The sequence below is a fragment of the Desulfocucumis palustris genome, from assembly GCF_002933875.1.
In the GTDB taxonomy this organism is placed as follows: Bacteria; Bacillota; Desulfotomaculia; order Desulfotomaculales; family Desulfocucumaceae; genus Desulfocucumis; species Desulfocucumis palustris.
This window is the reverse complement of record NZ_BFAV01000102.1, coordinates 1-57671: the sequence shown is the minus strand read 5'-3', so window position 1 is coordinate 57671 and position 57671 is coordinate 1. Positions and strand designations below refer to the sequence as shown.

Sequence of the window (57671 nt, the reverse complement as noted above, 5' to 3'; positions counted from 1 at the left end):
CGTACTGGAGGTGCTCGATGGCTTTGTCGTTATTGTCCATCAGAAAATATGTCAGGGCCAGATTCATTCTTACACTGCTTTCACCGGGCTTTATCGACAGCACCTTTTCATAGTTTTCCGCCGCTTTTTCCCTGTTTTCCTCCCGCATATAGGCCTCCGCCAGCTGGGCCAGGAGGGCCGGGTCCTTTGGATTTTCCTTCACCTTTTTCTCCAGTTCCGCCGCGGCGGGCTGCTCAGGCTCAGTTTGGGCCTGGCTCTGGCTGGCCGCCGGATCGCCGGAAAACAGGTTGCTCACCGGCAGCGCCAGGGACGAGGCTAAAAGCCCCACCGACAGCACCGCCGCCACCGCGCCTAATAGTATTCTTTGCCGGAACTTTCTTTTTTCCCTCCGGGACATGCCGCTGTATTTCATATACTACCCCTCTTCTCTAATTCAGGCTTGTTTTCACCTGAACTATTATAACACCTGTTATTATTATATTTAAATAATTTTATGGGCCAAAGAACAGGAGGAATATTACAAAATGAAACCCGGCCTCTTATAGCCGGGTTAAAATTTGGCGTATTATAAATATTTCATGGGGTTTCTCGGCTGTCCGTTAATTCTTACCTCAAAATGCAGGTGAGGTCCGGTGGATCTCCCGGTGCTGCCCACCCTGCCGACGAGCTGTCCCCTGGCGATCTTCTGGCCGCTGCTCACCACTATTTTGGAAAGATGTCCGTAGCGGGTTATCACCCCGTCACCGTGGGATATATCCACGCACTTGCCGTAGCCGCCGAACCAGCCGGCCCTGACAACAGTCCCGGAAGCGGCGGCCGCCACCGCGTTGCCTATGGAGCCGCTGATGTCCACCCCTTCGTGCACGCTGCTGCCCCTCTTTCCGAAGGGTGAAATCACCGAGCCCACCGTGGGCCAGGCCAGCCTGCCGGAACTCCCGGAACGGGAGGCCAGCAGCAGCTTGGAGCCTTTGGCCACTATTTTGGTTGTGGGCTGCTCCAATACGCTTTCTTGCAATACATTTCTTTCCACCGTTACCCCGTTAAGTTTGGTAACCTGATAGGTAACCGACTTTTTACCCGGTTTGCCCTGCTGGACTACCTTTTCATCCCCGTAATACAGTTTGCTGTCCTTTTTCTCCTCCACGGCAAAGGCTATCTGCTCCGTGGCGGTTTGCCGGGATATGGCCAGAACGCTGATTAAGGGCTTAACCGCAGCCAGATTGATTTCCTGGCCGATGCCTATGTGGTCCGGGTCCATACCCGGGTTGGCGGCTATCAGCCGCTCCTGGGTTATACCGGCGGAAGAGGCGATATCCCAAAGGGTGTCCCCTTCTTTAACACGGTAGGTTTGAATTTCAGTGGCGCCCTTTCTTACCTGTGCCAGGGCTTCATCCACACTAACCAGTTCACTGGAGTCGGCCTCCACATCCTTTATGGCCACATTCTCCGCAAAGGCCACTTCCGTGCCGGGAGACCTGTATGGCGCTTTCAGCCGGTCAAGAAGCTTCCGGGCTTCCTCTCTGTTCTGCAGCACCAGCTTTACGTCGCTGTCCACCGATACCGCGGCTGCTTTGGTGCTGAAAAAGAGGTTTTCCGCCAGGGCGGCCTTCAGGCCTTCACCCTGTAAAAAGCTTTCTCCCCCCGGAAACACCCTGCTCAGACCTACCTCTCCGGATACCCCCAGCCTGCGTCCCGCAATACTGGACTTTTTCTCCGTCAGTTCACCGATGGCCTTCCGGACCTCCGCCGGGTCGTTTACCAGGGCCACTGTTTTACCGTTCACCTGGACCGCCCATGCTTTGTACCCGTCCTCAATAATACCGTTGATTAGCATAATTAAAACCGTATACAGGGCGATTGAAATTATTAGGACCGGCTCCCGGGGCTTATTTATGTAATCAATTAGTTTATCTTTAATATTTCGACGTCGTTTGCGATATCTTACCCCGTTTAATGAATGCAACAGCACCACCTCTGAATTAATTGGTAACACCTTTATCATAATTTTGGGAAAATTGCCAGAACTGCTCACAATAAGTATTATAGCACAAACCTCGTCCCCGGGGAAAACCACCGACCACCAAAATATTCCGCTTATTCTCCGCCGTTTTACCGAAATCTCCTTATTACATGATATTTTAATAAACACTTTTTCATGCCGGCCCAAGTTGTCTGGCAAAGGAGAAAAAAAAAGCTGCCCGGAAAATCTGAGCAGCCTTGATTGTATTATTGCTGGCCGGCCATGGCCACCTTAAGGTAGAGGGCGCACTCCAGCCTCATTTTCATCAGCCGGCAGCCCAGGGGGTTGGGCTTTAATATAGTGCCGCTATACGCCCGGGCGCCGGCGTGACAGCCCCCGCTGCAGAAAAATTTGGCCCAGCATTCGGCGCACCCCTCTTTGCTGTATACATGAGCGCCGGCAAAGCGGGCGGGCAGCTCCTTATTGACCAAACCTCCATATACATCGCCCATGACATATTCCTCCTGCCCCACAAACTGGTGGCAGGGATAAAGACCGCCCTCCGGGTCCACCGCCAGATATTCCGAGCCGGCGCCACAGCCGGAAAGTCTTTTGGGCAAACAGGGACCGCCCTCCAGATCAATATTGAAATGGAAGAAATTAATGGGATCGCCTGCCCTGGCCCTTTCCAGCACCATATCCGCCAGAAGGGCGTATTCCCTTGACAGCCCGGGAATATGCTCCTCTCTCAGGGCATATTCCTCCTCCGGCGGAGCCACCACGGGCTCCACGGAAATTTCCCTTAGCCCCAATCCGGCCAGGTGCAGGACATCCCTGGAAAAATCGGTATTATTGGCGGTATATGTGCCCCGGACGTAATAATTGCGGTAATCCCTGCTCTCCAGGAAATTGATGATTTTCCGGGATATAATATCATAGGAACCGCCCCCTCCGGGAAAGGGGCGCATGGTGTCGTGCACCGCGGGCCTGCCGTCCAGGCTCAAAACCACGCTCATATCGTGCCGGTTTAAAAAGTCACCCGTCTCCTCGTCCAGCAACAGCCCGTTGGTGGTGAGGGTGAATTTTATTTCCTTGTCCCTCTCCCCGGCCAGTTTGTTACCGTATTCCACCAGCCCATATAAAACCCTTTTGTTCAATAGCGGTTCCCCGCCGAAAAAATCCACTTCCACGTGGCGCCGGCCGCCGGAGGAGTTCATTAAAAAGTCCAGCGCGGCTTTACCCGTCTCCAGGGACATCAAGCCCGCCGGCCCGCCGAATTTACCCTGCCCGGCAAAACAATAGCGGCAGGCTAGATTGCAATCGTGCGCCAGGTGCAGGCACAACGCCTTGACAATATTGTGCGCCGGGGGAGTGTAGGAGCCTCCCAGGGGGTCCGGGCTGAACAGCAGCCCCGCCTCCACCAGTTCGTCAACCTCCGCCAGCGCCTCTTCCACCTCTTGCCCGGGATAGCGCCGGGCAAGTTTTTCCAGCAGCCCGTCCCGGGCAATATTGCGGTAATCCTCCAGCACATCCCAGGTCAACCGGTCAACCCGGTGTACCGCCCCGCTGTGAACATCCAGAACAACCCTCGTATTGTTAATAATAAATTTGTGCAGCATTTATTACACCTCAAATAAAAAACCCAATCTTTTAAGATCAGGTTTTTAAAATACTATTTGCTTTCCCTGGCGCAGACCTGATTACCCACGGTGCAAGATGTTTTGCAGGCCGACTGGCAGGAGGTCTGGCACTCGCCGCAGCCCCTGCCTTTAAGTGTGGTGTTGAGGCTGACCTTATTCACCGTTTGTATGTGTTTTCCCACCTAAATCCCTCCTTCTAAAGTCCGGGGGCATTTACCTGTAATTCCTGACCTTTATTTTTATTCGTGAAGGAATGTCCCCGTCTCTAATTCCCGGCCTTAAATATTTTCGCAAAGGTATATATCCTCAACCGGTGTCCACCAACAATTATATTAAAGCCGTTACAACGGCGCAATACAATTTATGCCGGTTGGCCAAATAATTATGCGTAATAATTATGCGTAAAATTTCCCGGTCCTTCTGTCCGGCACGGTATACACCCCGATGGGCAGGGTAAATCCCTTTACTTCCGCCGTTCCCAGGTATTCCAGCTCCCGGGTGGATTCCCCCCGGGCCTCCAGTACCCGGACGGATCTCTCACTGATAATCACCAGGGCGCCAAATGTTTTAGTAAGTCCTTCCACCCGGGAGGCCAGGTTTACGTCCTCCCCTATGACAGTATAGTCCATCCGCTCCGGACTGCCCACGTTCCCCACCAGCACGCTGCCGGTGTTGATGCCCACCCCTATTTTCAGGGGGGGTTCCCCTTTTTCAGCCCAGGAATTGTTCAGCCTCTCCACCACTTCCTGAATTTCCACCGCTGTCCGGATGGCCCTTTGCACATGGTCGGGCAGTTGAATGGGCGCTCCGTATATGGCCATCAGCCCGTCACCCAGGTATTTGTCCAGGGTCCCCCCGTGACGGAAGATAACTTCGGTCATAGCGGTGAGGTATTCATTGAGGCGGTTCACCACCTGCTCGGGAGCCTTGTTTTCGCTGTAGGCGGTAAAGCCCCGGATATCCACGAACATTATGGTCAGGTCCCGGCGCTGGCCGCCCAGGGAAACACTGTCCGGATCGGCCATCAACTCTTCCACCACCGCCGGGGACACATACCTGCTGAACAGCGCCCTGGTTCTGCGGCGCCCCATTTCCGCCAGTATAAAGTCGGAGGCGGTAACCAACACGTAGGTAATAAAAATAAGCGCCAGCGGTGCGGCAAAATTAAGCCAGCGCCGGCCTTGCCACCATAACCCGTAAACCAGAACCCCGGACACCGCCACCACCGCCAGGGCGCCGGCAATTCCCCGCCAGGGACCCCGCCCCCCCACCGCCAGGGCTGTTGCCATTCCGGCAATAAACAAAAAGACAATATTGACCAGGGGATGAACCGGCCGGTACCAGTGCCCGTCCAGAAAGCTCTGCACCGCCGAGGCATGGATTTCCACCCCGGGGGTTTCTATGCTGCCGCTTATTATCATGTTCGAGGTGGTATACGGTGTTGGTTTTTCATCATGGGCCGCCGGTGTGGTAACCCCCACCAGCACTATTTTGTCTTTAAACTCTTCCGGCGGGTATTTTCCCCTGAGCACGTCCGCATAGCCGTAGGTTTTAAAAGTTCCCTGGGGCCCCCAGAAATCTATCATGGCCCTGTTCACCCCGTCCACCGGGATATTGCCGCCCGCCACCCTGAGACAACCGGGCTCCAGCTCAATCTGAGCGGGATTCATACCCGACGCCGTCATGGCCGAGGCCAGGCTTAAGCAGGGAAAGGGTATTTCAAAGGTGTTCACATCCACCATGGTTACCCGGCGCACCACACCGTCAACATCCGTGGGCATGTTGACGAAGCCCAGCCCCGCAGCCCCCTCCATGAACTCCGGCAATGGGGCCTGGAAAACCTGTTCCATTTCCCCGCTGCCGTTCTCTTCAAAGGAAAACTGGCTGGCCAGCACCACGCCGCCGTGTTTCGCTATGGCCGCCGCAAAGCTACGGTCGTCGGCGGGGGTTGTGGGGGCGTCAAAAACAATGTCAAATGCAACAACCCTGGCTTCCCTTAATTTTTCCAGCAGCTGGGCATGCACTTTTCTGGGCCAGGCCAGTGGCCCCAGTTCCTTAATGGAGGGCTCGTCCACGGCCACCACCGCCACCTGCCGGCCCGGGTCACGAACCCCCTGCAGCCGGAACCAGGAATCGTAAAGGGCCAGTTCCGGGCGGACAAACACCCCGGCCAGGGCCGCCAGTTCCACCAGCAGAAAAAGCACCAGGGGTATGAGCAGGTTTTTGTTTCTGGAGAAAAAGCCAGTTAACCCCCTTAAACGGGTGTGAAGCGGTATCTTCATGTCTGTTGCACCTCAAATATAACTTGCCCTGCGCTCATGCGCCTTTTAAACATTCCACCCGCCGGTTCGTATTGTTTAATTTAACTTTTTTGTATACAACTGCCAAAACCGCAGCCCGGCGTATGAAAAGCTGCTTATGACTTTTTTGTTTTTTCGACAGTATTTTAGAAATTCCTTCAGAAGCAGGAAAATTTTGCATGGGATGCCTGGCCGCCGCCGGTTTTGTTAACTAAATTGGAATTGTTACGTTATAATGCATAATATGGCTTTATCTCGTCAAACATGGCACATATTATTTTTTTTTACATATTTTATATTATGAATAATTTATTGAGTTTAAACAATTACCATATAATTCTTTCTATCAATGATCTTCATGGGTTAATTATTATAATAGACTACGGAGGGGATAATATGTCCTTCTTTAATATATTAAATAAAGCCCTGCCAAAGCTGCAGGTTTCTCATAATAACAACGCCGGTTACGGCTGGGTTAACCAGAGCTTTTTTTTCAACGACGAAGAGAGCAGTTACTGGTACATTGTAACCCACAGCAACGAATACGCATTTAAAAAAGCTAATTTTGACTGGTTGGAATCAAACGCCAGGGTAATAACAAATTCTTCTAAAATTTTTGTGGCCTGGAACAACAGGCACCGGATAACCTACTGGCTGGCGGTTCAGGAAAAGGCCGAACCTGGCAATATGATGCCGGGCTCGCAAAAAAAAGGAATGGCGATGAAAAAAATGAAACAGCAGGTGACGGGCTAATTAAAGGAACAATAAATAAATAATACAAATCGGCAAGAGACCTCATCTTACAGGGATGAGGTCTCTTGCTGCAGGAGGCCCTTTTATATTTGCGCGGCCGCTCCTGTCAGGCCTACAAACAAATTTTTACGCTGCTGGCCCCCGGGGATTGCGAGTCCTGACTTAATAAACAATCCGGCGGGCAGCTGATCGGGCCCATGGTGGTCGGCGGACAGCAGGTGGTTGGAGGTTGGGTGGTCGGGGCCTGGGTGGTGGGCGGACAGACTACGGATTCTCCCTGGATAACTGTAATCAGCACCAGTATTATACACTTCACGATAAGAACAGGTTCGCTTAAACCGGTAAAGGTGTTGGTATCAAACACGATGCACAATGCCGAGCCCTCATCTTCCACCGCTTGCTCCCTGATGATGTCCGTGGGGCGCACGACCGGGGCCGCCACTTCCGACTGAAACGGCAGGGCCACATTTATACAGGTAACAATATTACCGGTTTCAAGACTTCTGATCAAAATTGCGCCATTCAGCCAGCCGCAATTTACAATTCTACCCACCAGCAGTGTGGGGCGGAAAAATACCCTGCCCAGGCTGCAGCAGAATTCGAACTCTATGGGCACTTCCGCTCCGTCAATGACGGCGCAGGCCTCACTCGACAGCGGGTTAACCGTTATATCCAGGCCGGTTATTGAATTTATTGCCGATACCGCGATTCTGGCCTCGGCTACTTTTTCCACGCATTCTTCAAAAATAACCACATCGTTGTTAATAAACATTCTTTGTCACTCCTCACATAAATTTGGGGACACCCTTTTTCGAAAAAATTGGTTTAACGCAAACAATAAGGCGGGTTCGCTTTCCTTAAATCCGGCATTAACGTATAAGACGGATGGACAACTAAAAAATAAGTAATCACAGCCTATTTGTTGTATAATATGTAAAGTGCGCCATTATTGTTAATGTCTTCCCGTAAAATGTAAATATTATAATTTAAAAAAATAGCACAACAACAGGTTAAAATCATAAGAAACCCCCTGCTGATATGGCAAGGGGTTAAAATTATCGACACACCGGCTCTTTTAAACCAGCGGGTTTGTAATGGCCGGGGGTACGCCCGCGGTTATGGTGGGCGCCACCAGGAAACCGCCGATTTCAATGTCATAAAGGAGTCCGGCGGGGTTGGTAAACTGGGTGCCGCCGGGCTGGGCGTAATTAACCGTCTTGACCTCGAACTGTAGATCGAAGCCCACTGATGTGGCCAGCAGGGGCAGTTCCACAGTGAAGTTGTATACCCTCTGCCAGTTAAAGGGCGGTCCCGGATCGACAAAATTCTGTGCCGTAATACCGTCGGTGAAATTAAAGATTACAGGCAATCCAACAATGGTCGGGGTGAGGGTCATTCTGGCCTGGAATGCATTATCCGTGGCTATTTTCACGTTGATGGTGGTGGTGATGGTTGCCAACAAAGCAGGAATTGTAAAAAGTGCCTCCCGGGCGAAGAATACCGTTTCCCCGGTGCCTACCAGGGCCGGATTTACAGCGTTTAGGTACCAGAGGTACTGGGGGTCGCCGATGTCCCCGGCGCTTACCGAGGTCTGATCGGATATCTGCGGCCAGAAGGGGAATTGAATTCCCACCGGCACCGCGACGTTGGCCGCTGAGTACGGAGGCGCACCCAGCCGGAAAAAGGTGTTGCCCGAAAGACTGGCTAATCTTGCAATAGGCATACTAAAATCCTCCTTTACCAGTTAATTAATCTGTACACCTGAAAACCTCTGCGGATAGCACGGAAAACATCCAAAAACCGGGTTGCGCCTGGAATCCTGACGATATACGTAGGCCTTCATAATGTATAGTATGCATATATTTCCTTATTGGTTATTGCCTGGAAAAATAAAAATCCCCCTGCTGACACAGGAGGATCCCACAGTCAAATATTAATTTATTATACTGGAGCGGGTGACGAGGATCGAACTCGCAACCCTCAGCTTGGGAAGCTGATGCTCTACCATTGAGCTACACCCGCCCGGTAACTGCTATTATAACTTATAGCATATTAAAAAGTCAATCTCACCGCTTGGCCCATTTATTGTAAAACTGCCTGGCGTTTTCCGCCTGGACTGCCGCCAGGGATATTTTATTGCCCCGGAAGGACCGGTTGCCGTAATGGTGTATAAAAACATCCCCCGCCACGAATAGTTTGTAACCGGCGGCTGTAACCCTTACTGAATAGTCCACGTCTTCCCAGGAACCGGTTTTGAAACGCTGATCGAAGGGTCCCACCAGATCAAACAACCACTTTTTGCCAAGCAGACAGAAACCGGAAAGCCAGTAACTGCTGTGCTGCCGCCATTTGGAGGGGTCGGGCAGGTTAAACCGCCGGGCGAATTCAATCATTTCCCTGATGCTGCCATAACTGACCTCCACCTGGTTGCCTGACCCCACATAATTGGAGCAAGGGCCGACCAAACCTATATCATTCCTGCTATCCAGGCACCCCAGCATGTTTCCGAGCCAGTTGGGGGTAACCACGGTGTCATTATTCAGCAGCAATATGTTTTCCCCGGCGGCGGCAGCCAGCCCCTGATTGCAGCCGGCGGCAAACCCCAGATTGGAACTGTTCAATATGACTTTGGCCCCCTGCAGGGAGGATAGAAATTCCGCCGTGCCGTCACCGGAACCGTTGTCTACCAGAACAAGTTCATAGGGAACCCCGGTATATATCCTGATGCTTTCTATGCATTTCCGGGTATAATATAGCTCATTATATGTAAGGATTATTATTGAAGTCAGGCCGCACACAAATTCTCACCCCTGTTTTTTCTAATCTATGTGTCCCGGGCCGCTTTTGTTATTGCCCCGGTATTAATATGGAGGGCCTTTGAGTTCAAGCATTTGCATTGATATAATCATCAGCCAATAAAAATGCCGGCGCAAATACCGGCATTTTATTAATTGGCTGGTTATTCCGTTGTAATTTTACAATTTATCTGCCCACAAAAATTTGGGTTATCATCTCACCGTAAGGTCCGCCGGAAACCACTCCTACTCCCACATGGGTGTAGCTGCTGCTAAGAATATTGGCCCTGTGGCCGGAGCTGTTCATCAAACTGGTGTGGGCGGCTTGCACGGAGCTGTTGCCCGCAATATTCTCTCCCATGGTCCTGTATGTAACCCCGTAGGTGGACAACATCTGACTGGGTGTTCCGTAGGTTGGAGAGGTGTGGCTGAAATAATTATTGGTAATCATATCCTGGGACTTCATCCTGGCCAGCTGTGTCAGCTGCGTGTCCACCTGCAGGGCGGACAAACCGTTGGACGCCCTCTCCTGGTTTATCAAATTCACCATACTCTGTTCCTCAGACGTCAGTCCCGCTGTGGGTGCAGGTGCCGGCGTGGTTGGCGTGGTCGGGGTGGTGGGTGTGCTTGGTATAGTTGGCGTGGTGGGTGTGGTCGGTGTGGTCGGTATAGTTGGTGTAGTTGGTATAGTCGGTGTAGTGGGTGTAGTGGGCCTGGTTATTCTAACACTGCTGCTTCCGCTGGTCCCGGTGGAGGGAGTCCCGGGGGACTGGTCCACTATTTTATAATCATAGCCACCGCTGCCATTTGGAGTTAATTTGATAACCGCCGCATCAGCCGGGGAAACTGCAAATGCCGAGACAAAAAGGAAACCCGTGGTAACACATAAACCAAATACCTTTTTCAGAGAAAACAATACAAACAACCTCCTTGTGATGATAAAGTTTTTAGGTCTTCAAAGTAATTCTGCAAAATTACTTTGATATCCTGCAAAAAAATTATTACACAAGGCAGGTATATTTTAGCAGCTCACTCAATCTCCCCGGGATGGGGGAAAAAATCATCCGGAAACGATGTCCGCTGGGGGTCGACAAATTTTTCACAGGCCTTAACCCAGGAAGTTTGCAGGGAGTCTTCGTTTTTCTGGCCTCTGCTGCTTAACATGGAGGGAATGCTCAACTGGTGTTTGTCCGAACATCTAACTACAATATTGACGTTTACGGCAAATTGCAGCATCCCGCCTGTCAAAGAAGGTTCCACCAGCATCTGGCAGCGGGTCTCCGCTTTCAAATCGGGGAGAGCCTCCTGCCTGACCAGGGGCGTGTATATAAGCACCTTGACATGGATATCCGGCAGGGCTCCCTCTATCCGGGGATTGTCCTTGTTTGAAGTGGAAAGCCTGGCCTCAAACGGAATACTTAATTTAAATTCCACAACTGAAAAATTGGCCACGGCCTCCATGGGCCTGACCGAAAGATTTTCCACCTCCCGGACCCCGTCCTGAAAATCCAGCTCCGTAACACTGCCCGCGGCATTACCGGGCAGCGGATGTGACACCAGTTGAACGAAGGTGTCAGCAAATATTGACTCATAAGTAAAAATAATCTGTGACATCAGCTTCGCCTCTCAAAATAACCGGCGCTGACAGGTTGTGGACTCCAAACCCCCTTCAAAAGCCCGGGTCCCTCCATTCAGACCCATGATAGCCTCACCTCGGCCCAGTCTCCCAGGTTAACCCTAACCATGTCCACTGTGGCGGCGCCGCCGGTAATATGACAATGCCGGCCTATTAGACTCTCTGTTATATACAGCTTATCCGTAAGGCTGCTGTGGTTTAAAACTATGGTATTTTCCAGCCTGACTCCATTAAGCAGGCAATTATTGCCTATGGAGCTAAAGGGACCGATATAGGAATTTATTACTTCAACGCCCTCACCCAGCACCGCCGGGCCTATCACCACGCTGCCGGCAATACTGCTCCCCTGTCCTATTTGCACTCTTCCTTCCACGCGGCTGTCCCCGGATATTATTACTCCCTCAACCTTCCTTTCAGAGCGCTCATCCAATAATACCCTGTTGGCCTTTAATAAGTCCTCTTTTCTTCCGGTATCAAACCACCAGCCCCGGACCAGGCTGCAGGAGACATTGCCTCCTTTTTCCAGCAACCGCTGAATGGCGTCTGTTATCTCCAGTTCCCCCCTGGCGGAGGGAGTTATTTCCTCAATAGCCTTATGAATGCTTTTATTAAACAGATATAGCCCTACCAGGGCGAAACTGCTGACAAAACGTTCAGGCTTTTCCACCAGCCTCAATATTTTAAAATTGTCATTCACAACCGCCACCCCGAAGCGCCCGGGATCTCTAACCTTTTTTACCAGCACCACGCTGTCGTCCCCGCCCCGCAGGAAGGAATCCAGCATATCTCCAAGACTGTGACTTATCAAATTGTCCCCAAGATACATTAAAAAGGAAGACTCTCCAAGATAGTCCCTGGCCGTCAGCACAGCGTGGGCCAGCCCCGCGGGCTTATCCTGCACTATATAGCTGATATTTAAATTCCACCTGCCGCCGTCCGCCAGGGATTCCTTTACCGCCTGGCCGGTCTCGGGGGAAATAATAACCCCCACGTCATTAATGCCCAGGGAGGCTATTTGTTCCATCACATAATGAATAATCGGTTTGTTAGCCACCGGGATCAGTTGCTTCGGTATGGTGCCGGTTAACGGACGCATCCTTGTGCCGGTGCCACCCGACAACACCAGGGCTTTCAACATCGGCCCCTTATCAGACATTTCTCTACCCCCGATAAACCCTCTTACACATAGCATATGTGCAAAATACTATTTTGCTACTAAGGAAACTAAGGAAAAGGGACAGACCTTTCCCGGCCGGTTTTATCCTAAATTTACCTCATAAAATCACAAAAATTATTATGCCTGAATATATTGCTTTTAGGTAAAACGTGCCTAGCCTTACTGGAGGGATATTGTTGCCTGTAATCATACACCCGCCTTCGCTAAGATTCCGCTGGATGTTTCAAAGACCTCAACAGCTATTTAACCAATTCGCCCAGCTGGGTTTTCAGGCCATTTTTTGTAACCCGGCCGGGAAGAAGGAACCGGCTTCCGTAAAAAAACTATCCGAAAACCTGTTCATTTGCACCAAAAGCGACCCCCTGTCCATACCTCACAGCGGACCGCGCATATTATGGATCAGCGCACCCAGTTTTGTGCGGCATATCAACAGGTATCGCCCGCATATGGTGGTTTATGACGCCCTGGACGACCCCAGCGAGGAATTTTCCAGCTGGGCGCCTTACGTGGAAGAAGTCAGAAAAAGGGCGGATATAATTTTTGCCACTTCCATGAAAATTTTAAATGAAAACAGAAAATTTCATCCTGAAGTTCATCTCTGCCCCAATGGCGTTGATTTTGAACATTTTGTCCCGGCTCAAACCGGTACCCTGGTTCGGCCGGCCGACATCCCGGACAACGGCCGGCCCACCGTTGGATACATAGGAGCACTGGCCACATGGCTGGATTGGGAATTAATCGACCACATCACTGAAAAAAACCCGGAATACAATTTTATTTTCGTGGGACCTCTTTACAACACCAGGCTGCCCTTTCATAAAAATAACATGTTTGTAACCGGATATAAGGAATACCGCTATCTGCCAAACTATTTGCAATGTTTTGACGTCTGCCTGATACCTTTTAAGGTTACCTCAATGACCCGGGGCTGCAATCCAATAAAGATGTATGAATACTTAAGTTCCGGAAAACCGGTGGTTTCCACCCCCCTTCCGGAAGTGGCCGGGATGGGGGAGATATTAATCGGCACGGACCCGGAAGGATTCAATAATTTCATACACCAGGCCATACACGGTGATAAGCCGGAAAACCGTCTGAAAAGAATAGAAATTGCCCGGCAGAATTCCTGGGAGCGCAGGGCCCGTTCAGCCATTGAGATTATGGAAAACAAGCTTAGGGCAAGGGGGTTTTTATTTAGTGATTAACGAAAATGACAGGGTTATTGATGTGCTGGAAAAATATCCGGCGGTTAAAAAAGTATTCAGTCTCTACGGCTATAACTGCTACGGATGAGGGAAAAAGAACGAGACGGTGGGGCAGTTCGCCCGCCAAAACAATCTGACGCTGGAGTATTTAATAAACACAATCAACAGGTCTATTCAGGAACCGGAATTCAGACCCCGGGTAAAAATAATAATTCCCCGCTACGCGGTGAAAAAGCACTGCCTGAGCGGCACTAAACCTGGATTCTAGCCGGCCTAAAGCATTCTTTCAATACCATAACAGGAGTTACTATCCTCAATAACATAGCTGCCGGGGGAAAATAATGTATACGTTTACCATTAATTCCGCGGAAGATCTGCTGAACATTATTCACGTTCATTACCATAATAAAAAGCCCTTTTCCCTGGTTCGAATAGGGGACGGGGAAAATTTTATTCTGGCCCAGAATACGGTTCATACCGTGCAGGAGCTTATCGGAATGTATAATGTGGTGGCCGGCAATAAATACTCGGGTATAGCAATTCCCAATATTGAAGCCCGCGACCGCCTGCTGGACGCCGTTCGCCGGGCCACCGTGGTAGGCTTTTTAAACCAGAGGGACAATTACTGCTGGTATCCCATGACCGAGAAAATTTTTAACCACTATGGCCTGAATCCCCCCGGAACCTGTTACGCTTTCATCAATTACCATCTGGTGCGCATTCCAAAATTTTACCATATCTTTCGCGACGCCAAAATTCTTTTGGTGGGAAAGCCCATGGCCGGGCTGGCAAAGATTCTGATCAACCGCTACGGCTTCACCAACATTACAGCTTGCTTAAATCTGCGCCATTACTGGGATCTGGACATTGTTTTACAACAAATGTCCGGGATTGATTATCAGGTTGCCTTAATCGCAGCCGGGGCCAACGCCGTAATCGTCGCCCTGGCCGCAATGGACGCGGGAAAAATAGGACTTGACCTGGGGCACGCCGTAGACAACATAATAATTCATGACGGGAAAGGTGAATACGCCTGGGGCGGCACAACGCTGCCCACCGCACCCGGGAGGCAAACAAGGCTGGGTATCCGAAAGCCGTATTAAACACCGGAGGTGTAAATCTCTCCGGCCCGCAGGGTTGGAGTTTTTATAAAGGCCGCTCCCATTTCGCCGCAGGCGAATGGAGGCGGCCTTTTACATATGGCGTAAATATAAGTGAGCCTTGGGTTCGGAAGGGGTTATTCCCCTGCCGAACCCTTAGAGCGAACTTAGTTCGAATAAGATAAAGGCTGACAGTTTGAGCCGCTGTCAGCCTTTGCGGATTTTACGGGTGCCACATGGCGGGAAAGGGATAAATATTAAGTAATAATCTGTCCCGGCAAAAAGTCCTGGCTTCCAGGCCCGCAATTAAAAATTAAATCCAGAGCGGAAAGGTTGGGTATAAAACCGCCCCATAACTGCGGATAATCAGGGCATTCAAACTCCTGGTACACCAGGCGTATATGGTTCCTGGCAAATTCATCCTCATCGTTGTAATCCCGGGCGCCTGTTCCCGACAGGCAGATGTCGGCCCCAAAGTGTTTACAGATGTTAATTATTTTAGTACCTTTACTGCCGGTGATTCCGGGTATTTCGGAAGAACGGACCAGCGGGGTGGAAATGCCCAGTATTTTACTAATTACCTTTATGAGCCTTAAATTAAAATCCGCCAGTTTTTCCCCGGGATTATCGTAAATAGGCAGCAACAAATTCTGATAATCCTTCCAGTAAGGAGCCTTGGCATAGCAGGTGCGGAGTGAATTCCAGTGTTTATTATGCCACCTGCTCCCGTTAAGTATGGTGACGTCTTTAATGGGCACCTTTTTTTGGGCCAGGGGCACGCTTAGAAGCCTTGCCCCTTCCGGCCCTTTGATTTTATTTTTATTGGTAATAGCGCCTCTGGAGTGCAGAACGTCATCGAGTATTACAAAAAGGTCACAGGATTTCATTTTGTGAAAATATCCCAGCCAGGGCAGATAATTGGGTTGATGGCCGGAAATAATCAACGGTTATTGACCTCCTCCTGTCCAGCCGCAAGCAGGGTAAAATTATTCTGTTTTTAACCGCTCACGGAGCTGATCAACTTTTCTAATGCTCTTTAGCATTTCTAGCGCCCTGTGCCTGTATGTGTGTTTCAGGTACACTTCCCTCTGCCCCTGCCAGGCTATTTTTTTTCTTTCTTCCTCATGGCCCAGATAATAATCCACCAGCCTTAAGGTTTCCTTTTCGGACCGGGATATCACCAGGTGCTTGCCGTTTTTAAAGTTTTTAATCACCGAGGCGGTGGCCGGCGCCAGCAAAAATCCCCGGGCGCCAAGTATCTCAAAGGTTCTGGCGGTCAATTCGGTGGTAAGGTTCTGAAAACCCAGCACTATTTTGGCGGAACTGTAGACATGGTTGGTTTCCTCATAGGGAAGTTTACCCCGCAGAAGGCCGGGGTCCACGTTAAAACCTACAATTTCGGGATCCAGCCTATCCCATCTTTTTCCCCAAATCAAAACCTTATAATTTTTTTCCACCAGGGGTTTTAATAAAATTCTGGCGCTGTCCCTCCGGAAGGAACTCCAGGTCACCCCGGCGGTGGCCACCAGGGCAATGTCGCAAAGATACTCCTTACGGGGGTTGGCGGGCCGGTGAAAATCGGGATTGCAGCCCCAGTTCAGGTAAAAGGCCTGATGGCCAAGCTCCCTGAAAAAATTAACGGAATCCTTGTCTATGGTAAAAATGTAATCGGGGTGGGTGGACTTGATATAGGGCAATGACCATCTGTCCGTCCAGCGCGGATCCTCTGTGGACCAGTAGGCATGGCTGACATGGTACTTATTAAGCATGTGCCCAAGCAATTCCAGGTTGGACCTGGTGTGAATCTTGGTCCAGCCGGCGGTTACAACCAGATCCGGCCGGTATTTGTCAAAAATTTCCGCCAGTGTGTCTTCCCGGATGTCGTTTAATGTTTTCACCTGGCAGCCCAGTTTTCTGAATCCCCAAGGCAGCCCCAGCACATACTGGGGATCTGATTCAATAAAAACAATTTTCATTGGTCAAAACTCCATGCTCACTTAAATTGTTATTATCAGCCCGGCCTGTTAACACAAAAGCTTTCCTTTTCCAGCTGCCTGATTCTCCCGGTGGGAACGATATAATCCTTGTACTGCCTTATTATGCTGCCCTTTACCGCTTTCCGCGGTGAAACCGCTTCACCCAGTATTTCAGCCCTGAGCAGTATTTCGGCCTCATTTATCCCCAGCAGGCAGCGCATTCCGGTGCTGCTGCTGAAACGGGGATTTATTTCGAAAATGTAAGGTCTTCCCTCCAGCAGCCTGAATTGAAAGTTGCAGGGCCCGTAGGGCTTCAACACCCCGGCCACCTGCCTGCAATAATCTGTTAAATGCTCATAATCGTCCGCCTCCGCGGACATGGTCATGCCGTCCCGCAGTATTCTCTTCAGGGTAACGGCGGACAGCACCCTGCCGTCGGCCCCGGCACAAATACCGGTGGTATACTCGCCGTCAGCTTCAGGGAGATACTGCTGCAATACGAAGCCCTCCCGGCCCTTGACCAGGGACAGCAATTCCTGCGGGGAGGCCGCTTTATATAAATCCTCCGACCCGGCGCCCCGGCGGGGTTTGATGATTACCGGAAAGCCGGCTTCCCGGATAAATTTCTCCAGCAGCGCCCGGTCTTCCGGATAGCGTATGGTGCCGGGAAAATTAAAATTATTTTCTTTTAAAAATTTTATGGTCAGCCACTTGTCGCAACATATATTCATCACCCCGGGCGGGTTTACAAATACCCAGGCGCCGGTTGCCGCCTCTATCTCCTCCTTGTGGCCGCTGAAAAAAGCCAATTCGTGTGAAGATGCCACAAATACCGCGTTGATCTTTTCCCCGCGGATAATATCCAGTATTTTTTCATAATACAGCCCTTCCTGAAAAGCCGGAGGCACTATATAGCCCCGGTGGGCGAAATGCAGCCCCAGGGTTCTGGGATCCGTGTCGGTGGCTACCAGTTTTAGTTTTAACGCGGATTTTAACAGGGACTTAATCACGGCCACTCCGTAAAGGGAGCCGGAGCCGGTGACCAGAACATTTATATTATTCATAAATCACCTGTCTGGTTAAATAATTTTTGCTGTCCCGCCCGCAGTTGAATATTAAATCCACCGCGGACAGGTTGGGTATAAAATCGCCCCACTGCTGCGGGTAATCGGGATGTTTGAAATCCTGATAAACCAGCCTGAGACCGCTTCTTTGAAATTCGCCCTCGTCGTTATAGACCCGCGCCCCGTTGCCCGACAGGTATGTGTCGGCGCCCAGGTATTTGCAGATATTAATTATCTTGGTCCCCTTTTTGCCGGTAATCCCGGGTATATCCGACGAGCGTATCATGGGGGTGCTGATATCCAGTATTTCACGAACCACATTGATAAGCCTTAAATTTAATTCCGCCAGTTTATCCCCCGGGTCTTTATACACCACAAAGAACCGCTCCCTGTATTCCTGCCAGTGGGCAGCCCTGGCGTAGCAGCCCTGCAGGGAGTACCAGTGCTTTCTGTACCACCTGCTCTCATTAATAATTTTGACGTCTTTAATCAGTGCCTCTTTACGGGCCAGAGGCACGCTCAACAGTCTTGGTCCCTCGGGCCCTTTAATTTTGTTCCTGCCGGTTATGCCTCTGTTGGAATGAAGTACGTCATCCAATATAACAAAGAGATCGCAGGATTTCATTTTGTGAAAATATCCGAGCCAGGGTAAATAATTGGGCTGGTGGCCGGAAACAATCAAACGCCTTTAACCTCCTTGCACTAATCAGGATGGAAGGCACGCTTTTTTCGTATTGCCTTGAATTACCGCCCTTAAAAGCAATGTTCTTATTTAACCGTAGCTATTAATAACTTCCGCAACATACCTCAACTCCTCAGGGGTCAGGGAAGGGTGTACCGGAATGGATACGCACCTGCCGGCCAGCTTCCTTGCCCCGGGCCAATGGCCGCCCCCGGACGGCGCGTTGCGGTAAGGTATTTGCTCCGGTATGATCAGCGGGTAATAAACGCCGTGACCAATACCTTTTTCCGTCAGGTAGAGGGTAAATTTTTCCCTGTCCGGCACCCTTATGGTATATTGGTTAAAAACATGTACCCTGTCCGTTGGTATGGCGGGCTTTTCAACAGCCGGGTTGGTAATGCGTTTTTCATAGAACCCGGCGTTTTCAATTCTTTTGCGGTTGAACCCTTCCAGCTTTGCCAACTGCGCCAGGCCTATGGCGGCGTGAACATCGCTCATCCGGTAGTTGTAGCCCACCAGTTCGTGAAAATACCTGCGGCGCTGCCCCTGATTAATGATTATTCTTACCTTTTCCGCCACCCCGGGCTCCCCCGTTACCACCATGCCGCCTTCCCCCGAGGTCATATTCTTGGTGGGGTAATAACTAAATGCCGCGGCCCTGCCGAAATTACCCACCTTGACCCCCCGGTAGGCCGCGCCCACAGCCTGGGCGCAATCCTCCAGCAACATAATTTTGTGCCTTTGGGCCAATTCCACTATTTTATCCATATCAGCCGGCAGCCCGAAAATATGAACCACCAGCACAGCCTTTGCGCCGGGATGTTTTTTTATGGATTTTTCCAGTTCTCCGGGCGACAGGTTGCCGGTAACAGGGTCGATATCCACGAATACGGGGGTGGCCCCCGTGTACAGGATGGCATTGGCTGAAGCAATGAAGGAATACGCAGTTACAAACACCTTATCCCCCGGCCCTATGCCCACAGCCTCCATCATGGCGTGCAGGGCTGTGGTACCGGATGAGGCGGCAATGGCATGACGGGAATTATTATAGGCGCAAAATTGCCGCTCGAATTCCTCCACACGGCTGCCGGCGGCCAGCATACCGCTGCGCAGCACCTCCAGCACACCGGCCTCCTCTTCCTTTCCCAGCAGGGGTTTGACATGCGGAATCAAAGAACAGCCCCCCTTAACGGCAAAATTGGAACATTCCTTCTTGAATGGGTTACCCGGGGAAATTTTGATAATTCAGGAAGGTATGTCCCCTTTCATTAATTTTGCCAATTCTTTACACATCTGAATATTCATTTTATGCCCGGTTCTGATTCCTATAAAATGCCCTTTAACCGCCCGGCCAAGAATAGCCATATCTCCCAGCAAATCCAGCAGTTTGTGCCTGGCCGGCTCGTTGTTCCAGCGCAAATCCGTTGCCGCCCCGGGAAAAACCAAACAATCCTCCATGCCCCTGCCTATTAAATCCGCCACCCGGGCATATTCATAATCAATAATGTATGAGCGGGCCGCCGCCGGCCCCAGGGCGAAATCCTCATCCCCGCCGACGGCAAAACTGTATGCCTGGGTGGAAATCTGCTTCCCCGGATAATCCATTAAATATGTCAGTTTAAACTCTTTGGACGGCAGGGCCAGCAGAATGCTGTCATACCTTTCTCCGCCATAATCAAAGGAACCCATCACCCAGCGGGCTTCCGGAACGTAAAAATATTCCCTGGGCCTATCCTGGAATACGGGCTCCGCCTCCAATAGAGCCTGAACAAATCCCCCGCTGCTGAAACCCGTAACCACAGGCAGGTACGGACCGTCCGCGTGGATAAGCAGGTTGTCTATGCCCAGCCCGGCCGCGGCGGCCAGTATGTGCTCCGTATGTTCTATGCGAACGCCTTCTTTGTCCAGGGAAGTCCAGCGGTGGTCGGCCCGGGCATACTCCGGGCGACACTCAACTCCGGGCCGGCCGGGCAGGTCGTCCCTTATAAAAGTAATGCCGCTGTCCGGGGGGGCCGGTTTAAATGTCACGGTGCTGTAACCCCGGCCGGTTATATCAATGCCAGTTACCCTTGCCGGTTTTTTTATCGTCCTCTGCAGTTTTTACCCCCCCTTGACTTTCACCTACAGCTCCAGAGCGTATGTTTCTCTTAAAAGCCCGCGCCCGCCGAACTCTTCCTTGAATCTGAAAAGGCCGTGGTTAACCAATGTTCCCCTGTTCTCGGTGGATATGCCCCAGTCCAGATAGTAAAACCCGTTACTGCCACCCCAGTTGATTAGCCGGTCGAATATCAGGTTTAACGGCCTTAAATGCTGTTTTTCCGGCCGGTGCGCAATATAAAAACAATTTATTACCCTGCTGTTCAGGATAAAAACCACAACCCCGGCAATCATCACATCCTGGTGGTACGCAGCCACCAGTTTGATATTATGGGGATATCTGCCGGACAACTCCTTTATCTCCGCCAGGCTATGGGTGGGCCGGGCGTTGTGGCGGTTTTTCAGGTTTGCCGCCAGTATATCCCAATAAGTATCGTAGTCATTGCTTTCCGTTACGGTGACACCCATGGTTTTCGCTTTCCGGATATTCCTTCTGGCACTGTCTGTCATAAAGGGGTTATCCGGCGCCGCTTCTTTTAGTGGAAGCACCGTGGCCAGCTCCGTGCGGACAGGAGAAAAACCGTTATACCTCAGGGCAAAGTCTATTTCATCACAGGGCCAGTTAAGATAAACCCGGGGAACCGGTTTTATTTCCACGGTTTTAAAACCTCTGTCTCTGCAATCCTCTATCAGAGCGCTTACCAGCAACAAGGCGTCCCCGGTTGTAAATCCCTGACCGACCACTATACCGCCATGGGAGGCTCCCGGGTGGGAACAAAATGTCTTTTGATCGGAGCCTTTGCTTGCGGCGGGGATCACAGCCGCAAGCCTATCCCTGGAATCGTAAGCCATGAGAGAACAATCCCTGAACCTGTGCGGAGGATGATACCCTAAAAATTTTCGCTCCTGCATGAAAGTGCCGTTTCTGGACTTTTTCACAAAATCGTCCCAGGCATCCTGGTGTGAATCCCGGTAACTTTTTATTTTCAACCGCATCACCTGTCGGATCTAAAATACAATCTGGCGCCGTGGCTTAATAATGACTGCTCGGTTAAATCCAGCAGCCTCATTACCCATAATATGTCCTGTAACCCGGTTTGAGGCTCTTTCCCCGTCTTTACACAATTGATGAAGTGCCGGCACTGTTCAGTCAAAGGCAACGTATTTTCCAGCTCCGGGGTAACTATATCCACATTGTAGGATATAATCTGCAGTTTGTTTTTATCCCTGGTATCATCCCAGAAGGCCATCATGTTATTTCCGGCAATCGCAACATGCCTCTTCTTCACCGGGTGCATCCAGTTCGCGTGTATTTGAACCATCAGATTCCCGGTGAAGCCCATGGTGACTGTTATTAAATCCCAGATACCCTCTTGTAAATAATTGCCTCCCTGCGCCGATACCCAGAGGGGCTCCTGATTTATCAGACTCCTGACAATTGAAAGATCGTGCACCGCCAGGTCCCAGAGGACGCTGACATCGGTTCTAATCTTGCCGAGATTGGCCCGGTCCAACAGAATGTATCTTAACTCTCCCAACATGCCCCGGCTGATGTATTCCCGCAATTTCTTCACCACCGGGTGATATTCCATTAAGTGCCCGGCCATCAGTATGGTATTGTTTTTCCTGGCCAGCTGAGCCAGTTCTTTAGCTTCCCGGTAGCGGTGGGTAACGGGTTTTTCCACCAGCACCGCCTTATTGCCGGCCAGGAATTTAGACGCCAGCTGGTAATGTGATTTAGGTGGCGTTGCGATTATCACACCGCCCACGTTATTATCATTCAATAAATCCCGGTAGTCGCCGGTCAGTTTAAGGTAGGGATATATAGCTCTGACATTATCCAATATTTCCTTTTTTAAATCACATACATATAAAACTTTTATTTCTGGAATTGATACCAGGGTTTTTAAATAGTTAACCCCCCAGGCCCCACATCCTATTAAACCTATTCCGATCATTTATCATTATCCCATCTGACAAAAAAATAAAAACCCCACCTAATTTTTGGATATTTGCTTTATTTTAGTTTATTCATTTAAACGGTTAACTGTGCACGAAGTATTTAAAAACCGTCGCAAATACTGCTGAAATAGCAGGAGTTTGCCGGACTCCAAAATCCTTCCATTTTTTGCTGCCCCGGCTCCGGAAAACATCCCGGAGAACCGGGGCCTGAATTTAGAGATCTCTTTCCCGGGTTAGTTTATTGAAAAGTTTAACCGGCCCGGGAAAGATGCATTCTTTACCATGTCCCACCGCTTATTGTTTTTCTTTTTTCACGGCGGGCGCAATTTCTAGCGGTCTTTACAATCTTTATGGTCCTTGTGATCCTTGTAGTCCTTGGGGTCCTTGCAGTCCTTGTGGTCCTTGGGCGGCTCCTTGTGGTCTTTGGACTCCTTGCAATCCTTGTGATCCTTGTGCTCCTTGCAATCCTTATGGTCCTTGGGCGGCTCCTTGTGATCCTTGTGCTCCTTGCAATCCTTATGGTCCTTGGGTGGCTCCTTGTGATCCTTGTGCTCCTTGCAATCCTTATGGTCCTTGGGCGGCTCCTTGTGGTCTTTGTGCTCCTTGCAATCCTTATGGTCCTTGGGCGGCTCCTTGTGGTCTTTGTGCTCCTTGTAATCCTTATGGTCCTTGGGCGGCTCCTTGTGGTCTTTATGCTCCTTGTAATCCTTATGGTCCTTGGGCGGCTCCTTGTGGTCCTTGTGGTCCTTGGGCGGCCCGTCTTTCGGTTTATCTTTTACCACAGGACAATTCTTATCCTGGGCAACCGCCCACTCTACGATATGGTGCCTTTTATCAAACACCACGAACACTTCCGCCGAAACCAGGACCAGCTTGGAAAATGACTGGACCCATTCCGGTGTTACCCTCTTAAAGGCCACCTTGTTGGTTTCACAGAGAATAACAATCCAAAAAGCCCCCGCCTTGGTAAAGGCAAGAATACTCTCTCTCACAAACCCTTTGCCTCCATCCACGGGGCTGTGAGAAATTTTCCAGTCAGGTTTGAGTTTACCGGCAATTCTGCAAATGTCCTCCAAATGCATATCCTTGTTTTCCACCAATAATCCCTCCAGCTGTAAAGTAAATTGCCGTTTGCCAAAATATTTTCAAATTATTGGCAAACAGCCCGGGGATTATCACCCCATTCCTTGTGTTGCTATAATATTCCATGTTTTTACATTATGTTACATAAATTTAATGATTATAAATAAAACAGGGGCAGTCCAATCTGCCCCTGTCCGGAAAATATCCTAGGAGGCCGTTGAAAAAGTCCATCTGCTGCGTTGCGGCTGCGGCCTCAATGCTCGACGTACTATGAGTACGCCTCCGCTTGAGGCCTTGTCGCGCCTTGCATCTGGGGCTTTTTGAACGGCCTCCGGCGGTAGTTTAGCAACATGTTTATTGTTTTTTCAATGTGTTTTTCAACACTCTCCTAGTATATAAATTTACTGTCAATGTCACAAAGAGGTATCAGGTTTCTGTCCCTTTCAGAAATAACCGGTGACTCAATCCCCCATTCAACCCCCACCGAGTCCCATCTTATACCTCCTTCAAGCTCAGCTGAAAAAATATTTGACATTCTATAGCACACAATGGTATTTTCCTCAAAAACAGCATATCCGTGGGCCAACCCCTCGGGAACATATAAAACATAGCTGTTTTCACTGTCAAGAATGAAGCTGTCCCACTTGGCGTATGTGGGCGAGCCTTTACGGATATCCACCACCACGTCTAAAATTTTTCCCTTCGCACAGGATATAACCTTGATCTGCGGCAGTGGATGACCTTGAAAATGCAAACCGCGGATAACATCCTTGGCAGAGGTTACAACAAGCTCCTCGTCATATTTGGTGTGAAGCCCCAAAGCTTTAAATCTCCCGCTGTGGTATGGTTTTATCAACGTGCCGCGCTCATCGCTGAAGGTTAAAGGCCGCAGCAAAAAGCAGCCCTGAATTTTTGACTTTTTCAAAATCTCCATGCAAAATAACCACCATTCTATCAAATCTGACAGCCCGCTTTAAATACTTTTTCAGCCGGCCAAATTTGCCAATGGTTGAAGGAATATTTTTAACGCTGCAGCGAATGACCATTAAATTCCTGCCTGATCCTCCCGCTCCATTCCGGATGAAGAACAGCGGCTTTTTGAAAATACTTTTTGGCAACCCGGGCCTGTGAATTTTGCATTGCGTTTATCATATGAACAATATAGTTTTTTAAAAGCATGGTAGTGCTTTTAACTTCCCTGTCCCGCAAATTATAAAAGTTATTACTTAAATATCCGGAAATATTTTCAACCATTTCGAGAATGAAATATAAAAGTTTTATGTTTTCCCGGTTCAGGCTGTCCTGGTTTATGGAAGCAAGAGCTTCCATAACGGAATTAAACATACCAGTTATCATCTTTTCAAATGTTTCCCCTAAAGGCGCCCCGCCCTTATCCTCCATTGAAATGCTTTTATGCCAGACCAGGGCCGGTGCAAAATGCCCGTAATTTTCGCCAAAAGCAGCACTCAAAGCTTTTATTGTCCCGACATTATAATCTTTTATAAAACCGGGATCATCCGATAAAGCAATACTGTCTCTTATATCTTCAGGCAATTGCGACATTTTGCAGTTACAGCCCTGCCCGGCAATTAATCCGCCCGGTCGTATAAGCCGGACGGCCTTTAAAATATCCGCATATATATTTTTATAATTGCCGGCGGTATTTATAAAAATCATGTCGAAATAATCATCTCTGAGGGCTTCCGCCCCATATACGGATTCACAAACAACCGGTTTCACCTGTTCAGACACATCCATATACCCGGTTACAGCGCGAAAGTGCTCCAGGGAGTTTAAATAATTATCTATTTCCCCGGGCCCGTCTTTATTTGCGGCTTTATTCCAGGTATCCAGGCAGAATAGTATATTATCCTCTGAAAAAGCTTTAAGGGCAAGAGCGATAAAAACCGTGGAGCAGCCAAAACCGCTACCCATTTCCAAAACACGCAAATTTTTATGTTTTACACCTGTACATGTGCGATAGACAAGGGAAGACAGGGCGATTATGTCTAATATTGTTGTGGTGCCATAGGTGTACTTTATAACTTCTCCATACTTATTTATATTTATAATAAATGAGTCTATTAATTGCTGAGGGGACAAATCACGGTTAAGCTCGGATGGATTTACGGAAAATAACGGTATTACAAAGTGGCCGGCGGCATCACGCAGTGTTAAATAGTTATTTTCAATATTAATCATAAAATTCATTTTGCCAGCCCCTTCAGATGAAATAAAATGTCCAGCTTGCCGAGAATATATTTCCATGAAAGCTCGCTTCTTGCAAAAGAATACATTCCGTTAAACACTTCCTGGATTTTATCGTCATCCGGGCATATCTTTTCAAAAGCCCCGGTTATGGTTTTACAATCACCCACGGGAACAACCGTGCCATATTGCTCATTATCTGTAATATCATACGCGCCGTCCACATCGGTTGATATTATATAACAGCCGTTTTTGGCGGCTTCCGCGAAAACATGCGCATAGGCTTCCACATTGGAGGTCATGCAGAATATTTTTGCCCTCCGGTATTCCTCCTCAAGTTTTTGTCTGTCATAAATCGGTCCTGTAAATTCAACAGCTTGCTCAAATTTGGGATGCTCCCGGAATGTTTCCATTGTTGATAAAAACCGCTGGGCAACATTTCCTATCAGCTTTAACTTCCAGCCGGGTATATCGGCGTCCAAAAACGCCTTTAGCAGGACATCCGTTTGCTTTTCAACTATACCCAGGCGGCCCACGGTAATTATTATATTTTCTTTTTCCGGGTAACCCAGGGGCTCAACCGGGAAGGTTTCATAAAAACCGTTTGGTATCAGTTCAACGTTAAAAGGCGTCTCCCGGTTAATAATCCTGTACAGATTATATGACTCCACACTAATTAAATGGCACATTCCCAATAGCGCGGAAAAATGTTGGGTGGATATTATCCTGGAGAGCCAATACCTGTTCATGTCAAGCTTTAAATATATCTTGCCGTCAGGGTTACATTTTTTGTATATCGCTCCGAATTCAACATAGCACTCATAAGGGCCAAACATGAACAGAATATCAAAGTTGTTTGCATGTTCATTAATATATGTATGCGCATCCCTGTTAAAAATCCCCGTATAATTGATACACTCAAATTTACAGTCCGGAAAATGAATCTTCAAAAGACTTTCATCAATGGAATATGCGGCGATTGTGGTATGGTAACCGTAATATTTTTGCAATAAGCACGGCACCAGGCAGGTATCCTTCAGTATTTGGGCGTTGGAGATATTACAATCGTATTCCGGGGGAATAAAAAGGATCCTTCCACTCATATATAAAAAACGCCACCTTTTTGCCATTTTGTTCAACTTGCCGGCCCGCCTGAAAACAGCTTGCTTTTTCGACCGCAATTAATACAGGCTCTTTAGCCGCCCCGCGTAAGGGTCAAGTATATCCTCGGGGAATATTCCGTATTTGAACAGTGAACAGCCGGAGCACACGGGGCCTGCGTTCTCCACCCCATCCAGCAATAACCGGCGGAAACCGGCAAGCTTTGGGCCCTTCCAAATTTCCGGGACGGTTTGCTCCGCGGCGTTGCCGAAAACCCCCGGGTATGACATGGAACAACAGGGAACAACGGCTCCATCGGGGTTTATCTGGAGCATATAAAAGGGCTGCGGGCATATTGCCGTTTCCGCCATGCAATTACCGCTCTGTGTAACATTCAGCGCCTTTCCGCCGGCAAGTCTTTTATAATCAATACCCTTCACGGTGGGGGTTAAATGCTCAACGGCGATGGTATCGCAGACTCCTTCGAATATGTCGAAAAATAGTTTTTCCTCGCTTTCGCCGGAAAGGGCGCAATCTATTATCTTTATGTGAACCCTTGTCTTGCCCCTGTTCTGAAAGAAAAAGTCCAGCTTTTTTAAAAATCTGTTAAAATTTATTTTTATTCCGGCCAGGGTACCGTATTTTTCCCCGGAAATACCCTGAATTGAAATTCTCAGCCTGTCAAGCCCGGCGGCTATAAGGGCAAGGGATAGCTGTTCATCAAGCAAAACGCCGTTGGTCACTATGTCTATGCTGTCCGCGATATCCTTTGTTTTGGCATAATCCACCATTTGGGCGATATTTCTGTGCAGTAGGGGTTCTCCTATTCCGGCAAACCGCAGCATTTTAAGTTTGGCCTTAAAATCAGCCAGATCATCTATGCACTTTTTATATAAGGGCATATCCAAAAAGGTTTTATCCGATATATAGCCATGCCGTTCCCGGGGCAGGGCGTGAAGGCAGTAGCCGCACCTGAAATTGCAGCCGTAAACGGGAAATATCTGTATTAAAAAAGGGGCAGCCAGGGGCAGCGCCTCTCCTAGAACAGTCCGTTTACCGCCGGGCGTGACGCCTGTAACAATTTTACCTCCCATTATAAAATCATCCTCTTGCTGTAATAATTACCGGGCTTTAGAGCCGCCTCAATATATCCTCCGCCGCGGCATCCAACACATCCTCCGGGTGGGACACGTCGTCGGGGGCGCAGCACACGGCGCACCCGGGATTGCCGCCCCGCTGCTTTTTAAGCTGCATAATCTGAAATTCCCGCAGTTTTCTTCCCTTCCATATATTTAAAAGAGTGTCCTCATTCACATTTCCCAGCACAACCGGCTTGTAAATAGTGTCGCAGGGCTCCACATCCCCATCGGGGAATATTCCCAGCATGAAGAAGGGCAGCGGGCATACCCGCCGCTTCCGGTGAACCCGGCCGTAACGGTCGGCGGTGACGGCGGCGCCCGCCGCGTAATGCACGCCGTCATATACTGGGCGGCACTGCTCTATATACATTCTGTCGCTGATATCCGAAAAGAGGCTGTAAAATTTTTCATCCTCTCCCGGCTCCAGTGCTATATCCATTACCTTGACAAATAGCTTGCAGCCTTTTTTATTTTGATAGAAATACCGGATATTATCGACCAATTCCTCAAAATCCAGGCTATGGCCGCAAACCTCTCCATACTTAACGGCAGAAAGTCCCTGCAGGGATATTCTTATGGTATCAAGTCCCGCCTGGATTAAGGCTTTGGACATCTCCGGGGTAAGTAAGGAAGCGTTTGTTATTATCTCCACCCTGTCGGCTATACCGGCCTTTTTGGCAAGCTCTATCATCCGGGGCAGGTTTTTATTTATCAGCGGCTCCCCATGGCCGGTGAGGGATAAAACTTTAAACCGGGCGGGAAATTCCTCCGACTGTTCTATTACCCTGTGATAGGTTTCCATGGGCATATTCTGCGGTTTAAAGTTGTATTTCTTCTCCATCCCTTCCGGTCCCAGGGAATGACCGCAGTATTTGCACCTGAAATTGCAGAATGTGGTGGGGAATACAAAGAGTGTGAATGGAGTTTCCAGAGGCACCGCATCAGCCAGCTTTATCCTGTCCAGTCCGCATATGGGCTTTATTTCAGAAGGCATAATTCACACACTCACCTTTTAGGTATGGGGACACACCTTAATTCCAAAGGGTAGAGGCCGGATATCTGATGCTTCCCCGCCATCAAGGGCGGGGTCTCGCGTGCTGTTAACGGGATATAAGTGGTGTGTCCCCTTTCCTTAATTGACTGTTTATCCCGACCTTCAGGGATGGTGTCTTACAGGCTGTTAGCGAGATAAAATGATGGTATGTCCCTAATTTATGTTGAAAAACTTGAGCAGCCGTCCGGCCGCGTCATCGAGAAATTCAGTTTCATCAAGCACTGTGGCGCAGGTGGCACAGGTAGCGCAGACAGGAAATTTTTTCCGGTTAAGCATTAAATGCGCACGTATTAAATTTGTGCGCCGCCTGCCGTTCCATATCCGGCTTAGTGACTGGTCCTGAATATTTCCCAGGGCAAAATGTTTGGGCAGCCCCCCCACGGGGCAGGGAAACACATTGCCATCCACATCTATCTGCAGCATATAAAATATTACCGGGCACACATTGCGAAAGAATACCTCTTCGTTGTTAATATTACGGCTATCGTCCGCCCTGCCCCCAAGATCACCCATCTGCTGCTGCAGGGTTATCAAATGCTCAATAAATATTTGATCGCAGATATCCCCAAAAAGATTATAAAACCGCTCCCTGTCCGCCTCTCCCTCCAGGAGGGAGTCTATAATCTTAATAAAAATTGAACAATTCCCTTTATGTTGATACAGGTAGATTAAATTCTCATACATTCTGTCAAAGTCCACCGTCACTCCCGAAACTTCCTTATATTTACGGGCGTCAAGCCCCTGGAGCGATACCTGTATTCTGGTGACACCAGCGGCAATCAATGCGTCCGAGAGTTCCGGGGTGAGCAGGGAGGCATTTGTCAAAATGTCCAGCCGCTGTGCCGCTCCTGAATCTCCGGCCCGTTTTATCATCTCGGGCAGCCTTGGATTCATCAAGGGTTCACCCAGTCCTGAAAATACGATTCTTTTGGGGTGTTCCGGAAAGGACATAAGCTGCCCTATAATTAGCTCATACATGGAAAAATCCATGTGCTTGATTTGATAACCTGTTTTGGCGAATTCACCCTTTTCCCTGCCCCTGGTACTGTGCAGGCAATAAAAACACTTGAAATTACAGTGGCGGGTAGGCTCTATAAAAATGGTAAAGGGGGTGCTCAGCGGAATTATATCGGCCAGGCGTTTTCTATTCAGGTCATAGCTGGGCTTAATCTCGGCTTTCATAAGCTTCTAACCTTTCGTACAAAGGTATTAAATCCTCCGCGTAATCATCCAAATAATCACTTGGACGCATTACGTGAATATGTCTTTTACATTTATTACATACCGGTATTTGCGCTTTTTCCCTTTTCAGCAGCTTTATTAGAAAAGCATTATATTCAGGACCACGCCACACGGCGGCAAGCCCCTTTTCCGCCACATTGTCAAATCCGGCGGGGGGAGGAAATACCCCGCAGGGCAAAAGGCGCCCATCCACGTCAATAATACAGGAATAAAATGGCAGTGCACAGATATCTGTTTCAACTAGCTTATTACCCATAAGCTCAGTTGAAAAATCGCTGCCAAATTTGGAGTAATCAAATTCAGGCAGCATGGGAATCAGCGATTCAACGGCTATTTCATCGCAAAGGTTTCCAAAAATATCAAAAAATTTTTCTCTGTCCCCGGGCTTTTTCAACATAATGTCCATAATCTTGATATATACATTTGTGCTTTTCTTATGCTCATAGAAATATTTCAGATTGGCAACAAACTGATCAAAATTGATGTCCACCCCCGAGGCCTGCCGGTAATCGCCGGCACAAAGCCCCTGTATGGAAATTCTCATACTGTCAAGACCGGCCTTTATCAGCTGATCCGCAAGAGCCGGTGTTAACGCGTAAGAATTTGTTATTATCTCAACTTTATCCGTCACATTATGAGCTTTGGCGTATTGTATCATCTCGGCCAACCGGGGATGCAACAGCGGTTCTCCCCATCCGGCCAGAACCAGTATCTTAAGCTTGCCCGGCAAATCCTTGAATCCATCAATACACTTTTTATAAAGATCAAATTTCATCAATTTCCTGGAGAAGGACATATCCTTGAGAATTTTTTTGGTATGACTTTGCAAACAGTAAGCGCATCTGAAATTACAGGTATTTGCCACAAACATCTGCACTGAAAAAGGCGTATCAAGGGGTAAAGCTTTGCCCAGCTCCACTCTGCCGGTATTTTTATTGGTCAACAACCTGGCATTCATTGGTAATTCTCCTTGTCTGATATATATAAACCCGTAACATCATGTTCCGCCCACCGCATACAGGATAGTCTCCATACCGTGCAGCCCGTGACACCTCAAATAAAATTTATATCCCGGCGCAATGCTTTCTATCAAAAGAGGGACCTGCCACAAATGTTCTATGCGGTGATATACGCTTATGGCAAGATCCGGCATATATCTTCGTATTGTTTGTTCGGCCCCGGCAAGGGCTTCATATTCCGCCCCTTCAATGTCCATTTTCACAAAAGTGGGAGCAAAATCAGCGATGGCGTCATCTATGGCAATACATTGAATAAATGTATCTCCGTTCTCTGATATTCCACTTGAACTTTTTATACCTGATCTAAACCTGAGCATTTCGCTATTTCTCCAAACGCCGCAGGGAAAGAGCACCTGTTCTTTCGCTATACGATTATTTTTTAAATTTGCGCAAAGACTTTTAAAATTCTCGCTGTCAGGTTCAAATAAAACCAGCGCCTCAGCCTCTCCCCTGTATCTTTTCAGGGCCAACGCGGTATCCCCGTCAAAGGCGCCGCAATCTATAAACCTTGCGTATCCTTTATTAAAAGGCACATCGTCAACAAAATACTGGGGTTTCTCCGACGGCAGGGAGAAATAGGCCGGATTCCCGCTGATTATGGCTTTGAAAAAATTTTCAAACACTTCATAGCTTTCATCATCTTCCATTAATTCAGCTACCTTTATTACTTTTTCCAGCGCGCAATTTATAAAATCCTTCCGGTCTTCCTGATGCCCTCCTTTGCCGCAAACTAAACAATTATATATATCATGAAAGTAATATATTTTCTCCCAGCCCAATTCCAACAAGCGTTGCCGCACGTCCGCAAGTTCAAGGCAGTCACAGATGAAAGCGATAATAATGACCGATTCCTTGCGGCTCTTCCCGGATAAATCAGCCTCAGCCGCTTTGTAAACCGGCCTGCCGCAATAATACCCACCGGTTTCAGCACGCCTGTCAAAAAAAGCCTGGACCTCAATACCCGCGTCCTGCAAAAGTTTGAAGGTCATGGCGCCCGCGTTGCCGGCGCCGTAAATGTATATTTTCCCCGGGCCAAGCCCTTGCAGGATGTCTTCCGCCTTTTTTATGTTTTCCGGAGAACTTATCAACTCTCTCATTCCGTCCCCGTAATTTTGTTTGCTAGGCATCATTTTCACTGCTCTCTCTTAATATATCGGCCCAAGTCCGCAACATCGGATCACCGGGAAATTCCCTGGCATAGTGAAACACCGACGATTTATTTTCCCCCTTCAATAGCGGGCTGCAATTTAAAATTAATCTTTTGATCTCCGGGGTTTGCCCGTCAACCCCGGCCAGAAGGCTCCGGGCAAACCTGTGCCCCTCCCTGCCGAGACAGGATGCAAACCACTGGGCAGGGGTTTTGCCCATAATATCTTTAAAACATATCCTTTTCTTAGGCTGTTTCATTACAATTTCAACCCCTGCATAAAAGGATTGCAAAATTTTACTTTTACTATATTTCCCAAGCACATAATCCCGGGCACTGATACCCATTTCTCTTCTTTTGCCGGGATTATTATATAAGTACCGGATTGCCTCTCCGTACTCTTGCCTGCCGGAGACCAAAAAACCCGTCTCACCATCCCTAACAATATGTTTTTCCGCAAGCTGATTCAGCACAACAGGCGGCACCTTTGCCGCCATGGCTTCCAACAGGGCATTTTCAGTGGTACCTGTATGGCCGGGCAGCAGCGGATAGCCAAAGACATCAAAGCCCATCAAAACCTGGTAAATATTTTCCACATGACCAAGGTAGGCAAACTCATTTTTTATCCCCTGCTTCCGGGCTTGCTTTGTGAGTATGTCTTTTGCCGGGGCATCTCCGGCTAAAATGAATTTTGCCCCGGGGATACCCACCTCTTTGCAGAACAAAATAAAATCAGGATGCAGCTTGGAAAAATCCACATACCCCAGGTATCCGATATTAAATCCGGCATGCTCTTCCGGTTCGACGCCGGGGAGATGGTCAAATCCGGCGCAGCCGTGGACAACCCCGGTCTTTTCTTGAACAACTCCCGGCGGCAATGCCAAAAACTCCTCCGCTTCATAAGAGGCGGGAGATGTAAACCACACCATGGAGGAAATTAAAAGCATTCGGGGATGCAGCGCGGGGGCGGTAAGACAGGAAACATGGGTCCATAATACAACCCGCGCGGGAATTGCGGGAAAATAGCGGAGCAATTTTGCGGTTTTGGGATGATTCCACCAGTGGATGATTGTAATATCACTATTTTTGATCAGATCATAAAGCAACCTTCCGCCCGGCTGTATAACCACCTTTACTCCCGCGGCCAGAGCGATATTTAAAAATTTTCTATGAACAGGCTGTTCCAGCAGTATTATTTGGTGTATTACGGAATTATCCCGGGAAGACGCTATTCCGGATATTACGTTGCCCACGCCTCCACCCATGTGAGGGGTGATATGAAGTATATTTCCCTTTGGCATGGCGCGGCTCAAATCAAGGCAAAGCTGCGGGCATATTCTTTCCACTGGCCGGAACTGTTTATGAGCTCACGGAATTTTTTATAATGCTCTTGTATTTTTGCCCCGTCCGCTCCCATGCCTTCATATGCCCTGGCAAGGTAATAATGTGCAAAGGCTTGATGAGGATATTTATCCACCACATTTTTAAAGTATCCGGCCGCTGTTTCAAAATCGCCGATTCTCATCCTGTAATTTTTTACAAAGTTCACCTCCAAATTCATCATGTACGCTTTTTTATTTATATAATCCGGGTCAATCCCGGGAGCCCTGATCACACAGTTATATAAATGGGCCTCGTCAAAAACCTGGCTTCTGTCAATGTAATTCTTCTCAACGCACATATCATAAAGCCTGCTGCCCATCATGGGCGTGGCAATGTAAATATAATTCCATTCAAAGCCCATTTCCTCCATAAGTTTTAAGGATAATGCCCTGTCTTCCTCTGTTTCCCCGGGAAAGCCGATAATAACATTGACATGTATCAGCAATCCGTTGTCACGCAGCGCCTTAACGGCGGTTTCTATTTGTTCCACTTGCAAAGGTTTGGCAATAATCTCCCTAAGCACACGCTCGGAACCGGATTCTATAGCCAGATATGCTATTTCCAGCCCCGCCTTTTTTAACAGGCGGGCCACTTCATTATCTATGAACGCCACGGAAAGGCCGCTTGCCACCTCGACAGCAATATTAAACCCGGCTATCTGCCTGAGTATTTCCTTGGCCCGCTCCCTGTCAAGCAAAAACTGGTCATCGTCAATAGCCAGTCTTTTTATGCCATACTTATTAATCATATTTTCCACTTCATGTTTTACGCGCCCGGGACTCATATACCGCATTTTTTTCCCATGGTTGGCCGCGGTGCAGCAAAAAACGCAGTTAAAAGGACACCCCCTGGAGGTGTGGATGGGAAGGGTCAACCCTGAATTAGCGGTGTCGGTATTGTTCAGCGTCCTCTTTCTCAGCCTGGCTTCGTAGGCGTTGATGTCTATCATAGTAAAATCTATAAACGGAAGCTCATCCAGATTCTCCACAAAGGAAGCAACAGGTTTTTTCCCTTTGGCCAGCGCTTTTCTTGTAAACCAGGAAGGGTCGTTCTCCATAACTTCATAGGGATCAGCGGCATTGACCAGCTTTAAAAGCGGAATTTCCCCCTCGGCAAAACAAACACCGTCTATATACATATTGTCTTTAACAATATTGCCATAGTAATTTGTGGCCACCACGCCTCCACAAATTATGATTATTCCGGCATCAACCCCCCGGGCAATCTCCGAATAAGTCTTCAGAGCGTTACAGGTCCAGTTGAACATAACTGAAATTCCCATAATATCCGGTCTATACTCAATTATTTTTTCCCTTACCGCAGCATCCATAATGTCTTTTTCCCGGGGATAAAGATTTAAATCCAGTATGCTGACATCAATTAAAGTTGTACTCTTATCTCTTAAATACGATGCCAGGGATAATACCCCATAGGGAGGCGTCACAATATGCCGTTCCTGCATATTTTCAACCGGTTTATCTTTCCCGGCATGAGGGATGACAAACAATATTTTTCTCATGGCTGCTTTACACCTCATAGTTGTTTAAGGAGCCGGGATTGGCTCGTGGAAATATATCCAGCACGTAATCGTTAATCATGATTCTATTAAAAATATTATCCGGATTTGAAATACCCAGCTGACCAACCAACTGTTTAATATAATTTTTAGAATTTTCATCAGTGCGGTGTAATTCCACCATTATTTTCCCGAAGGCAACCCCTTTTTCGTTTAAGTAAGATAAAAATGTTTCCAGCGAAATCTGCGCAAATGTTTTTTGCTCACCGGCTATATGACGGCCCGCCATTTCAAGCAAAGCCTTGGCGTCATATGTGTTTCTAAGCTTGACAAGCAGATGTCCGCCGCTTTTTAAAAGTTTCAACAGATCTTCAAGAAACCGGTACGGCTCCCCGTATCCGTTAATCGGCCCGCCCAATACTATATAATCAAATTTATCCCCGGCAAAATATTTTAGCAGATACTCCTGTCTGTCAACCGCCACCTTGCCTGCGCATATGGTGTTTAAATCCTGCCAGTATTTAGCCTGGTTTGTAAATGCCCACAGGCAAACATCAAATATACCGGCATCTCTCAGCTTATTTTTGAGCTCCAGTATTGGCGTCCCGCACAGAACATCCACGCCCAAAACGTCAATTTTCCCTGAGCCCCGCCGCTCTTCCGGATTAATTAACGACATCATGGCAAGTTCATAATTATTCACATCATCCCAGGCGTCCACACCAAAATATTTATTTCTGAACGCAATACGGCCTTTTTCAAGGGATTCCCGGTATTGCTCCGCGGTCTGGCTTACGCTGTGCCCGGCATGATAGACAAACACATCCTTGCAAAGAATTGCTTTATAACCCGCCCTGCGCACTCTGAAGGTTATATCGTCATCGGCAAAATCATGAAAAAAACCGTAATCAAAGGTACCTGCCATATCAATACATTCTTTTTTAAAAAGGACCAGCGGTGAGGTGAGCCTCAGCCGCTCATGCCATTTCCCGGGGTCGGAAACATTGAATTGCCCGGCTTTTTCCTGCATATCATTAAAATCTGTAAAACTCATATTTGCATCCTGTAAATTACTCACATTATTTGACATTGGCCCTATCATGCCGATGCGCTCATCGGACAGGGCACATTTAAGCATATTCGAAAGCCAGTTTTTAGTAACGTATACATCATTACAAACGCCTGCCACGTAGGCTCCGGCCGCCAGTGCCATACCGGCGCTGCTGCCATAAAATGCGCCTATATTTTTTGTAACCCGCACTATTTTCTTTCTCGGGTGCCGTACGGATTTAAAATATTCAAACGTCCCGTCGGAGGAACCATTATCCACCAGAATGAGTTCATAATCGATATCCTTTGTATATTTGATTACGCACTCAACACATGTTTTGGTATATTCTTCGAGATTGTTATATCCCACCAGCACAACGCTCACCAGTGACGAATGTTCACCCAGAAAGGCCGCCGCAACATTTCTTCTGGTGGCGTAAATATTGTTTCCGGGCTCGGGGGCACCCATGCCGTCAGTGTTTTTTATAACAATCCCGCAATCATCCGGTTCCTTTTCGACGCGCATATCTTCAAATAAATAATCTTGCCCCTCATTATCAATTTTCAGAGAATCCATTTTTTTAACTCCCAAAAATAAGCTTCTTCCCCGTTAATCCCGCAAGCCCTTAATCATTTTTATAAACCTCATCACCACCTCTTTTAAACTATCAACAAAAATAACGTCGGTTCTTTTCCCGGACCAGCTTTCAGCAATGCCCGCCTCTTTTTTCCCCTGGCCGGTTGACACATGCGCCAGTCCGGCCAATCCCGCCAACGCGCCTGCCTGTAAATCCGACAGCTTATCACCCGCGAGCCAGGAGCCGGATCTATCAATATTGGCACTTTTTAGCGCCCATAATATCATTCCGGGATTGGGCTTGCGAAAGGGATGATTTCCATGCCGGTAGGGATTCTTTCCTTCCGGATGGTATGGGCAGGCAACACACCCGGATATAAAACCTCCCTGGTCCCTTACATAGTCGTTAATGTGCTTTTGCACAGCGGCAAAAGCATCCCACCCATAATAGCCCTTACCAATTCCTGCCTGGTTGGTTACAACAATAACCGGTATATTTAAATCCCTGAGGGATCGTAAAGCCTCCGCAACTCCGGGAATAAAGGATATATCGCCGGGGCTGGAAAGATAGTGGGTATCCTCCACAATTACCCCGTCCCGGTCAAGGAATAATGCCGGGCCGCCGGAATAGACTCTAATGTCTTTTTCATACCACCTGGCAAATATGCCCGACAAAGGGCCGCTTAAATGAAGCCCGTCAATCATTTTGAAAAATTCTTTCTTCCAGCAGGGCACATATAATATGGTAGGAAATCAAATGGATTTCCTGTATGCGGGGCGTATCCTTGCTGTCCACCACCAGGGAGACGTCACAATATTTAATGCATTGCCCGCCGCCGCCGCCCAGCAAGCCCACTGTGAACAGTCCAATTTCCTTTGCTTTTTTCAGTCCCTGCACAACGTTACCGGAATTTCCGCTGGTGGATATTCCCCAGGCCACATCGCCCGGTCTGCCGTAAGCTTCTATCTGCCTGGAGAATACGGTGTGATAATCGTAGTCGTTGGCCCAGGCCGTAAGAACGGAAGTGTTTGTGGTCAGGGCCAGGGCGTCCAGGGGACTGCGCTCCTTTTGAAAGCGGCCCACCAGTTCGCCGCAGATATGCTGGGCGTCCGCAGCCGAACCTCCGTTGCCGAAAACCAGCAGGCGTCCATTTTTTGTAAAGCAGTCGAACAATATATCGACTATATTATTAATAGAATTAAAGAATTCGTTTTTATAGTGGCTTTGAATGATTTTAACCGCATCCCGCCAAATTGAATCGGCATTTTTTATGGGAGCATTCATGACTCCTAAATGTCCCCCTTTTCTCTTTTCCAGGAAATGAACTCTTGAAAGGCATAATAATCCTCCGGAACACCTATATCGAAAAAATGAGTCTCCCGGGGATATCCGTATATCCTTTCCCTGCTCTTCAGTAACCGGGGAAATACCTCCCTCTCCATGGAAACGGAGGTTCCTTCCGGTATATATTGAAAAATTTCCGGTTCAAATATGTATATGCCGCCGTTAATCCACCGGTTCCCGCCGGAGGCAGCTTTTTCCCGGAAATCTATAATCCTCCACCGGGAATCAAATACCAGGGTGCCAAAACGGCCGCTGTCCGCAACTTTAACGGCGCACAGGGTTGCCATGGCCTTTTTTTCCCTGTGCCACTGAAGACATTCCCTCAAATCCACCTCAATATAGGTGTCCGCGTTTACCACGCAAAAGGTTTCTTTTAAACTTTCCCTGAGCAGACCAACCGCCCCCGCGGTGCCCATGGGCCTTGTCTCCACGCTGTAATCCACTGAAATGCCAAGTTTGCCGCCATCACCCAGATAGCCTGTTATTTTGTCCGCCAGGTAATAAACACAAAAAATATATTCCTTAATACCGCTGGAGATAAGGCCTTTCAGGAGGTAATCCAGAAAACAGCCCTCCCCCACCGGCGCCATGGGCTTTGGCAGCCCTTTCAGCACGGATTGAAGGCGGGTGCCGAATCCCCCCGCCAGTACCACAGCCTTCACCTGTCCCCATCCCCCTGCCGTAATATGAAAAATACAGCCCTCTATTTTCAAGATTGCCCGGCCATAGAGGGCTTAAATTATCTCAACATTCAAAACCGGTTTACCGATATGCTCTTTAAACACGCTTTTTCTGCCAAACATTTTTTCATAAAATATTTTATAATAGCGGGATACTCCTCAATTTTTTGGCAATTTAGGTATTACCCGGCTCACCGGCCCCGGGAAGGGGCCTCCATGCCGCTATGGAATATCCCTCGTGGAAACAGCTTCCAAAGGGAACCCTGTTTACCGTTAATATTTCTATCCGGCCCGCCCTTTCCAGTTCAACAAGTTTTGTCAAAAAACCGTTTAGATAGCCCCTGGCCCGGTGATACTTCAAAGCCAGGTAATCAATTAAAGAATCCTGGTTGTATAATTCCGCAAAGGGCTCCGCATGCACGCAAAGGGCAGGTTTTTTCAGCAATAAAAAGTTTAAAAAAGACTCCCATTTTCCGCCCAGCTGTTCCATTGAATTCAGGGTAAGCACCGCGCTGCCGGGAGGCATGGAAAGATTATAATCGGGGTTATACATGTCAAAACGAAACCCCGCAAGCCGGAATTTATAGTGGGCGGCAATTCTGTCAACCAGTTTGACGGAAGTTGAGGCCCAGTCAAGTCCGAATAAATTTTTTTCCGGATACATCCTGGCCAGCATCACCAGGTTATATCCGGTGCCGCAGCCAAATTCGTAAACACTTTCCACACCGGAAAAATATTTGCTAAATAGAGTGGTGCGCAATAGGGTATAAAAACTCAACTCCAAAAAACTGTCCGCGCCCCTGGCGTAGCCGCCATTTATGCGCAGAATGCCGCCGGGCCGCACGTAGGCCGGAATTAGCGCTTTATCATCAAGCTCCTCTTCAAATTTCCCCAGGGATTCCCCCCAGCCCTTTTCCCAGTGGGGCAGGCGCTCCCGGCCGGAGGCGGTAAAAGCCCCGGATTCCAGGCGCTTTAGAACGTCCAGTATTACTCCGTCCCGGCCTTCACTGCCAATAGCTTTATATCTTAAATCCATCCCCGGGTATAATTTACCGCAATATTCCATAAGCTCTTCCCCGGTTACACCCAGCATGGCAGCTATTTCAGCGGGAGATAAAACCAGCCACTCTTTATCCAGCCTGTTTGCAATATCTCCCCCGTTCATTTGGTCACCCTTCCCAAGATTAAATATTTTTAACCTGATTATGATAATCCCGCCAGTAATTCAAAGTGTCCTCCATGGTCTGCCGGAAAGGTATGGCGGGCTCCCAGCCGGTGGCATCCTTAAATTTATCCACGCTGGGAATTTGCAGCGTAACATCCGAGGGACGCAGCCTGGCGGGGTCCACCTGAACCTTGATGCCGGTCACCCGGGACAAGGCCAGCAGCCGCTGGAGCATCTCTCCAATGGTCATGGTTTCAACGCCGCCGATATTGTAAACCTCCCCCGGCGGGCACCGGGTTACCAGCAGCCAGTAAGCCCGCACAGCGTCCCTTACATCCGTGAATGTCCTGATGCTGTTCAGATTGCCCACCCTTATTACCGGCTCCTGGCGGCCCGCCTCAATAGCCGCCACCTGTTTGGCAAAATTTGAAAGGGCGAACACATCCCCCCGACGGGGGCCGGTGTGAGTAAACATGCGGGTGCGAATGGTTTTAATCTTCCAGGAAAGCCAGTATTGCCACGCCAGCATATCCTCGCCCACCTTGCTGACGGCGTAGGGCGACGCCGGCCGCATGGGCTGATCCTCTTTTATGGGTATTTCCTGTTCCAACACCTGGCCGTATACCTCCGATGAGCTGCAGATGTGAACAACCGGGTCGTAGCCGCCGGCATCCTTTAACTGTCTCACCGCCTCCAGCAGGTTGGCGGTGCCGATAACATTTGTCTCCAGTGTGGACACCGGCGCGGCAAAGCTAAAGTCGACGTACGACTGGGCGGCCAGATGAAAAATCACCCCGGGCCTTTTGTTTTGCAAAATTCTATTTAATGACGGCAAATCTAAAAGATCCCCGTATAAAAGGTCCACCCTGTCCATTAAATGAAGTATGTTGTCCCTGGGGGATCTCCAGCGCAAAAGGCCCGATATCTCAACCCCGGGATGTTCCTTTAAAATGTAATCCGCCAGGTGGCTGCCCACAAACCCGGTTATGCCCGTAATTAAAACACTGCCAATGACCGGCTTACCCAAAGCACTCTCTCCTCAGCAAATAAAATAATTATTTTCCGGAAACGGCATTGCCGGAGGTCTTTTGAAAGAATTCCTCAGGCAGGTAGTAAATAATTTGAGTACCCGTATAATCAAAGGAAAACGGCACGTAAAGCAGGGTTTTTAACCTTTCCCTTATTTTAGGCTGGTCTTGCGGCCTGGCATAAAAAAGGAAAAATCCTCCCCCGCCGGCTCCCAGCAGTTTGCCGCCCAAAGCGCCGCATTCCCGGCCCGCCTCATACACCTGGTCAATCAGTGAATTACTGATCAGAGACGTTATGCCGCGCTTTACAAGCCATTGTTCGTGAAGCAGGCGGCCGAAGTCGTCAATACGCTCCGGGCCGCTCTTTAATATTTTGACCGCCTCGTCAACTATGTTCATCATGGTATTTAATTCAGCCTGTTTGCCGGGAGTAACCTCGATTTGCTTTCTGGCAATCTCCGACGCCACCCGGGGAAAGCCCACGAAGAAAAGCATCAGGTGATTCTCAAGAGCCCGTAAATTATTTAAATCTATTGTGATGGGCTCCACCAGGATTTCCGTGGCTCCGCCGAACCGCACCCTGTTAAAGCCCCCGAAGGCGGTTATGGTCTGGTCCTGGGAGCCAACGCTCTCCCGGATCAAATTTTGCTCCACATGTATTGCTTCCAGGGCCAGCTGCTCTTTTGTCACCAACTGCCCCTTCAAGGCGTACAGGGCATTCAGCAGGCCCACGGTGAAGGCCGAGCTTGAACCCAAACCGGACATGGCGGGCAAATCGGCATTATGCTGAATTTCCACCCCCCGGGACAGGGATACCCAGCGCAGGCACTCGCGTATGGAGGGGTGTTTGATTTCTTCCACGGTTTTAGTCTCTTCGCGCTTTCTGTAACGCAAGCAATAATTATAATCAAAAAAAGGCGGGCAATACCTGCAAATAACATAGGAATATTTATTAATCGAGGTGGCTATGACTTTTCCCCCGTGCTCCTTATACCATATGGGATAATCAGTTCCTCCACCAAAAAAGGATACCCGTAAGGGCGTTCTGCTGATTATCATTAAATATTCTCCTCGCGCCTGATTAAACCAATTTCCCCGTCTCATCCCTTTGGGATAATAAAGGATTTTTTACAGGCCACCATATATTCAACCGGGGATCATCCCATTTGTAAGTAAACTGCCCGGAAGGGTTGTAATAGGTGCTTTGTTTGTAATGAAAAATTGCCTGGTCGCTTAATACCACATGGGCATTGCCGAATCCGGGGGGGATAAGTATCTGGTGGCGGTTTGTTTCCGAAAGAACAAAAGACTCCCATTGTCCAAAACCGGCGGATTGCTCGTCACAGTTTACCACCACCAGATAAAATCTGCCCAAAAGGCAGGAAACCAATTTCCAGGTTTCATTGTCTCCATGAATACCTCTTAATACGTGCTTTGAGGAAACTGAAATATCATCCTGTATAAAATCCGCTTCAACTCCCCGGGCTTTGTATAAATCTTTATTATATATCTCCACGTAGCAGCCCCTGAAGTCTTCAAAAGAGTCCGGAATTATTTTAATTACTCCTTCTAATGTGGTTTTTACCGCCTTAATCATATTGATACCCCGCAACATTTTATTCTTAAATTATCAGCTCATAAATTCAGCCAACCCCGGGGAAAAGTATTGGATTTGATTTAACAGCCGGTTGCTTCTTCGCCCGAACATCACTTCTTTGGCATATTTCCTTTTGTCGCCCCGGCAATCATTGCGGCCGGTTATTTTAACAGTTTGCCGCTTATATGTTATTGGGCATCCATCCAAAAAAAACTTATCAAAATATTCCGGAATATTATAGGCGAAATGATACCCGGCAGCTTTATAATCACTGTCAATATCGGGTATTCTCAACTCCTGATATTTAATAACTTCCGTCAATTCGTTGATATTATAATTAACTCCGTTCCCCTCTAAAAATTCCCGGGTTAAACACAGCAGTTCCGAAAAGAACTCCTTTTTTCCCCTTTCCATAACGTAAAGATAACCCGCGATTTCCCGGGGCCAGAATATTTCTCCAAAGAAGGGCAATACGGCGCACTTGCCCTTGCCCCGCAGAATGTCCAGGGCGGCCTGTTTAAACTCCCGGGACAGATCAAATATTATCCCGTCATTATATTTCTGGGCTCCGGCAAGGAATTCAAGAAAAGCGGTAATCTTCAAGTTAAACCTGTCGGAAAGATAAATTAATACGAAAAAAGCCAATTTAAGGCCGTAAAATAATTGCATAATCCATGAAAAAACAACGGTATCCGCCCATTCTTTTTTGTTCATGCTGCAAGTGGCCACCACAACGGACTCGTACTCGGTAATTTCCTGCTCATCAGGGATGCCGCCGTACATTTCCATAAGAGGAATAGTCACCGACTCCATTGCAAATTGTTCCCCGTATTCTTTTGAGGCCAATCGGGTATTGGGCAGCACATTGCACAAATACACAAACAATTGATTTTGCAGACCGGAGGCGATTATCTCTTCAACCCCCGCCACAAAGCTTTCATAGGTCTCCCCGGGTAATCCCAGTATTAAATCCGTATATACCGGAATGTTTTGCCGGTTATATTGTTTTTGCAATTCCTGGTACACTTTTGCTTTAATATTTTTTCTGCCCACATTTAACGCCGCTGTCTCGCTTTTGGTTTGCAGGGCCAGGGTCGCGCCCTTGCTCATGCCATGCTCGTTAAGCAGCCTGGCAATTTCGAATACGGTGTTTTTGGTGTTTTTGGCAAAGGAAACGCTAAATTTTTTGGGATATCCAAACCTTTCTTTGGTGTCGCAATACACCTTTGCATTCTCCAGGTCTTTTTTAAAGGCGCCAAAATTTGAATCCGCGCAAAAGACATATTCTATTTTGTTTTTTCCCACCCATAGAGCCTCTTGCTTAACCCGCTCCCGGCCGAAGAATCTGAATTTTTTACTTAATCCCCCGCGCCCCCAGAAACAGTAGGCGCACTCATAGGCGCAGCCCCGGTTGGTTTCCAGAATTACGTTGTAATTGGATTTTTCACTGATTAAATAATCAAAAACACCTTCTAAATACGGCGAAGGAATACTGTCCAGATCATTAACCAGGGATTGGTCATCCCCGTTCTTTACGCATTTATTCGTTATGGGGCTGCGGTAGGATATCCCGGGAATATCCGAAAAATCCCCGGACTTTAAAAAACGAAGCAATATTTCGGCAAAAGCCTTTTCTCCCTCTCCCCGCACCGCCACATCAATAAAAGGATATTTTTTAAAAAAATCCTCCGCTTCGAAGGGGGTGTGCGGACCCCCGAATACTATCAGGCAGTCCCCGTATTGTTCTTTTATCCTCCGGGCCACCTGCAAACTCAGCTCAAAATTCCACATGGAGGCGGAGAAGCCGGCCACCGCAGGAGCGTCATGCCCGGCTACAATGCTCTGGAGAGATTTTCTTTCAAAAACAAAGGGCATAAAAATATAATTTTCCTTGATCTCATTTATGCTTTCCGAATATGTTCTTAAAAGCCCCGAGGCATATGGAAGGTACAAACCGTTTCCCACCGGCGCGTTATATTCGTTTAAATAAACCCTTCTTTTATTTTGCGTGTTCATATATTTTCACGACCTTAATACAAATGAGCACTGCTTTCCGGCCGGGCAGCCCGCTTGACTTCCGGCCCTTTTGGGCCGGGTCGCGAAGACCGCCGCCGGATGGCGCGGCATTTTTGTTAATAGCGGTTAAAAATAGTTTTGTTTTAATAAATAATCTCCGGGGTTATTTACAAACCAATCCCAGGTAAGGCGCAGGCCCTCCTCCAGGGAAACCGACGGGCTGTAGCCAAGGCGCCGGATTGCCAGCGAGGAATCCAGCACCCGTTTGGGATAACCCCTGGGCTTTGTGGTATCAAAAACGTACTCAAAATCAATAAAAAGCTTTAATGTTTCCACCACTTCTTTAATGGAGCAGCCTTTAATTCCGCCTATATTTACAAAATCCGCGCCGGTTCCATGATAAAGCGCCAGTATAACGCCCTCCGCCGCGTCTTTACTATATACAAAATCACGGATTTCGGAGCCGTCCCCATAAACCGCCAGGGGATTTTCGTTATTATAAAGCCGGTAAATCAAGGAGGGTATTACCAGCGAATTAGCCGGGTGAAAATTGTCCCCGGGGCCATATACATTGCTGAGCCTGACAACGGCATAGGAATCTATTCCGTACTGGGCTTTGTAGGCTTTAATCTGGTATTCCGCCATCCTCTTGGCCCATCCGGCGTAAAAATCCATGGGGGGCAGCTCCCGGCCCTGAGATTCTTTGAGTATCTCGGCATTCGCGTATGCGCCCACCGAACTGGTATAGACAAGCCTTTGCACATTGTTCCTCCGACTCGCCTCCAGCACGTTGGTATTAACCATTAAGGTGGGCACCGAGTGGCTGGCGGGCTTTTTCATTGTGGTTTGGGCCGACGCCCCCACCCCCGCCATATGAAACACAAACTCCATGTCTTTTGTTAAATCAAGGCAAAAATCCAAATTGCACAAATCGCCGAAAACGTGCTCCGCCCGGCGGTCCACGGAAAAGCCGTCCAGGGAGGCCACTTTCACGGCGGCTCCCGCATCGCAGAGTATTTTAACAACCTGCCTGCCAATCATCCCCGTACCGCCGGTAACCAGCACATTCTTTTTATAAAAGCTGTTTATAACTTTTTCACTCAACATACCTCTCCCCACCCCACCCCGAGCCACGTGAGCCATGGGGACGTTTCGTTTGCCAGGCGAACATTTCGCCCGCCCGCCCCCGGCCCCCTCATTAAGCCCCGGGCTCCGCTTATCTTAAAATTACTCCGTGGCACTAAATCCTATCCTTATTGGCAAGGTACCATTCCAATGTTCTCTCAAGCCCTTCTTCCAGGGAGATACCCGGCTTAAAGCCAAGTATTTTTTCAGCCTTTGCTATATCCACCAGTCTCACTGGAATATTGGTGGGTTTTAGAGCATTGTATTCAACCTTTACACCGCTCCTGCCCGCTATTTCTAGCAGCAGCCGCACCACTTCTTTTATTGAATAGCCGCTTCCATACCCTATATTAACGGGCTGACACCGGGCATATTTTTCCAGGGCCAGCAGACAGCCATTCACCAGATCGTCTATATACAAAAAATCCCTTATTTCTTCCCCGGAGCCCCAAACCTCCATGGAATCCTTATTTTCCATAATCTTTCCAATCAATGCCGGTATTACATGACAGGTCAGGGGGTTAAAATTATCCCCGGGGCCATATACGGCGGTGGGCCTGATTATTGCGATTTTCATGGCGGAGGATTGGCAGCAAAATTCAGCCAGGCTTTCCAGGTATCGACGCATAGTACCGTAACCCATATAACCGGGATGCACCGGCCCGGCCCACATTTCTTCCTCTTTAACCGGATGCCCGTAAGCGGGATAGCCGGTGCTGCTGCTAAACAGCAAAAACCTTTTTACTTCTTTTTCAATAGCCGCCCTCAACATTTGAACCGTTAAAATTAAATTTAAGCCGATGCCTGCCAGAATATCGGTTTTTTTAACCACCGAGGCGGCTCCGACTCCGCCCGCGCAGTGAATTACATAATCAATTCCTTCCGCGGCCCGGAGGCAATCCTCATAGCAACTCAAATCAGCCTTTACCCATTCAACGCCGTCAGTAAACAAGCCGCAGGAACGCCGGTGGGCACCCCCGCGAACCACGGCCCCTTTCTTTAACAGCCGGTCAATGAAATGACTCCCGATAAAACCGGTTCCCCCTGTCACCAGCACTTTTTTCCCCAGGAAAAACAATTCAATCTCCCCAAATCCAGTTCTTTTATCTTCCAACGGACCGAAAAGCTCACTTACACAGCAATCCCTGAGCAACTGCCTTAATGGAACCCGGGTCCAGCCGGAGATTTTTTCGCACATCCGCCAGGGTGCCGTAACAGTTGCAGAAGCCCTCCGGGGTGCCGTGAGCAAAGGATTTTACACCGGCCTCCTGGTTTACGGCCTCTTGTAAACCGTGGGATTCCTGGATGATTAAAAAGGTTGTGTGGCTGTACAGCTGTATTAATTCGCTGTCAATGGGCTTTATGGTGTGGAAGTACAGAATATTTACATCCAGGTCTTTGCAAGCTTCCAGCACATTGGCCAGCAGCGGGCCCGCGGTCACCACCGTGAGATCCGCCCCGCAGTCCTTGATTACCACCCCCCTGCCGTATTCCACGTCCAAATCCACCTGGTGGGGATGGTCAGACAATCTGTAATAAGCCGGTTTTCCGCTGTGGTAGCGCTTTTTAATTAAAACCTCCAGCTCTTTCCCGGAGCCCGGTTGAAAAACTTCCATTTCAGGCAGCAGGCGCATCAGGGCGAGATCGCCGTAGGAGTGGTGAGTGGCGCCGTCCCAGGCGTAATCAAAGGAACTGCCGCAGGAGACGATGTTTCCCCCCAGCCGGTTATAGCATAAATCAAGTTTTATCTGCTCATAACATCTTTCCGTAATAAAGGGGGCAATGGTGTGTATAAAGGGACGGAGGCCCCGCAGGCTTAACCCCGCCCCCACACTGATCAGGGTGCTTTCACAAATACCCAGGTTGTAAAACCTGTCCGGATAACTGGTTTTAAAGTCATTAAACAGGTACACCGAAACATCGCCTAAAAGCACCACTATTTTTTCATCCCGGGCAGCCAGTTCCATAACCGTGCTTTTAAACTGCTTTCTCATCCAGTTCCTCCAACATTTTAATCAGTTCCTCCCGGCTGGGAGATCTGCGGTGCCACTGGTAATGATCATCCGTTAAGGTTTTACAGCCGAAGCCCTTTACGGTATTGGCTACTATGGCCTTAACCCGTTCGCTTTCCGCACTCAGGGCCTGACAGAGCATATCAACATTGTGACCGTCCACTTCAAAGGCGTCGCAGCCAAAGGCTTTAAAAATTTCGACCGGTTTTTTCAGCTGCAACCCCCTGCCCTGGGAGCGGTTATTGTCATAAATTATGGTCAGGTTATCCAGTCCCCGGTTTACCGCCACCATAACGGCTTCCCACACCGAGCCCTCGTTTGACTCGCCATCCCCCACCAGCACGTATACCCTGCTTTTTGCCCTGTTTATTTTCATGCCCAGGGCCACCCCGGCGGCCACGCCGATTCCATGGCCCAGTGAGCCCGTGGACACCTCAACCCCGGGCACCTTGGTCCTGTCCGCATGGCAGCCGAAGTCACTGCCGAAAGCCCCGAAAGCATAAACCCTTTTAAGATCAAAATAGTTAAAATGGGCCAGCACGCAGTAATGGGCCAGGGCGGCATGCCCCTTGCTGAGCACAAATATGTCCCTTTTTTCCCAGCGGGGGTTTTGAGGTTCATGTCTCATGGTGGAGTATACGCTGTAAAGGGCCTCCACAACGGAAAAGCAGCTTGGTATGTGTCCATGTCCGCTGGAATGGGAAATTTTTAAAATGTCTCCCCGGATTTTTTTGCATATATCGTTCATTCCATCACCACATAAGACAACCGCGCAGTGATGGGCAGGCGCTGTATTTTTAAATTGTTCAGCCCGAATACTTCATTCAGGGCTATGGTTTCCCCGGGAAAAATATCGTCGCAAAGCTCGTCGAACACCAGCAGGCTGCCTTTGCACAGGTGGGGTTTAACGGCTTCCAGGGCGGCTTTGGTGGGAGTGTAAATGTCAAAGTCGAATATGGCCAGGGCTATTATGGTTTCAGGATGACTTTTCAAATAATCGGTTACGGTGTGGGCGGCATCACCCTTTACAAGCTCATAGCGCTTTATATGAGCCATTGGGTTAAGGCCTTCCTGCAGCCCCAGCACGGCGTCAAGGAACTGCTCGTAATCCCCCGGCACCGCGTAGGAGCCCTCTCCGCACCGGCATTTGCCCCCATCCTTATCCGATACTCCCTTAAAACCTTCGAAGGTATCAAAGCCAATAATTTTCCTGTGGCGGTTAAAGGGCTCAAATATGCCCCTCAGCGCCAGCAAAAAGGACAGGGTTTGCCCCCAGCGAACTCCAAATTCCATTACCACGCCGTGCATGTTAATAATTTTTTGGTAAATTTCACTAAAAAAAAGCAGCCTGGAAAGATTTTTAGAAGTTAAAAACAAGCCCAGATTGCCCAGTATTTCGTCCCCGGGAATCGGCGCCTCCCGCAGGTGCCTTGAAAGCCGGCCCTGCAGGTCCATTTCGCCGGAACTGGATAAAACTATGGCATCAAAACTGTTTCTTTTCATTTCTTCCAGGTGTTTTTGTTTTCCGTCCACCATTTTATTGTCTCCTTTATTCCCTGTTCGGCGGTATACAGCGGCTCCCATCCCAGCAGACGCTTTGCCTTTGAGCAATCCAGCGCCCTCAGTCCCATGGTGGTTGGCTTATCCCTGTTGTAAACAACCTGCCCGGGGCAAAAACCCGTCAATTTCAGCACCAATTCCACAACCTCGCCAACGGTTGTCTTTGTTCCCGAACCTATATTAAATATCTCGCAGTTAATACCCGGGCTTTCCAGAATCATTGCTATTGCCCTGGCGAAATCGTCAACATATAAAACATCCCGGGTCACCTCGGGGCCGCCCCATACCTCGAAGGGGTCCATGCCTTCAACCGCCTTGCGGATTATCGCGGGTATAAAATTTGAGAAGCCGGGATCGAATTTAGCGCAGGGGCCGTAAATATTTGCCAGCCGGATGACAACCACCTCCAGGCCGAATTTATCATGCCAGAACCGCGCCATTTTTTCCAGGTACCTGCGCATCCAGCCCACGCCAAAATATACCCCGGGGGGATCCCGGTTTAAATCCAGTTCCTCCTCGCGGATAAAAGAATGGTGCTCCTGGTAAACCACCGCGCTGCCCACAAGAATAACCCGCCTGACACCCTCAAGGCGGCAGGCTTCCATTAAATTGGCATTCATTAAAAGATTTTCGTTTACACCGCCCCAGGGGTTATTGTTTATGGCATACGCCCCCGCCGTTGACGCGGCGGCCAATATGCCGGCGTCACAGCCCCCGGCCATTTTTCGGCAATTATCAAGGGAATTTAAATCACATTTAATATATTCAACTTGCCGGTGCTTAAAAAATGGGCTGGAATTTAAGTAACCGGCCCGTATTTTAATGCCTTCCCTTTTATTTGCCAGGTGCTTTACTATGCTGGAACCGGCCATCCCGGTGCCGCCGGCAACAAATATCCTGCTGTTCAAAACTAACCCGACACTCCCGTTATTGAATTTAGCATGTTAAATTAGCCCTTCAGCATTACCAGGTTATTAATAGCGCATTAACTTCTGTCATTTCGTCATTTAACACCGCCTATTTTTATATAGGCCTGGGTTAAATACCCCCGCACTTCCAAATACCATTCCAGTCTATGTTTTTCAAACATAACCAGCAGGGCTTTATTAAATACATCAATTGCCTTGTTTAAATCGGTCCACGTCCTTGCTTCCCTGGCATAATACAACCACCAGCCGGGATTACCGCCAGACCCGACATCCTCAACAGCACCAATATTATCAACGATGGTATCGATTATGGTTCTGGCAAAATAATCATTGGTATACACTTCTATTTGCGGACTATTTAAATAGTTTTCTATATGCTGCAAACGTCTTTGATACTCATCGGCCCCTATGTTTTTAATATAATTGTAAAGCTCCTCATAATTTGAATATTGGGTTTTATCTATATAACATTCCCCGGGTATGTAATCGGAAATGTTGTCGGCTCCCCAATAAACAGGAATACAACCGGCAAACATGCTGTCGAATATTTTTTCAGTTATGTATCCGGGCATATCTCTGGCATTTTCATAGCAAATTGAAAACCTATAATTCTCCAGTACCGCTTTTTTACTATCTATCGGCCCCCGGAATGACGGATATTCCCGCCCATCCCACAGCTGGCCGTATAAATCGAATTCTTCCGGATGATTGGCCTCGAACCAGCGGATTGCTTCTTTTCTTTTTGAATAAAGCTCCAGTGAATGATTGCTGTTTTTATTACTGGCGATTATGGCGCACAATTTTTTTTCATCGGGATGTTTTTTATTTATGCTTTTTGGAAAATCAAAGGAGCCCACCGCGGTCTTGATGTATTTTTTACCATCAACCAGCAGGTCGTTCCAGGTAAATACTTTCTTAAAACATTTGTGCCTTGAGACACAATAATTTTCCCTTCCCCAATGAACGGATTCCGGCTCGGTGGCGTATAAAAAAACCGGTTTATTATTATTGAGCGCATAGTTAAGGTAATGATTATCCAGGCCGGGCATTTCATAAAACAAAAAGGCATCCACTGAGGATATGTCGAGATAATTAACAGTATCAATATTAACCCCGCACTGATTGGCGTATTTTTTTAATTCCAGAAACATTTTGGCAGTGACGTCACTAAGCCATGAAAATTTTTCAACATGAAAAAGTTGTTTGTTAAAAACCTCATATGTACTCCACAGAGCAATTGTTAACATTATTTCACCCTCAAAGGAATTTGATCTTGTATTCCCTTACGACTTTTTTATTGATGTATTATCTCAACCATATAATATGAATGGAGCGGGTCTGATGTTACCACGAATTGGCGGGCAATAGGAATTACTGGTAATTCCACCTTAAAGCGGCTCATTCTCTGAAAGGATAAACACAGGGGCGGTTTAAAAACCGCCCCTGTGTTTATAATGGCTGTTATCCCTCTCTGAGCATACTTTTCCACCACCGGGTATTTTCAACATACCAGCGGACTGTTTCTTTAATGCCCCTGTCAAAATCCATCAGGGGGCACCAGCCCAGCTCTCTCTTAATTTTAGCGTAATCTATGGCGTATCTCCGGTCATGGCCCGGTCTGTCCTTTACAAAGCTGATTAATTTTTCATCCTTTTGCATAATACCCAGTATGGTTTTTACCAGTTCAATATTGGTTCTCTCACTGCCGCCTCCGATATTATAGGCTTCTCCCGCCACGCCCCTTTGCAGCACGGCTTCAATAGCCCTGCAGTGATCTTCCACGTGCACCCAGTCCCGGATATAATGCCCGTCCCCGTATACCGGCACTGGTATATCCCGCAAGGCGTTGGTTATAGTCAGAGGTATTAATTTTTCCGGGTGCTGGCAGGGACCGTAATTATTTGAACAGCGGGTTATGTTTACGGGCAGGCCGTATGTTTTGTAATAGGCCTTTACCAGCAAATCCGCCGCCGCCTTGCTGGCGGAATAGGGATTGTTGGGGGACAGGGGAGTTTTTTCGGTAAAATACCCCCGGGCCCCCAGGGAGCCGTATACCTCATCGGTGGATATCTGTAAAAACCTGACACCGCGGCTGAGCGCCGCGTCCAGCAGAACCCTGGTGCCCTCCACATTTGTTTTAATGAATGGGGAAGAATTGGATATGCTTCTATCCACGTGGGATTCCGCCGCAAAATTGACTATGGCGTCTATGTCCCGCTCAAAGGCGGATTCCACCAGGCGGCTGTCGGATATGTCACCCCGGACAAAGCGGTAATTTTTATGGCGGCTGATATCCTTTAGATTATCCGGGTTCCCGGCATAGGTCAGACTGTCAATGTTCACAACACTGTGATTTTTATTAATAATATATCTGATAAAGTTGCTGCCGATAAAACCCGCCCCTCCGGTTACCAGGAGCCTCACAGGTCTACCTCCGCCCGGTGTTCCATATACCTGCCCAGGGCATCCTCCCAGGGCGGCAGTAAATATCCCAGGGTTTCTTTGAGCGGAAAGGGATCCAGCACGGAATTGGCCGGCCTGGCGGCCACGTTATAGCGGTTGAATGAACTGACCGGTTCTATATGCACATTTAAATGTTTCAGGGCTACAATTTCCCGGGCAAAACCGCACCAGGAAGTATAGCCCTGGTTGGTGGCGTGATAAATCCCAAAACAGCGTGTTTTGATCAAATCCCCCACCAGCTTGGCCAGATCGACGGTGTAGGTCGGACTTCCCACCTGATCCTCCACCATGTGCAATTGGCTTCTCTCATTGGAAAGCCGGAGTACTTTTTCCACGAAATTATCACCGCTTAATCCAAAGAGCCAGCTGGTCCTTATTAAATAATAACGGTGCAGCAGTGCCGTTACATACCGCTCACCCAGCATCTTGCTGAAGCCGTAGCTATTTAACGGGGACATGCCGTCAAAAATTCCGTAAGTCCCTTCCTTCTTTCCGTCGAACACATAGTCGGTGCTTATATGAACCAGATCAATTTCGTATTCATGACAGGCCAGGGCAAGATTCCTGGCCCCCAGGCCGTTAACCGATATTGCCTGCTGCGGGTTATCCTCCGCCCCCTCAACATCCGTATAGGCGGCGCAGTTAATGATTACATCAGGCCTTTCCCGGCTAAGCACCTTTTTAACCTTTGTAAAATCGGTAATATCCAGTTCATTTTTACCCAGGGGCAGCACTTCATGTCCTCTATTTTCCATTTCAGCTTCAATATCTGAACCCAGCATACCTCTGGCGCCGGTTACCGCAACTATCACAGTATTAATCACTCCCCCACTGGCTGGTAGATTATAAAAACGAATATACTGCATTCTATGTTTCACAGTGGGTTTGGGGTTACACAATGCATGCCGGGCCGGGATAATTTTTAAAGAAAAAAAATAAATTTACTGCATACTATAAAATAAATGGTTTTTCAATAAAAAATTAAACAAGCTGCTTCTGCTTGTCATTAAAGATGTAAGGGGAGTGATTGCATGACCGGAGGGCCGATTTTTGTAGGCGGGGAAGGCCGGTCGGGAACAACGCTGATGCGGGTCATTCTTGACAGCCATCCCAATATTTGCTGCGGGCCGGAAACCCACTTTTTTATTGATGGAAAAATGGAATTTTGGTGCAAACATATAACAGAGACATATATAAACAGAATACTGGAATATTACGACAATCCCTATGAAACCATGGCCAGATGCTTCGGAAAAATTTTGAGTTCCTTTCACAGGCCATACATGAAGAGAAAGAACAAGGTGAGATGGGCGGATAAAACTCCTTATAATATTTACAGTATTGATTTTTTAAACACGGCTTTTCCGGACATGCAGTTTATACATGTGATCCGTGACGGCCGTGATGTTGCCGCTTCCATGTTATCAATGCCCTGGGGGCCAAAAAATATTGGAGAGATTGCTACAAATTGGAGAAGTTGCATTATAATAGGAAGAAAGTTCGGTACAGCGCACAAAAATTATTTGGAAGTAAAATATGAGGATTTAATTTATTCCTTTAAGCCAACCCTAATGAATGTGTTTAATTTTTTAGGTGAGCCCTGGTCGGAAGATGTTTTGAACTATCACCTTTATGAGCACGATTTGGGAAATAAATATTCGGGTGAAAGCAGCGCCGACCAGGTAACCAAGGAAATATATTCTCATCAAATCGGGCGCTGGAAAAAGGAGCTTACCAAGGAACAGGTGGATGAATTTATTGCCATTGCCGGAAACGGTCTTTTAGCCGCGGGTTATAAAATAGATTAAACATACCGGGTTTTTACAGTCTACCGGTGAGATAAATACCCCCGCCCGGCAACAAAATTAGATATTATATCGGCGGACTGCCCGGGGGTTTGCCGGTGGACATCCAGTATCACTTCAGGCGCCAGGGGTTCTTCATAGGGATCGGAAATGCCGGTAAAGGAAGCGATTTCTCCCTTCAACGCCCTGGCGTACAACCCTTTAGGGTCCCTCCGGATGCAAATATCCAGAGGGCAGCGCACATACACCTCAACAAATTTTTTAATTTCTTTTTTCCAGTGGTCCCTGCTCTCACGGTAAGGAGATACCGCTGCCACCAGCACCACTATGCCGTGGCGGACAAGCATTTGGGCCATATAACCCATGCGGTTGATATTTATATTCCGATCTTTTCTGGAGAAACCCAATTCCTGCCCGAATTGATTTCTAAAAACATCACCGTCAATAATTTCCACCGGTATATTAATGGATCTGTATTTTTCACCCAGCAGATTTGCAATGGTGCTTTTGCCCGCTCCCGGCAGCCCGGTCAGCCAGATTACAAAGCCAGTCAATTCATTACCCCCAATGAATTATTACCAATGGTTATTCCATATTATGGCTGACAATATGGTATTGTTACAAATAAACCAACTTTTTAGCATCCTGGTTTAAGACTTTCGGTATGCCATTGCCATATAACAAATCAATCACCTGGTTTGATTTAAAGCAACACCAGGTGACCTTTTAATCCTTAACATGATATTCCAATTTTGTCATGAATAACTGACTTATAAATCAAAAACTCACTTACCTATAAATCTATACACTTTGCCCCCGAATTTCATTGACATGCCCCTGGCCGCCGGAACTGCCGCCGCCCTGGCGGCCCCCTTCACAGCATTGGACCAGATGCTGTTCTGGGCATGCTGCGGATCCCAGCGGCTCTCCGCGGCAACGCCCACAAATCCAACGGCCTGCAGCAACTGGGTCAGTCTTGGCACGGTAAATCCCGTAAAATGATATTCTCCCGGATGGCATTGCAAGCCAAATATGGTATAAAGAGGAAATCCCCACCTGTCACTTTCGGACAAACCCAGCCAGTTGCGCAGACACCATTCCAGGTCCGGAACAATTAACTGCAATACCCCCCCGGGTTTTAACACCCTGAACCACTCGGATAAAACCTGGACCGTGTTAACATGGGAAATATGTTCAAGCAAATGAGAGGAAAACACCTCATCCACACTATTGTCCGGATAAGGCAGCTTGTCCGCCGGTGCCTGGACCACCCCCGGTTGCTGCACAAACAGATCTATGTTGACATAGCCCTCTTTTAAAAGGTTACCGCAGCCAATATTCAGTTTAAGCATTTTACCCGCCCCCCATTAAACAATAAACCGGTATTTTTTGCTGTTGTAAGAAAAACCGTAGCTCCCCTTTTTTACATTTTTAACCAGGTATGGTCTGTATTCATTGATAAATTTTTTACGCAGTCGGTAATACTCACTGTCGCACTTCTGATGGCAGATGTGCGACGCCCAGGAATTCTCCTGCCTGGGAACAATAACTTTCAAATCCCTTTTCCAGAATTCGATGCTCTGGGAAAGGTCGTAATAATGAAAGCCGTCAAAGATATCCTCCCGCCAGGGTATGTCGTACTGTGTAACCATCAAACAGCCGTCGATGACGGTAACCCACTCGTAGGGATTGGGAGTCGGCTTGCCACCCAGGGACTGGTTCAGACTTGGCAGAAACACCTTCCCGTATATTTCGGCGCAGTCCCAGAACCACATTAGTTTATTTTCATCCAGGGGCATATTTCTGCCGCCCAGCATGCCGATCATGCCGATGCCGGGGTCTGAGGAAAATATTCTGTGTATATGGTGAAGAAAAAGGGGTTCCAGAATAAATGTATCCTGGTGCAAATACACTTTATATTTGGCATTGCTTTTCAACATGGCCCGGTTGTAAGCGTTTGTGATGCTTACGCTGCTCTGCACGGGAACCACTTCCACGCTGAATCCCTGTTTATCCAGTGCCGCCAGGTGGGTCAGGCACTGCTGGTAAAGCTGCTGATTGTTAACGCAGGTGATAAAGGCCACACTTAACATGACAAAACCTCTCAGCACAGAATATTGTTATATTTTAAACCTGTACAGTTTGCCCTTGTAGGTTAACAGGCTGGTGCGGGCTTTAGGCTCCGGGGGAATTAAAAACTGGTTGTATTCCTGGATAAATCTCTGGCGCAGCCTGCCATAATCGGGATAGGTAACACCGCTGGTAGCCATGTGGGCCACCCAGGGTGTCTCCTGCCTGGGTACCACCACGGCATAGCCCCGCTTCCAGAATTCCAGGCTCTGGGACAAATCATAAAAATGAAATCCCTGCAGTATGTCTTCCCGCCAGGGGATATCGTACTGTGTTACCATAATGCAGCCGTCGATAAAATGCACCCAGTCGTATACGCCCATCGGGTTAAGCCCCTGGTCCGCACGCTGGTGGACAAAATGAAAAATTGCCCCCCAGCTCTCCCGGCAGTCCCACACCAGCATGGGATTTTTTTCAATGGACAGATGCCGGCCGCCCATTACCCCGATCATGCCTATACCGGGGTTGATTTTAAAAATATTGTCGATGTGATGAAGAAAATTCGCATCAAGAATGAAGGTATCCTGATGCAGGTAAATTTTGTACTTTGCCTTGCTCTTCCTCATACCTTCATTATAGGCGGCTGGCAGGCTGTAGTTGTTCGCAACGGAAACCATTTCAAAGGCAAAGCCGGTTTTATCCAGTACGTGAATATAGCCGCAGCATTTGTCATATAAGGATTTGTCGTTTACACAGGTAATGAATGCAACAGTTTCCATAATACTGTCCTTTCCGGTTGATATTGTTTTGCATTACCCCTATTCATTAAATAAAACCGCCCCGGCCACAAAACCATATATTCCATACTATGGCAGAAAAAGAAAAACCGTTACAAAGATACGGAAGAACCTGGGCTAGGAGAGTGTTGAAAAACACATTGAAAAAGCAATAACCGTGTTGATAAACTACCGCCCGAGGCCGTTCAAAAAGCTCCAGATGCAAGGCGTGGC

General features: G+C 48.3%; 59 protein-coding genes and 1 tRNA gene (1 of these 60 running past the window's edge). 6 read left to right on the top strand and 54 right to left on the bottom strand.

Annotated features, from left to right (window positions below; translation table 11 throughout):
- From DCCM_RS07850 to DCCM_RS07830, 5 genes are all read right to left on the bottom strand, one after another.
- Positions 1 to 412 carry the 5' portion of a tetratricopeptide repeat protein gene (locus DCCM_RS07850; protein ID WP_104371866.1) on the bottom strand. It extends 191 nt beyond the left edge of the window, so 412 of the gene's 603 nt are visible here — the first part of the coding sequence; it begins with the start codon at positions 410 to 412; the stop codon falls past the left edge of the window.
- Between the two features lie 153 nt (positions 413 to 565).
- A complete protein-coding gene (locus DCCM_RS07845; protein ID WP_165792064.1) occupies positions 566 to 1963 on the bottom strand; it encodes a M23 family metallopeptidase in 1398 nt (465 codons plus the stop codon).
- A gap of 263 nt (positions 1964 to 2226) precedes the next feature.
- Positions 2227 to 3579, bottom strand: a complete 1353-nt coding sequence (scfB, locus tag DCCM_RS07840) for a thioether cross-link-forming SCIFF peptide maturase (RefSeq protein WP_104371864.1) — start codon at positions 3577 to 3579, stop codon at positions 2227 to 2229.
- Between the two features lie 53 nt (positions 3580 to 3632).
- The gene (scfA, locus tag DCCM_RS07835; protein ID WP_104371863.1) at positions 3633 to 3782 is read right to left on the bottom strand and encodes a six-cysteine ranthipeptide SCIFF; all 150 of its coding nucleotides are present in this window, start codon (positions 3780 to 3782) and stop codon (positions 3633 to 3635) included.
- 213 nt (positions 3783 to 3995) lie between these two features.
- Positions 3996 to 5882: a CHASE2 domain-containing protein gene (locus DCCM_RS07830; RefSeq protein WP_104371862.1), complete on the bottom strand. Its 1887-nt coding sequence runs from the start codon at positions 5880 to 5882 to the stop codon at positions 3996 to 3998.
- Between the two features lie 414 nt (positions 5883 to 6296).
- Between DCCM_RS07830 and DCCM_RS07825 the strand changes: the two genes are divergently transcribed.
- Positions 6297 to 6653, top strand: a complete 357-nt coding sequence (locus DCCM_RS07825; protein WP_104371861.1) for a hypothetical protein — start codon at positions 6297 to 6299, stop codon at positions 6651 to 6653.
- Between the two features lie 112 nt (positions 6654 to 6765).
- On the opposite strand, the gene DCCM_RS07820 is transcribed toward DCCM_RS07825, so the two are convergent.
- The 5 genes from DCCM_RS07820 to DCCM_RS19205 all read right to left on the bottom strand — a co-directional run bounded on the left by DCCM_RS07820 (position 6766) and on the right by DCCM_RS19205 (position 10019).
- Positions 6766 to 7425, bottom strand: coding sequence for a hypothetical protein (locus DCCM_RS07820; protein ID WP_104371860.1), 660 nt, complete (start codon positions 7423 to 7425; stop codon positions 6766 to 6768).
- A gap of 303 nt (positions 7426 to 7728) precedes the next feature.
- Positions 7729 to 8376 (bottom strand): hypothetical protein, encoded by a 648-nt coding sequence (locus DCCM_RS07815; protein WP_104371859.1) that lies wholly within the window; start codon positions 8374 to 8376, stop codon positions 7729 to 7731.
- Between the two features lie 224 nt (positions 8377 to 8600).
- Positions 8601 to 8675 (bottom strand) — tRNA-Gly (locus DCCM_RS07810).
- Positions 8676 to 8719: 44 nt separating this feature from the next.
- Positions 8720 to 9451, bottom strand: a complete 732-nt coding sequence (locus DCCM_RS07805) for a glycosyltransferase family 2 protein (protein WP_104371858.1) — start codon at positions 9449 to 9451, stop codon at positions 8720 to 8722.
- A 184-nt stretch (positions 9452 to 9635) separates the two neighbouring features.
- Positions 9636 to 10019, bottom strand: a complete 384-nt coding sequence (locus tag DCCM_RS19205; RefSeq protein WP_269433741.1) for a CAP domain-containing protein — start codon at positions 10017 to 10019, stop codon at positions 9636 to 9638.
- A gap of 25 nt (positions 10020 to 10044) precedes the next feature.
- On the opposite strand from DCCM_RS19205, the gene DCCM_RS19200 reads away from it, so the two are divergent.
- Positions 10045 to 10236, top strand: a complete 192-nt coding sequence (locus DCCM_RS19200) for a hypothetical protein (RefSeq protein ID WP_231702699.1) — start codon at positions 10045 to 10047, stop codon at positions 10234 to 10236.
- A gap of 241 nt (positions 10237 to 10477) precedes the next feature.
- On the opposite strand, the gene DCCM_RS07795 is transcribed toward DCCM_RS19200, so the two are convergent.
- Positions 10478 to 11062, bottom strand: a complete 585-nt coding sequence (locus DCCM_RS07795) for a hypothetical protein (protein WP_104371857.1) — start codon at positions 11060 to 11062, stop codon at positions 10478 to 10480.
- Between the two features lie 77 nt (positions 11063 to 11139).
- On the bottom strand, positions 11140 to 12240 hold the full coding sequence (locus DCCM_RS07790) for a glucose-1-phosphate thymidylyltransferase (RefSeq protein ID WP_231702698.1): 1101 nt from the start codon (positions 12238 to 12240) through the stop codon (positions 11140 to 11142).
- 197 nt (positions 12241 to 12437) lie between these two features.
- Between DCCM_RS07790 and DCCM_RS07785 the strand changes: the two genes are divergently transcribed.
- The 3 genes from DCCM_RS07785 to DCCM_RS07780 all read left to right on the top strand — a co-directional run bounded on the left by DCCM_RS07785 (position 12438) and on the right by DCCM_RS07780 (position 14569).
- The gene (locus DCCM_RS07785; RefSeq protein ID WP_104371856.1) at positions 12438 to 13466 is read left to right on the top strand and encodes a glycosyltransferase; all 1029 of its coding nucleotides are present in this window, start codon (positions 12438 to 12440) and stop codon (positions 13464 to 13466) included.
- Entirely contained in the window at positions 13459 to 13554 is a 96-nt protein-coding gene (locus DCCM_RS18520) for a DUF1858 domain-containing protein (RefSeq protein ID WP_165792063.1), read from the top strand. The genes DCCM_RS07785 and DCCM_RS18520 overlap by 8 nt, the downstream gene beginning before the upstream one ends.
- Before the next feature lie 253 nt (positions 13555 to 13807).
- The gene (locus DCCM_RS07780; RefSeq protein WP_104371855.1) at positions 13808 to 14569 is read left to right on the top strand and encodes a GT-D fold domain-containing protein; all 762 of its coding nucleotides are present in this window, start codon (positions 13808 to 13810) and stop codon (positions 14567 to 14569) included.
- A gap of 254 nt (positions 14570 to 14823) precedes the next feature.
- Here the strand turns inward: DCCM_RS07780 and DCCM_RS07775 are convergent, their stop codons facing one another.
- From DCCM_RS07775 to rfbD, 37 genes are all read right to left on the bottom strand, one after another.
- Positions 14824 to 15510, bottom strand: coding sequence for a WbqC family protein (locus DCCM_RS07775; protein ID WP_104371854.1), 687 nt, complete (start codon positions 15508 to 15510; stop codon positions 14824 to 14826).
- Positions 15511 to 15552: 42 nt separating this feature from the next.
- Positions 15553 to 16542 carry a CgeB family protein gene (locus DCCM_RS07770; protein ID WP_104371853.1) on the bottom strand — a complete coding sequence of 330 codons (990 nt, stop codon included), beginning with the start codon at positions 16540 to 16542 and terminating at the stop codon, positions 15553 to 15555.
- Between the two features lie 35 nt (positions 16543 to 16577).
- On the bottom strand, positions 16578 to 17606 hold the full coding sequence (locus tag DCCM_RS07765; protein WP_104371852.1) for an ATP-grasp domain-containing protein: 1029 nt from the start codon (positions 17604 to 17606) through the stop codon (positions 16578 to 16580).
- Positions 17599 to 18288, bottom strand: a complete 690-nt coding sequence (locus DCCM_RS07760) for a WbqC family protein (protein WP_104371851.1) — start codon at positions 18286 to 18288, stop codon at positions 17599 to 17601. Before DCCM_RS07760 ends, DCCM_RS07765 begins: the two co-directional genes overlap by 8 nt.
- A 90-nt stretch (positions 18289 to 18378) precedes the next feature.
- Complete coding sequence (locus DCCM_RS07755; RefSeq protein WP_104371850.1) at positions 18379 to 19461, bottom strand: DegT/DnrJ/EryC1/StrS family aminotransferase; 1083 nt, start codon at positions 19459 to 19461, stop codon at positions 18379 to 18381.
- A gap of 72 nt (positions 19462 to 19533) precedes the next feature.
- Positions 19534 to 20373 carry a UDP-3-O-acyl-N-acetylglucosamine deacetylase gene (locus tag DCCM_RS07750; RefSeq protein WP_269433740.1) on the bottom strand — a complete coding sequence of 280 codons (840 nt, stop codon included), beginning with the start codon at positions 20371 to 20373 and terminating at the stop codon, positions 19534 to 19536.
- 36 nt (positions 20374 to 20409) lie between these two features.
- Positions 20410 to 21375: a GNAT family N-acetyltransferase gene (locus tag DCCM_RS07745; protein WP_165792062.1), complete on the bottom strand. Its 966-nt coding sequence runs from the start codon at positions 21373 to 21375 to the stop codon at positions 20410 to 20412.
- Between the two features lie 5 nt (positions 21376 to 21380).
- Entirely contained in the window at positions 21381 to 22343 is a 963-nt protein-coding gene (locus DCCM_RS07740) for a Gfo/Idh/MocA family protein (RefSeq protein ID WP_104371847.1), read from the bottom strand.
- 333 nt (positions 22344 to 22676) lie between these two features.
- Positions 22677 to 23444, bottom strand: coding sequence for a hypothetical protein (locus DCCM_RS18515; protein ID WP_165792061.1), 768 nt, complete (start codon positions 23442 to 23444; stop codon positions 22677 to 22679).
- A gap of 374 nt (positions 23445 to 23818) precedes the next feature.
- Positions 23819 to 24364 carry a dTDP-4-dehydrorhamnose 3,5-epimerase family protein gene (locus DCCM_RS07725; protein ID WP_104371845.1) on the bottom strand — a complete coding sequence of 182 codons (546 nt, stop codon included), beginning with the start codon at positions 24362 to 24364 and terminating at the stop codon, positions 23819 to 23821.
- Between the two features lie 89 nt (positions 24365 to 24453).
- The gene (locus tag DCCM_RS07720; protein WP_165792060.1) at positions 24454 to 25641 is read right to left on the bottom strand and encodes a class I SAM-dependent methyltransferase; all 1188 of its coding nucleotides are present in this window, start codon (positions 25639 to 25641) and stop codon (positions 24454 to 24456) included.
- Positions 25638 to 26741, bottom strand: a complete 1104-nt coding sequence (locus DCCM_RS07715; RefSeq protein WP_165792059.1) for a glycosyltransferase family 4 protein — start codon at positions 26739 to 26741, stop codon at positions 25638 to 25640. Before DCCM_RS07715 ends, DCCM_RS07720 begins: the two co-directional genes overlap by 4 nt.
- A gap of 78 nt (positions 26742 to 26819) precedes the next feature.
- On the bottom strand, positions 26820 to 27833 hold the full coding sequence (locus DCCM_RS07710; RefSeq protein ID WP_104371843.1) for a radical SAM/SPASM domain-containing protein: 1014 nt from the start codon (positions 27831 to 27833) through the stop codon (positions 26820 to 26822).
- 37 nt (positions 27834 to 27870) lie between these two features.
- Entirely contained in the window at positions 27871 to 28872 is a 1002-nt protein-coding gene (locus DCCM_RS07705) for a radical SAM/SPASM domain-containing protein (protein WP_104371842.1), read from the bottom strand.
- Between the two features lie 213 nt (positions 28873 to 29085).
- On the bottom strand, positions 29086 to 30114 hold the full coding sequence (locus tag DCCM_RS07700; protein WP_104371841.1) for a radical SAM/SPASM domain-containing protein: 1029 nt from the start codon (positions 30112 to 30114) through the stop codon (positions 29086 to 29088).
- Positions 30098 to 31132: a radical SAM/SPASM domain-containing protein gene (locus DCCM_RS07695; protein WP_104371840.1), complete on the bottom strand. Its 1035-nt coding sequence runs from the start codon at positions 31130 to 31132 to the stop codon at positions 30098 to 30100. Before DCCM_RS07695 ends, DCCM_RS07700 begins: the two co-directional genes overlap by 17 nt.
- Positions 31133 to 31171: 39 nt before the next feature.
- A complete protein-coding gene (locus DCCM_RS07690) occupies positions 31172 to 32290 on the bottom strand; it encodes an FkbM family methyltransferase (RefSeq protein ID WP_165792058.1) in 1119 nt (372 codons plus the stop codon).
- 22 nt (positions 32291 to 32312) lie between these two features.
- On the bottom strand, positions 32313 to 33686 hold the full coding sequence (locus DCCM_RS07685) for a glycosyltransferase family 4 protein (protein WP_207655558.1): 1374 nt from the start codon (positions 33684 to 33686) through the stop codon (positions 32313 to 32315).
- Positions 33650 to 35242: a B12-binding domain-containing radical SAM protein gene (locus tag DCCM_RS07680; protein ID WP_165792057.1), complete on the bottom strand. Its 1593-nt coding sequence runs from the start codon at positions 35240 to 35242 to the stop codon at positions 33650 to 33652. The genes DCCM_RS07685 and DCCM_RS07680 overlap by 37 nt, the downstream gene beginning before the upstream one ends.
- A 7-nt stretch (positions 35243 to 35249) precedes the next feature.
- The gene (locus DCCM_RS07675; protein ID WP_128739113.1) at positions 35250 to 36866 is read right to left on the bottom strand and encodes a glycosyltransferase family 2 protein; all 1617 of its coding nucleotides are present in this window, start codon (positions 36864 to 36866) and stop codon (positions 35250 to 35252) included.
- Positions 36867 to 36899: 33 nt separating this feature from the next.
- Complete coding sequence (locus tag DCCM_RS07670; protein ID WP_104371836.1) at positions 36900 to 37571, bottom strand: D-glycero-alpha-D-manno-heptose-1,7-bisphosphate 7-phosphatase; 672 nt, start codon at positions 37569 to 37571, stop codon at positions 36900 to 36902.
- Complete coding sequence (locus DCCM_RS07665) at positions 37564 to 38151, bottom strand: D-sedoheptulose-7-phosphate isomerase (RefSeq protein ID WP_104371835.1); 588 nt, start codon at positions 38149 to 38151, stop codon at positions 37564 to 37566. Before DCCM_RS07665 ends, DCCM_RS07670 begins: the two co-directional genes overlap by 8 nt.
- A 5-nt stretch (positions 38152 to 38156) precedes the next feature.
- Positions 38157 to 38873, bottom strand: coding sequence for a nucleotidyltransferase family protein (locus tag DCCM_RS07660; RefSeq protein WP_165792056.1), 717 nt, complete (start codon positions 38871 to 38873; stop codon positions 38157 to 38159).
- 193 nt (positions 38874 to 39066) lie between these two features.
- Positions 39067 to 40056 (bottom strand): class I SAM-dependent methyltransferase, encoded by a 990-nt coding sequence (locus DCCM_RS07655; protein WP_104371833.1) that lies wholly within the window; start codon positions 40054 to 40056, stop codon positions 39067 to 39069.
- A gap of 19 nt (positions 40057 to 40075) precedes the next feature.
- A complete protein-coding gene (locus tag DCCM_RS07650) occupies positions 40076 to 41083 on the bottom strand; it encodes a GDP-mannose 4,6-dehydratase (RefSeq protein ID WP_207655557.1) in 1008 nt (335 codons plus the stop codon).
- Positions 41084 to 41111: 28 nt separating this feature from the next.
- On the bottom strand, positions 41112 to 42143 hold the full coding sequence (locus tag DCCM_RS07645; protein ID WP_104371832.1) for a GHMP family kinase ATP-binding protein: 1032 nt from the start codon (positions 42141 to 42143) through the stop codon (positions 41112 to 41114).
- A gap of 22 nt (positions 42144 to 42165) precedes the next feature.
- Entirely contained in the window at positions 42166 to 42681 is a 516-nt protein-coding gene (locus DCCM_RS07640) for a dTDP-4-dehydrorhamnose 3,5-epimerase family protein (RefSeq protein ID WP_104371831.1), read from the bottom strand.
- Positions 42682 to 42714: 33 nt separating this feature from the next.
- Complete coding sequence (locus DCCM_RS07635; protein ID WP_104371830.1) at positions 42715 to 44697, bottom strand: B12-binding domain-containing radical SAM protein; 1983 nt, start codon at positions 44695 to 44697, stop codon at positions 42715 to 42717.
- Between the two features lie 126 nt (positions 44698 to 44823).
- A complete protein-coding gene (locus DCCM_RS07630; protein ID WP_165792055.1) occupies positions 44824 to 45804 on the bottom strand; it encodes an NAD-dependent epimerase/dehydratase family protein in 981 nt (326 codons plus the stop codon).
- A 133-nt stretch (positions 45805 to 45937) separates the two neighbouring features.
- Entirely contained in the window at positions 45938 to 47020 is a 1083-nt protein-coding gene (locus DCCM_RS07625; protein ID WP_104371828.1) for an NAD-dependent epimerase/dehydratase family protein, read from the bottom strand.
- On the bottom strand, positions 46950 to 47816 hold the full coding sequence (locus DCCM_RS07620) for a transketolase family protein (RefSeq protein WP_104371827.1): 867 nt from the start codon (positions 47814 to 47816) through the stop codon (positions 46950 to 46952). Before DCCM_RS07620 ends, DCCM_RS07625 begins: the two co-directional genes overlap by 71 nt.
- Entirely contained in the window at positions 47800 to 48582 is a 783-nt protein-coding gene (locus DCCM_RS07615) for a transketolase (protein WP_104371826.1), read from the bottom strand. Before DCCM_RS07615 ends, DCCM_RS07620 begins: the two co-directional genes overlap by 17 nt.
- Positions 48579 to 49370 (bottom strand): class I SAM-dependent methyltransferase, encoded by a 792-nt coding sequence (locus DCCM_RS07610; protein ID WP_207655556.1) that lies wholly within the window; start codon positions 49368 to 49370, stop codon positions 48579 to 48581. Before DCCM_RS07610 ends, DCCM_RS07615 begins: the two co-directional genes overlap by 4 nt.
- Positions 49334 to 50302, bottom strand: a complete 969-nt coding sequence (locus DCCM_RS07605; protein WP_104371825.1) for an NAD-dependent epimerase/dehydratase family protein — start codon at positions 50300 to 50302, stop codon at positions 49334 to 49336. The genes DCCM_RS07610 and DCCM_RS07605 overlap by 37 nt, the downstream gene beginning before the upstream one ends.
- A 95-nt stretch (positions 50303 to 50397) precedes the next feature.
- Positions 50398 to 51570: a glycosyltransferase family 10 domain-containing protein gene (locus tag DCCM_RS07600; RefSeq protein ID WP_104371824.1), complete on the bottom strand. Its 1173-nt coding sequence runs from the start codon at positions 51568 to 51570 to the stop codon at positions 50398 to 50400.
- A 214-nt stretch (positions 51571 to 51784) separates the two neighbouring features.
- A complete protein-coding gene (gene rfbB / locus DCCM_RS07595; protein ID WP_104371823.1) occupies positions 51785 to 52747 on the bottom strand; it encodes a dTDP-glucose 4,6-dehydratase in 963 nt (320 codons plus the stop codon).
- Entirely contained in the window at positions 52744 to 53598 is an 855-nt protein-coding gene (rfbD, locus tag DCCM_RS07590; RefSeq protein ID WP_104371822.1) for a dTDP-4-dehydrorhamnose reductase, read from the bottom strand. The genes rfbB and rfbD overlap by 4 nt, the downstream gene beginning before the upstream one ends.
- 219 nt (positions 53599 to 53817) lie before the next feature.
- Here rfbD and DCCM_RS07585 point away from each other — a divergent pair, with 219 nt between their 5' ends.
- Positions 53818 to 54594 carry a sulfotransferase family protein gene (locus DCCM_RS07585; RefSeq protein ID WP_104371821.1) on the top strand — a complete coding sequence of 259 codons (777 nt, stop codon included), beginning with the start codon at positions 53818 to 53820 and terminating at the stop codon, positions 54592 to 54594.
- Positions 54595 to 54614: 20 nt separating this feature from the next.
- On the opposite strand, the gene cysC is transcribed toward DCCM_RS07585, so the two are convergent.
- From cysC to DCCM_RS18980, 5 genes are all read right to left on the bottom strand, one after another.
- Positions 54615 to 55145 carry an adenylyl-sulfate kinase gene (gene cysC, locus DCCM_RS07580; protein WP_104371820.1) on the bottom strand — a complete coding sequence of 177 codons (531 nt, stop codon included), beginning with the start codon at positions 55143 to 55145 and terminating at the stop codon, positions 54615 to 54617.
- 231 nt (positions 55146 to 55376) lie between these two features.
- Entirely contained in the window at positions 55377 to 55943 is a 567-nt protein-coding gene (locus DCCM_RS07575) for a class I SAM-dependent methyltransferase (RefSeq protein WP_104371819.1), read from the bottom strand.
- Between the two features lie 15 nt (positions 55944 to 55958).
- On the bottom strand, positions 55959 to 56684 hold the full coding sequence (locus DCCM_RS07570) for a glycosyltransferase family protein (protein WP_104371818.1): 726 nt from the start codon (positions 56682 to 56684) through the stop codon (positions 55959 to 55961).
- A gap of 27 nt (positions 56685 to 56711) precedes the next feature.
- Positions 56712 to 57440 (bottom strand): glycosyltransferase family protein, encoded by a 729-nt coding sequence (locus DCCM_RS07565; RefSeq protein ID WP_104371817.1) that lies wholly within the window; start codon positions 57438 to 57440, stop codon positions 56712 to 56714.
- Between the two features lie 46 nt (positions 57441 to 57486).
- Positions 57487 to 57671: hypothetical protein (locus DCCM_RS18980; RefSeq protein ID WP_207655555.1), on the bottom strand; the 185-nt coding region annotated here is incomplete at its 5' end.

Coding starts and splice junctions, on each gene's coding strand:
- DCCM_RS07695 (WP_104371840.1), bottom strand. CDS start 31,132: ATGAATGCCAGGTTGTTGACCAATAAAAATACCGGCAGAGTGGAGCTG.
- DCCM_RS07720 (WP_165792060.1), bottom strand. CDS start 25,641: ATGAATTTTATGATTAATATTGAAAATAACTATTTAACACTGCGTGAT.
- DCCM_RS07575 (WP_104371819.1), bottom strand. CDS start 55,943: ATGCTTAAACTGAATATTGGCTGCGGTAACCTTTTAAAAGAGGGCTAT.
- DCCM_RS07565 (WP_104371817.1), bottom strand. CDS start 57,440: ATGGAAACTGTTGCATTCATTACCTGTGTAAACGACAAATCCTTATAT.
- DCCM_RS07705 (WP_104371842.1), bottom strand. CDS start 28,872: ATGCCTTCTGAAATAAAGCCCATATGCGGACTGGACAGGATAAAGCTG.
- DCCM_RS07655 (WP_104371833.1), bottom strand. CDS start 40,056: ATGAACGGGGGAGATATTGCAAACAGGCTGGATAAAGAGTGGCTGGTT.
- DCCM_RS07610 (WP_207655556.1), bottom strand. CDS start 49,370: ATGGTGGACGGAAAACAAAAACACCTGGAAGAAATGAAAAGAAACAGT.
- DCCM_RS07665 (WP_104371835.1), bottom strand. CDS start 38,151: ATGAATGCTCCCATAAAAAATGCCGATTCAATTTGGCGGGATGCGGTT.
- DCCM_RS07820 (WP_104371860.1), bottom strand. CDS start 7,425: ATGTTTATTAACAACGATGTGGTTATTTTTGAAGAATGCGTGGAAAAA.
- DCCM_RS07640 (WP_104371831.1), bottom strand. CDS start 42,681: ATGATTAAGGCGGTAAAAACCACATTAGAAGGAGTAATTAAAATAATT.
- DCCM_RS07645 (WP_104371832.1), bottom strand. CDS start 42,143: ATGATAATCAGCAGAACGCCCTTACGGGTATCCTTTTTTGGTGGAGGA.
- DCCM_RS07795 (WP_104371857.1), bottom strand. CDS start 11,062: ATGTCACAGATTATTTTTACTTATGAGTCAATATTTGCTGACACCTTC.
- DCCM_RS07715 (WP_165792059.1), bottom strand. CDS start 26,741: ATGAGTGGAAGGATCCTTTTTATTCCCCCGGAATACGATTGTAATATC.
- DCCM_RS07635 (WP_104371830.1), bottom strand. CDS start 44,697: ATGAACACGCAAAATAAAAGAAGGGTTTATTTAAACGAATATAACGCG.
- DCCM_RS07600 (WP_104371824.1), bottom strand. CDS start 51,570: ATGTTAACAATTGCTCTGTGGAGTACATATGAGGTTTTTAACAAACAA.
- DCCM_RS07725 (WP_104371845.1), bottom strand. CDS start 24,364: ATGGAGATTTTGAAAAAGTCAAAAATTCAGGGCTGCTTTTTGCTGCGG.
- DCCM_RS07690 (WP_165792058.1), bottom strand. CDS start 32,290: ATGAGAGAGTTGATAAGTTCTCCGGAAAACATAAAAAAGGCGGAAGAC.
- DCCM_RS07790 (WP_231702698.1), bottom strand. CDS start 12,240: ATGTCTGATAAGGGGCCGATGTTGAAAGCCCTGGTGTTGTCGGGTGGC.
- DCCM_RS07765 (WP_104371852.1), bottom strand. CDS start 17,606: ATGAATAATATAAATGTTCTGGTCACCGGCTCCGGCTCCCTTTACGGA.
- DCCM_RS07770 (WP_104371853.1), bottom strand. CDS start 16,542: ATGAAAATTGTTTTTATTGAATCAGATCCCCAGTATGTGCTGGGGCTG.
- DCCM_RS07740 (WP_104371847.1), bottom strand. CDS start 22,343: ATGATCGGAATAGGTTTAATAGGATGTGGGGCCTGGGGGGTTAACTAT.
- DCCM_RS07710 (WP_104371843.1), bottom strand. CDS start 27,833: ATGGGAGGTAAAATTGTTACAGGCGTCACGCCCGGCGGTAAACGGACT.
- DCCM_RS07625 (WP_104371828.1), bottom strand. CDS start 47,020: ATGTGCGAAAAAATCTCCGGCTGGACCCGGGTTCCATTAAGGCAGTTG.
- scfB (WP_104371864.1), bottom strand. CDS start 3,579: ATGCTGCACAAATTTATTATTAACAATACGAGGGTTGTTCTGGATGTT.
- DCCM_RS07825 (WP_104371861.1), top strand. CDS start 6,297: ATGTCCTTCTTTAATATATTAAATAAAGCCCTGCCAAAGCTGCAGGTT.
- DCCM_RS07670 (WP_104371836.1), bottom strand. CDS start 37,571: ATGATTGACGGGCTTCATTTAAGCGGCCCTTTGTCGGGCATATTTGCC.
- DCCM_RS07630 (WP_165792055.1), bottom strand. CDS start 45,804: ATGTTGAGTGAAAAAGTTATAAACAGCTTTTATAAAAAGAATGTGCTG.
- DCCM_RS07700 (WP_104371841.1), bottom strand. CDS start 30,114: ATGAAAGCCGAGATTAAGCCCAGCTATGACCTGAATAGAAAACGCCTG.
- DCCM_RS07570 (WP_104371818.1), bottom strand. CDS start 56,684: ATGTTAAGTGTGGCCTTTATCACCTGCGTTAACAATCAGCAGCTTTAC.
- DCCM_RS07680 (WP_165792057.1), bottom strand. CDS start 35,242: ATGAGAAAAATATTGTTTGTCATCCCTCATGCCGGGAAAGATAAACCG.
- DCCM_RS07830 (WP_104371862.1), bottom strand. CDS start 5,882: ATGAAGATACCGCTTCACACCCGTTTAAGGGGGTTAACTGGCTTTTTC.
- DCCM_RS07585 (WP_104371821.1), top strand. CDS start 53,818: ATGACCGGAGGGCCGATTTTTGTAGGCGGGGAAGGCCGGTCGGGAACA.
- DCCM_RS07620 (WP_104371827.1), bottom strand. CDS start 47,816: ATGAGAAAGCAGTTTAAAAGCACGGTTATGGAACTGGCTGCCCGGGAT.
- DCCM_RS07675 (WP_128739113.1), bottom strand. CDS start 36,866: ATGGATTCTCTGAAAATTGATAATGAGGGGCAAGATTATTTATTTGAA.
- DCCM_RS07815 (WP_104371859.1), bottom strand. CDS start 8,376: ATGCCTATTGCAAGATTAGCCAGTCTTTCGGGCAACACCTTTTTCCGG.
- DCCM_RS07780 (WP_104371855.1), top strand. CDS start 13,808: ATGTATACGTTTACCATTAATTCCGCGGAAGATCTGCTGAACATTATT.
- DCCM_RS07615 (WP_104371826.1), bottom strand. CDS start 48,582: ATGAACGATATATGCAAAAAAATCCGGGGAGACATTTTAAAAATTTCC.